48 protein-coding genes (1 of these 48 running past the window's edge) are annotated in these 57,671 nt (G+C 47.1%); 21 read left to right on the top strand and 27 right to left on the bottom strand.

Going from position 1 to position 57,671, the window contains the following annotated elements; all coding sequences use genetic code 11:
• The 5 genes from AC0J20_RS15735 to AC0J20_RS15715 form a co-directional block, all read left to right on the top strand.
• Positions 1 to 2,354: the 3' portion of a YHYH protein gene (locus AC0J20_RS15735; RefSeq protein ID WP_473022430.1), read on the top strand. Its footprint begins 244 nt before the window's first position; only the last 2,354 of its 2,598 coding nucleotides appear in the window; the start codon falls outside the window, past its left edge; it ends in the stop codon at positions 2,352 to 2,354.
• 54 nt (positions 2,355 to 2,408) lie between these two features.
• The gene (locus AC0J20_RS15730) at positions 2,409 to 6,494 is read left to right on the top strand and encodes a PKD domain-containing protein (protein ID WP_473022429.1); all 4,086 of its coding nucleotides are present in this window, start codon (positions 2,409 to 2,411) and stop codon (positions 6,492 to 6,494) included.
• 11 nt (positions 6,495 to 6,505) lie between these two features.
• Positions 6,506 to 7,492: a TolB-like translocation protein gene (locus AC0J20_RS15725; RefSeq protein ID WP_473022428.1), complete on the top strand. Its 987-nt coding sequence runs from the start codon at positions 6,506 to 6,508 to the stop codon at positions 7,490 to 7,492.
• 100 nt (positions 7,493 to 7,592) lie between these two features.
• Entirely contained in the window at positions 7,593 to 8,930 is a 1,338-nt protein-coding gene (locus AC0J20_RS15720; RefSeq protein WP_473022427.1) for a GH1 family beta-glucosidase, read from the top strand.
• An 84-nt stretch (positions 8,931 to 9,014) separates the two neighbouring features.
• Positions 9,015 to 10,217: a DUF418 domain-containing protein gene (locus AC0J20_RS15715; protein ID WP_473022426.1), complete on the top strand. Its 1,203-nt coding sequence runs from the start codon at positions 9,015 to 9,017 to the stop codon at positions 10,215 to 10,217.
• Between the two features lie 731 nt (positions 10,218 to 10,948).
• Here the strand turns inward: AC0J20_RS15715 and fabB are convergent.
• The gene (gene fabB, locus AC0J20_RS15710) at positions 10,949 to 12,163 is read right to left on the bottom strand and encodes a beta-ketoacyl-ACP synthase I (RefSeq protein WP_229529146.1); all 1,215 of its coding nucleotides are present in this window, start codon (positions 12,161 to 12,163) and stop codon (positions 10,949 to 10,951) included.
• 183 nt (positions 12,164 to 12,346) lie between these two features.
• Here fabB and mnmC point away from each other — a divergent pair, with 183 nt between their 5' ends.
• Entirely contained in the window at positions 12,347 to 14,389 is a 2,043-nt protein-coding gene (gene mnmC / locus AC0J20_RS15705) for a bifunctional tRNA (5-methylaminomethyl-2-thiouridine)(34)-methyltransferase MnmC2/FAD-dependent 5-carboxymethylaminomethyl-2-thiouridine(34) oxidoreductase MnmC1 (protein WP_473022425.1), read from the top strand.
• On the opposite strand, the gene AC0J20_RS15700 is transcribed toward mnmC, so the two are convergent.
• From AC0J20_RS15700 to AC0J20_RS15650, 11 genes are all read right to left on the bottom strand, one after another.
• Positions 14,386 to 15,138 carry a FlgO family outer membrane protein gene (locus AC0J20_RS15700; protein WP_473022424.1) on the bottom strand — a complete coding sequence of 251 codons (753 nt, stop codon included), beginning with the start codon at positions 15,136 to 15,138 and terminating at the stop codon, positions 14,386 to 14,388. The two genes, mnmC and AC0J20_RS15700, sit on opposite strands and share 4 nt — an antisense overlap.
• A gap of 14 nt (positions 15,139 to 15,152) precedes the next feature.
• Positions 15,153 to 15,830: a FlgO family outer membrane protein gene (locus AC0J20_RS15695; protein ID WP_229529149.1), complete on the bottom strand. Its 678-nt coding sequence runs from the start codon at positions 15,828 to 15,830 to the stop codon at positions 15,153 to 15,155.
• 10 nt (positions 15,831 to 15,840) lie between these two features.
• Entirely contained in the window at positions 15,841 to 16,500 is a 660-nt protein-coding gene (locus AC0J20_RS15690) for a FlgO family outer membrane protein (RefSeq protein WP_473022423.1), read from the bottom strand.
• 86 nt (positions 16,501 to 16,586) lie between these two features.
• Positions 16,587 to 17,819, bottom strand: coding sequence for a kynureninase (kynU, locus tag AC0J20_RS15685; RefSeq protein WP_473022422.1), 1,233 nt, complete (start codon positions 17,817 to 17,819; stop codon positions 16,587 to 16,589).
• Positions 17,816 to 18,649, bottom strand: a complete 834-nt coding sequence (locus tag AC0J20_RS15680; RefSeq protein WP_473022421.1) for an alpha/beta hydrolase family protein — start codon at positions 18,647 to 18,649, stop codon at positions 17,816 to 17,818. Before AC0J20_RS15680 ends, kynU begins: the two co-directional genes overlap by 4 nt.
• A 90-nt stretch (positions 18,650 to 18,739) precedes the next feature.
• A complete protein-coding gene (locus tag AC0J20_RS15675) occupies positions 18,740 to 18,901 on the bottom strand; it encodes a YrhK family protein (RefSeq protein WP_229529153.1) in 162 nt (53 codons plus the stop codon).
• A 10-nt stretch (positions 18,902 to 18,911) separates the two neighbouring features.
• A complete protein-coding gene (locus AC0J20_RS15670; RefSeq protein ID WP_229529154.1) occupies positions 18,912 to 19,361 on the bottom strand; it encodes a carboxymuconolactone decarboxylase family protein in 450 nt (149 codons plus the stop codon).
• Between the two features lie 60 nt (positions 19,362 to 19,421).
• Positions 19,422 to 20,237: a helix-turn-helix domain-containing protein gene (locus tag AC0J20_RS15665; protein WP_473022420.1), complete on the bottom strand. Its 816-nt coding sequence runs from the start codon at positions 20,235 to 20,237 to the stop codon at positions 19,422 to 19,424.
• A gap of 106 nt (positions 20,238 to 20,343) precedes the next feature.
• Positions 20,344 to 20,619: a YfcL family protein gene (locus AC0J20_RS15660; protein WP_229529156.1), complete on the bottom strand. Its 276-nt coding sequence runs from the start codon at positions 20,617 to 20,619 to the stop codon at positions 20,344 to 20,346.
• Between the two features lie 15 nt (positions 20,620 to 20,634).
• Positions 20,635 to 21,795 (bottom strand): ATP-NAD kinase family protein, encoded by a 1,161-nt coding sequence (locus AC0J20_RS15655; protein WP_473022419.1) that lies wholly within the window; start codon positions 21,793 to 21,795, stop codon positions 20,635 to 20,637.
• Positions 21,782 to 22,333, bottom strand: a complete 552-nt coding sequence (locus AC0J20_RS15650) for an elongation factor P hydroxylase (RefSeq protein WP_473022418.1) — start codon at positions 22,331 to 22,333, stop codon at positions 21,782 to 21,784. Before AC0J20_RS15650 ends, AC0J20_RS15655 begins: the two co-directional genes overlap by 14 nt.
• 163 nt (positions 22,334 to 22,496) lie before the next feature.
• Here AC0J20_RS15650 and AC0J20_RS15645 point away from each other — a divergent pair, with 163 nt between their 5' ends.
• From AC0J20_RS15645 to AC0J20_RS15625, 5 genes are all read left to right on the top strand, one after another.
• Positions 22,497 to 23,216, top strand: a complete 720-nt coding sequence (locus AC0J20_RS15645) for a nitroreductase (RefSeq protein WP_229529159.1) — start codon at positions 22,497 to 22,499, stop codon at positions 23,214 to 23,216.
• A gap of 45 nt (positions 23,217 to 23,261) precedes the next feature.
• A complete protein-coding gene (locus tag AC0J20_RS15640) occupies positions 23,262 to 23,951 on the top strand; it encodes a DUF8198 family protein (protein ID WP_229529160.1) in 690 nt (229 codons plus the stop codon).
• A gap of 223 nt (positions 23,952 to 24,174) precedes the next feature.
• A complete protein-coding gene (locus AC0J20_RS15635; protein ID WP_229529161.1) occupies positions 24,175 to 24,687 on the top strand; it encodes a DUF2760 domain-containing protein in 513 nt (170 codons plus the stop codon).
• Positions 24,684 to 26,498: an Hsp70 family protein gene (locus tag AC0J20_RS15630; RefSeq protein ID WP_473022417.1), complete on the top strand. Its 1,815-nt coding sequence runs from the start codon at positions 24,684 to 24,686 to the stop codon at positions 26,496 to 26,498. The genes AC0J20_RS15635 and AC0J20_RS15630 overlap by 4 nt, the downstream gene beginning before the upstream one ends.
• Before the next feature lie 86 nt (positions 26,499 to 26,584).
• The gene (locus AC0J20_RS15625; protein WP_473022416.1) at positions 26,585 to 29,269 is read left to right on the top strand and encodes an Hsp70 family protein; all 2,685 of its coding nucleotides are present in this window, start codon (positions 26,585 to 26,587) and stop codon (positions 29,267 to 29,269) included.
• A gap of 455 nt (positions 29,270 to 29,724) precedes the next feature.
• Here AC0J20_RS15625 and AC0J20_RS15620 read toward each other — a convergent pair whose 3' ends face one another.
• A complete protein-coding gene (locus AC0J20_RS15620) occupies positions 29,725 to 30,918 on the bottom strand; it encodes an ABC transporter permease (RefSeq protein ID WP_473022415.1) in 1,194 nt (397 codons plus the stop codon).
• Complete coding sequence (locus tag AC0J20_RS15615; RefSeq protein WP_473022414.1) at positions 30,918 to 31,694, bottom strand: ABC transporter ATP-binding protein; 777 nt, start codon at positions 31,692 to 31,694, stop codon at positions 30,918 to 30,920. The genes AC0J20_RS15620 and AC0J20_RS15615 overlap by 1 nt, the downstream gene beginning before the upstream one ends.
• A 177-nt stretch (positions 31,695 to 31,871) precedes the next feature.
• On the opposite strand from AC0J20_RS15615, the gene AC0J20_RS15610 reads away from it, so the two are divergent.
• Positions 31,872 to 32,708, top strand: a complete 837-nt coding sequence (locus AC0J20_RS15610) for a Yip1 family protein (RefSeq protein WP_473022413.1) — start codon at positions 31,872 to 31,874, stop codon at positions 32,706 to 32,708.
• A gap of 23 nt (positions 32,709 to 32,731) precedes the next feature.
• Here AC0J20_RS15610 and AC0J20_RS15605 read toward each other — a convergent pair whose 3' ends face one another.
• Positions 32,732 to 33,568, bottom strand: a complete 837-nt coding sequence (locus AC0J20_RS15605) for a DUF3025 domain-containing protein (protein WP_473022412.1) — start codon at positions 33,566 to 33,568, stop codon at positions 32,732 to 32,734.
• 105 nt (positions 33,569 to 33,673) lie between these two features.
• Between AC0J20_RS15605 and AC0J20_RS15600 the strand changes: the two genes are divergently transcribed.
• Entirely contained in the window at positions 33,674 to 35,281 is a 1,608-nt protein-coding gene (locus AC0J20_RS15600) for a M28 family metallopeptidase (protein ID WP_473022411.1), read from the top strand.
• Positions 35,282 to 35,603: 322 nt separating this feature from the next.
• On the top strand, positions 35,604 to 37,271 hold the full coding sequence (asnB, locus tag AC0J20_RS15595; protein ID WP_229529169.1) for an asparagine synthase B: 1,668 nt from the start codon (positions 35,604 to 35,606) through the stop codon (positions 37,269 to 37,271).
• 73 nt (positions 37,272 to 37,344) lie between these two features.
• Here the strand turns inward: asnB and AC0J20_RS15590 are convergent, their stop codons facing one another.
• From AC0J20_RS15590 to AC0J20_RS15565, 6 genes are all read right to left on the bottom strand, one after another.
• On the bottom strand, positions 37,345 to 38,193 hold the full coding sequence (locus tag AC0J20_RS15590) for a hypothetical protein (RefSeq protein WP_229529170.1): 849 nt from the start codon (positions 38,191 to 38,193) through the stop codon (positions 37,345 to 37,347).
• Positions 38,194 to 38,251: 58 nt separating this feature from the next.
• Positions 38,252 to 39,082: a hypothetical protein gene (locus AC0J20_RS15585; protein ID WP_229529171.1), complete on the bottom strand. Its 831-nt coding sequence runs from the start codon at positions 39,080 to 39,082 to the stop codon at positions 38,252 to 38,254.
• Positions 39,083 to 39,331: 249 nt separating this feature from the next.
• Entirely contained in the window at positions 39,332 to 39,862 is a 531-nt protein-coding gene (locus tag AC0J20_RS15580; protein WP_473022410.1) for a hypothetical protein, read from the bottom strand.
• A gap of 12 nt (positions 39,863 to 39,874) precedes the next feature.
• Complete coding sequence (locus AC0J20_RS15575) at positions 39,875 to 40,285, bottom strand: hypothetical protein (RefSeq protein ID WP_229529173.1); 411 nt, start codon at positions 40,283 to 40,285, stop codon at positions 39,875 to 39,877.
• A gap of 307 nt (positions 40,286 to 40,592) precedes the next feature.
• Positions 40,593 to 40,757 carry a hypothetical protein gene (locus tag AC0J20_RS15570; protein ID WP_229529174.1) on the bottom strand — a complete coding sequence of 55 codons (165 nt, stop codon included), beginning with the start codon at positions 40,755 to 40,757 and terminating at the stop codon, positions 40,593 to 40,595.
• Positions 40,758 to 40,914: 157 nt separating this feature from the next.
• Positions 40,915 to 41,631: a hypothetical protein gene (locus tag AC0J20_RS15565; RefSeq protein WP_473022409.1), complete on the bottom strand. Its 717-nt coding sequence runs from the start codon at positions 41,629 to 41,631 to the stop codon at positions 40,915 to 40,917.
• Positions 41,632 to 42,020: 389 nt separating this feature from the next.
• Between AC0J20_RS15565 and AC0J20_RS15560 the strand changes: the two genes are divergently transcribed.
• Positions 42,021 to 44,549 (top strand): choice-of-anchor D domain-containing protein, encoded by a 2,529-nt coding sequence (locus AC0J20_RS15560; protein WP_473022408.1) that lies wholly within the window; start codon positions 42,021 to 42,023, stop codon positions 44,547 to 44,549.
• Positions 44,550 to 44,604: 55 nt separating this feature from the next.
• Here the strand turns inward: AC0J20_RS15560 and AC0J20_RS15555 are convergent, their stop codons facing one another.
• The 3 genes from AC0J20_RS15555 to AC0J20_RS15545 form a co-directional block, all read right to left on the bottom strand.
• Entirely contained in the window at positions 44,605 to 45,840 is a 1,236-nt protein-coding gene (locus AC0J20_RS15555) for an FG-GAP repeat protein (RefSeq protein WP_473022407.1), read from the bottom strand.
• Positions 45,841 to 46,066: 226 nt separating this feature from the next.
• On the bottom strand, positions 46,067 to 46,684 hold the full coding sequence (locus AC0J20_RS15550) for a hypothetical protein (protein ID WP_473022406.1): 618 nt from the start codon (positions 46,682 to 46,684) through the stop codon (positions 46,067 to 46,069).
• Positions 46,685 to 46,954: 270 nt separating this feature from the next.
• Entirely contained in the window at positions 46,955 to 48,097 is a 1,143-nt protein-coding gene (locus AC0J20_RS15545) for a serine hydrolase domain-containing protein (RefSeq protein ID WP_473022404.1), read from the bottom strand.
• A 146-nt stretch (positions 48,098 to 48,243) separates the two neighbouring features.
• On the opposite strand from AC0J20_RS15545, the gene AC0J20_RS15540 reads away from it, so the two are divergent.
• The 4 genes from AC0J20_RS15540 to AC0J20_RS15525 all read left to right on the top strand — a co-directional run bounded on the left by AC0J20_RS15540 (position 48,244) and on the right by AC0J20_RS15525 (position 51,732).
• Positions 48,244 to 49,758, top strand: a complete 1,515-nt coding sequence (locus AC0J20_RS15540) for a S41 family peptidase (protein WP_473022403.1) — start codon at positions 48,244 to 48,246, stop codon at positions 49,756 to 49,758.
• Between the two features lie 62 nt (positions 49,759 to 49,820).
• Positions 49,821 to 50,213 (top strand): hypothetical protein, encoded by a 393-nt coding sequence (locus AC0J20_RS15535; RefSeq protein ID WP_473022401.1) that lies wholly within the window; start codon positions 49,821 to 49,823, stop codon positions 50,211 to 50,213.
• 109 nt (positions 50,214 to 50,322) lie between these two features.
• Positions 50,323 to 50,928, top strand: coding sequence for a hypothetical protein (locus AC0J20_RS15530; protein WP_473022400.1), 606 nt, complete (start codon positions 50,323 to 50,325; stop codon positions 50,926 to 50,928).
• A 129-nt stretch (positions 50,929 to 51,057) separates the two neighbouring features.
• Positions 51,058 to 51,732: a hypothetical protein gene (locus tag AC0J20_RS15525; protein WP_473022398.1), complete on the top strand. Its 675-nt coding sequence runs from the start codon at positions 51,058 to 51,060 to the stop codon at positions 51,730 to 51,732.
• Here the strand turns inward: AC0J20_RS15525 and AC0J20_RS15520 are convergent.
• From AC0J20_RS15520 to AC0J20_RS15510, 3 genes are all read right to left on the bottom strand, one after another.
• The gene (locus tag AC0J20_RS15520; RefSeq protein ID WP_473022396.1) at positions 51,725 to 52,924 is read right to left on the bottom strand and encodes a sensor histidine kinase; all 1,200 of its coding nucleotides are present in this window, start codon (positions 52,922 to 52,924) and stop codon (positions 51,725 to 51,727) included. The two genes, AC0J20_RS15525 and AC0J20_RS15520, sit on opposite strands and share 8 nt — an antisense overlap.
• A complete protein-coding gene (locus AC0J20_RS15515; protein WP_229529184.1) occupies positions 52,917 to 53,630 on the bottom strand; it encodes a response regulator transcription factor in 714 nt (237 codons plus the stop codon). The genes AC0J20_RS15520 and AC0J20_RS15515 overlap by 8 nt, the downstream gene beginning before the upstream one ends.
• 83 nt (positions 53,631 to 53,713) lie before the next feature.
• Entirely contained in the window at positions 53,714 to 54,892 is a 1,179-nt protein-coding gene (locus tag AC0J20_RS15510) for a serine hydrolase domain-containing protein (RefSeq protein WP_473022394.1), read from the bottom strand.
• 1,474 nt (positions 54,893 to 56,366) lie between these two features.
• Here AC0J20_RS15510 and AC0J20_RS15505 point away from each other — a divergent pair.
• Both AC0J20_RS15505 and AC0J20_RS15500 read left to right on the top strand, forming a co-directional pair.
• Positions 56,367 to 56,954 carry a hypothetical protein gene (locus AC0J20_RS15505; protein WP_473022393.1) on the top strand — a complete coding sequence of 196 codons (588 nt, stop codon included), beginning with the start codon at positions 56,367 to 56,369 and terminating at the stop codon, positions 56,952 to 56,954.
• A gap of 3 nt (positions 56,955 to 56,957) precedes the next feature.
• Entirely contained in the window at positions 56,958 to 57,542 is a 585-nt protein-coding gene (locus tag AC0J20_RS15500) for a hypothetical protein (protein ID WP_473022392.1), read from the top strand.
• Positions 57,543 to 57,671: the final 129 nt, after the last annotated feature.

Here is a 57,671-nt window from a genome sequence, read left to right as displayed (position 1 = left end):
CCGACTTCGATGGTGATGGTATTACCGACTTCGCAGTACGTCGGCCCTCAACATTTACCTGGTATGTCAAAAATTCTTCAGGTGACAACACTAATTCGGCGCAACAAGACGGTATTCAGCGGGTGGTGTTTGGTAAAAACGCGGAAGATATTCCGGTTCCCGCAGACTATGACGGTGATGGTATCGCCGACTTTGCAGTGCGCAGAGCATCCACCTATACCTGGTATATTCAAAACTCCGGCGGCAGTAACTACAACTCCGAGGTGGGTGATGGTATCCAACGGGTAGTATTTGGTAAAAACAGCGAAGACGTTCCTGTTCCGGGATTTTACGATCAGGATAATGTCGCCGATATTGCTGTATGGCGTGCTTCCAACAGCACCTGGTATATCAAAAACTCCGGTGGTACGGATTATAACTCAACCCAACAGGATGGCATTCAACGTCTTATACTGGGTGAAGAAGGCGATATTCCGGTTCCGGCTGATTACGACAATGATGGCATTACCGACATAGCAGTGCGTCGTCCTTCTAATTTTACCTGGTATATTCGCTATTCCAGCGACGGTGAAGTCAGGGAAGTGACCTTTGGCAAAGACGAAGCAGACATTCCCGTTCCCGCCGATTACGACGGTGATGGTGCTGCCGATGTGGCAGTTAGACGCAGCAGTAATCAGTACTTCTATATTCTCAACTCATCAGACGGTGAGATACAACGCATTAACTTTGGCAAACAAGAGAACGACATTCCGGCCAATGCACCAATCACTGAAATTATCGCCAAATTAAATGCTATCAATGCAGAACAGGAAGCCAACACGGCTCCGGTAGCGGATGCGGGCAGTGACCAAACGGTTGACGTGGGCAGCCTGGTGCAGCTCAACGGCAGCAACAGCAGTGATGCCGATGGTGATAGCCTGTCTTACAGCTGGTCTTTCAGTGCATTGCCAGCAGACAGCAGTGCGATACTCAGCAGCACAACAGTAGCCTCGCCAACCTTTACCGCCGATATCAGCGGCAGCTATGAATTATCCCTGGTGGTCAGTGATGGTACAGATAGCAGTGCGGCGGACAGTGTCACCATTACCGTTGCAGAAATAGTCATGGAAAATACTCCGCCGGTTGCCAATGCCGGGGCGGATCAACAGGTATCTGTCAATGAAGTTGTAACGCTTTCAGGCAGTGGCAGCAGTGATGCTGATGGCGACTCCCTGAGCTATAGTTGGAGCATCTCCAGCCAACCCGCAAGCAGCACAGCCTCATTAAGACGAAGAGCGTCCGATAGCCCTACCCTAACGCCCGATGTCGCGGGAAGTTATGAAATACAGCTTACCGTCAGTGATGGCACCGACAGCGCCACTGACAATGTCACTATCACCGCCATTAACAGCAATACTGATATTAAGGATATTGAATTTGTGAATCGCAGTGGTGACTGTGCAGACTATGCCGGTACTTACTACGCCGAAGTCACCGATGTGCAGGAATCCAGCAACTTTACCAACAGCGTGGAAATTACCGCAGGGTCAAATTCCTGTGATTTCATTGTCAATGAGATTCCGAATCACGACTTCAACGAACAGGGACATTTTGCCACCAAGGTTTCTGAACAAAACGGTGACTACACCATTAGCCGGGCACCTCAATTTGCCAATAGCGTAACTGAGCTGTCACTGCTCACCAGCAATGCGGTAACACTTAATGGGGTATTAATCGATCTGCTGGCGGCGGCCTGTTATGGCGTTGGCAATGAACCTCTGGGCGAAGAAAAGATAGGTTGTAGTGACAATCAAATCGATAACCCCTGGCGTTATGACCCTATGTCGCCGTTAAACAACTTTGGTACTGATGAGCACAATGCCCATTCTCAACCAGATGGCACCTATCACTACCATGGCGATCCACTGGCTATGTATGACCAGGACTGCGAAGCCTCCGGGGTTGCGTCGCCAGTTATTGGCTTCGCGGCAGACGGTTTTCCGATTTACGGCCCCTGCTTTGACGATAACGGAACCGTTAGGAAAGCTGAACCCAGTTACGTCTTAAAGTCTGGCTCCCGGCAGTCTGTCAGTGGCTACACAACCCCGGTCGCAGGACAAGGTGTTGTGGCCAGCGCCAATTATGATGGCCAGTTTACCGGCGACTGGGAATTCTCCCAGGGCAGCGGTGATCTGGACGAGTGTAATGGTATGGAAGTAGATGGTCAGTACGGCTACTACCTGACGGACAGCTACCCCTGGGTTTTAAGGTGTTATAAAAGCACTCCCAACTCCTCGTTTAGTAAAACAGGAGGCCGGGCGCTGAAAAACCTGTTACATCGCCACGAGCCAGGCGGCAAGGCTCATCGACACTAATATAGGGGGAACTTCGGTTCCCCTACTGCTTTGATACAATGCGAAGGTAATGCTATGAACCCTGCACAAGTGTTCCTGTCCGGTCTTCTCGGACTATTAATCACCGGCCCCATTGCCGCTACCGAATTTGATTACGACGGTGACGGCAAAGCAGATGTCGCTGTGCGGCGTCCGGATACTCAATATTGGTATGTAAAGAATTCAGGATCAGCGGATTTTAATTCAGAACGCGGTGATGGTATCCAGCGCTCCCGATTCGGCTTATCCGAAACCGATATCCCGGTACCCGCAGATTACGATGGAGACGGCATTACCGATTTTGCTGTGCGTCGTCAGAGCAACTACACCTGGTATGTACTCAACTCTTCGGGCGATAACACCAACTCTGAACGCGAAGATGGCATTCAGCGGGAAACCTTCGGCAAAAACGCCAACGATATTCCGGTACCAGCGGATTATGATGGTGATGGCATCGCTGATTTTGCAGTACGCCGCCCTTCCACCTTTATCTGGTACATCAAAAACAGTAGCGGCAGCAATTTCAACTCAACACGCGGCGATGGCATTCAGCGTATTGAGTTTGGCAAACAGGTGAACGATACCCCGGTAAAAGGGGATTTTGACGGCGATGGCAAAGCAGACATCGCGGTGAAGCGCGCAGCTAACGGCTATTGGTATATCCTCAATAGCAGCGGTGATAACACTAACTCAGACCGTGAAGATGGTATTCAACGCATTCAGTTTTTCACCGATGAAACCGATATTCCGGTGCCGGCAGATTATGACGGAGACGGTATCACCGACATCGCTTATCGCAATCCGGGTAACTTTACCTGGTATATTCGCAGCAGTGTTGATGGCGTTACCAGCGAGATTGAATTTGGACTGCATCCTGAAGATATTCCGGTACCGGCGGATTATGATGGCGATGGCAAAGCGGATCTGGCTATTCGTCGTGCAGGCGATCAAACCTTTATTATTTACAATCCGGATGTCATTGCCGACAGGGAACACCGTGCAACAGCACTACTCGAAAGTGAAGATGACAGCGAAACCGTCAGTTTTGGCAGTAAATCCGGTGATATCCCAATCAATGCCAGTACCGATCAGGTCATGGAAAAACTTGACGATACCAACAGTAACGGCAACAACAGTAATACTATCCCAAATGCAAATGCAGGAGAAAACCAGACCGTCACTGCCGGTTCGCAAGTTATCTTAGATGGCAGCGCCAGCAGCGACGAAGAGGGTGATGCCCTCACCTACGCCTGGACCATTCGCTCAGCCCCCGATGGCAGCAATGCGACACTAAACAATAGCGATAGCGTCAGCCCTACCTTTACCGCAGATCTTGAAGGTAACTATATTGTATCCCTGATAGTAAACGACGGCACGGATGACAGCGCCGCTGACCGGGTCAGAATAAGTGCAGAGTCTGGCGCTGTTAACGCTGCCCCGGTTGCAAATGCTGGTGCAGATCAAACGGTGGATGTGGGAACACGGGTTGAACTGGACGGCTCCGGCAGTTTCGACACTGATGGCGATAGCCTGACCTATACCTGGTCATTTGTGGCCCTGCCGGAAGGTAGTGCTGCAACTCTGGGCAGAACTAACATTCAGGCTCCCAAATTTACCGCTGATGTGGCCGGAAGTTATAGCCTGCAACTCATCGTCAATGACGGGACAGAAGACAGCGCAGCAGACACTGTAACGATCACTGCCGAAGCAGTGATAACCAACACCACTCCCGTCGCTGAAGCCGGCTCAGATCAAACCGTTAATGTCGGCGATCTGGTATCCCTGGATGGTTCAGCAAGTTCCGATTCAGATGGCGATAACCTCACTTATTCCTGGCAACTGGTCAGTATCCCGGGGGACACTGATGTCGCTTTGACAAACGCCAACACGGTAAACCCCACTTTTACACCGCAGATAGCGGGCGCTTACGTGATATCTCTCACGGTGAATGACGGTACTGAAGACAGCACCGCTGATACGTTAACGGTTACAGCGATTGCAGTTAATACACCGCCCGTTGCCAACGCCGGCGGCGATCAGGCTGTCACTGTCAATGATAGCGTGTCGCTGAGCGCCAGCGGTAGTTCAGACAATGATGATGATACCCTGACTTATAGCTGGAGTTTTAGCAGCAAGCCCGATAACAGTGCAGCTTCAATCTCCAATAGTACGGGTGTAAACGCCAGCTTTACTGCCGATGCTGCGGGCAGCTATGTGGTATTGCTGACGGTTTCCGACGGTGAAGACAGTGACTCAGATAGTGTGACCATTACGGCAAGCCAGGAGACAGTGGCAGAAACCGATAATGAAGCCTTACTGACAAGCAGTTTTGATGCTGAGCGCTTTGCCGCCTCAGCCGATGAGACCGTCGCCGCCCGACCCTATGTGATGGTGGACTTCATCGATCATGACAGGGACGGCGCCAATGACGCTGCGCTATTACAATCCAATGGCGTTCCGTTTACCTATGATTATGACTACAGCACCTCTGATGCCGACAACATCAGCAATACCTGTTTCGATGATCCCAATAATGGCCCGGACGAAGCCGACAACGGTGGTTGTTATGCGATTGAAGCCAGCGTTCGCGCTTTTGTGATCCCTGTGGCGCCGGAACTGGCAACTGCCAGTACCAGCATCAGTTCAGATCAGCATTCCGGAATGGCGATTTCTGGGGCGACTTTCGAACTGCCGACAGCACCTTCTCCCGAGGGGGCTGGCTATGCTATCACCAATGTTTATGACGAGGGCTGGGAAGTACTGGATGATTGCAATGGTCATTCGGGTTATCTGGGAGCCCCCTACCATTATCACGGCGATCCTACCTACCCCATCAACGATGGTACCAATGAACACACGGTCAGTGCTACTGAGGCATCCCAATGTCTGCCAGACTATGAATTGATTGTGGATACAGACACAGGTCATGCGCCCCTGATAGGTTATATGGCAGATGGTTTCCCCATTTACGGCAGCGACGGATATGATTTTGACAGTGCAAATCCAATTGATGATTGTAATGGTCATAGTGTGGCTACCGCTGAGTACCCCGATGGCGTTTATCATTATCACGCACTGAATTACGATGCTGTAACGGAAAATGGTACTGGCAGCCGAAGAGAGGCACCGCCACTGCCGGAGTGCCTGAGTGGCAAGGTCTGGTTCGTGCCGGAATACCATTCACCGGAGCTTTCGGAACCCCTAATCGGCAAAGATGTTGACTCAGAAATCACAGTGGAGAGTACCGAAACCACAGTGGATGCACTGACATTGGCCACCGCATTTGCGGCAAACCGTTTTTCAGCCACATCCAATGCCGAGGCCAGACCCTATGTGTATGTGGGCCTGATTGACTGGGATTTTGATGGCAGTAACGATACCGCACTGCTGCAGAGCAATGGTATTCCCAGCCAGTATGATTATGACGATTCCACTTCTGACAGCAACGACATTCAGGATGTTTGTTTTGACGACCCCCAAGGTGGCCCGGATACTGGTTGCTACGCGCTGAATGCCAACAGCAGAGTATTTTTATTTTCACTCAACCCGATACTGGCGTCTTCGTCCACCGCCATCTCTGACAACGATCACACTGGTATGGCAATTTCAGGCGCCACTTTTGTTCATCCAAACGAAGATTCACCCAGTGGCGAAGGTTATGCCGTGTTAAATACCTATGATTCAGATTGGGAAGTACTGGATGATTGCAACGGCAATGCCAGTTATCAGGGTGGGCCTTACCACTACCACGGCGATCCCAGCAATGTAAATCGGGATCAGGTAGACGAACACACCGCCACAGCAGTCCGTGCAGCAGGCTGTCTGCCCGATTTTGATAGCGAAGCAGACGACAGTCATGGACACGCACAGGCTATTGGTTTTATGGCCGATGGCTTCCTCATTTATGGTGAATCTGGTTACGATGCCGGTAACTCCCTGGATGAATGCAACGGCCATACTGGGGTCACTCAGGAATTCCCGGATGGTATTTACCACTATCACGCCATTTCGGCAGATACTGCAAATTCAGAGGGATTAGCCCCATTGCCAACCTGTTTAAATGGTATGCTATGGTACTTACCAAATTATCCGGCTCCGGAACTGTCCGAAGCCAATCCTTAAGGGCAATCAATATGTTAAAAACAGGGAAGTTATTGCGCATCAACCTCGGGTTACTGACACTGATGCTATTCACCGCATCGGCCCTTGCAACGACGCAACGCCCCTTTATTGTGCTGGAAGCCAGTCCGGATGGTCCCCGCATAAAACACAGCGACGCGCAAGGTTCACTGCAAACCCTGTATCGGCTAAAAAGAGGCAGTCAACTGTTTCAATTTAGCCATGCCCAAAATCGCAATGAAATGTTGCTCGCCTATGCCCCCGCACGTTCCGGACAACAAGGCATATGGCGACTGGAATACCAGCTCAAAGCAGGCGAAAATGCCGCTGTCAGGCTCACCCCGATGTTAACTGACAAAGATCCTGACAGCTGGTTTTTCGATCCGCTGTATCAGCCAAAATCGAATCAGTTTTATTATATCTCAGCCCAAATGGATAGTGCCGGTCAGCGGGCCTCCAAAGCGCTGGCATTGCGCCGGTATGATATGGTCAGTGGGGAATCCACTCTGGTATCGGAACAGGCATCTCATCCGGCGGTATCTGAATCAGGACAGTACCTGATATGGCAACAACAAACCGGGAAAGAAACTCAATTGGCGATACTGACTCAAGGTCACACTTCGCCTTCCCTGGTGCCCCTGCAAAAGCAGTCATTAAAACTGCACTTTCCGATTGTCAGCGAAATTCAGCAAGCACTGTATTTTTTATCTACAGAAGCCCCCTTGTTTACCGCCCTGCCGGGGATTAATCACGCCTGGGCTCACCCCGGGAGTCAACACAGGGATTATTACCTGTGGCAACTACCGGTTAACGCCACAGCATTTAAAAAGGCCACTCTGCTATGGCAAACTCAGGAGGTGCGGGCCATGGCGATGTCCCCGGATGGCAACGCCATCGGGATCGTAAACGATCAAGGTGTGCATATTGTTGATCCCAAAACCGAAAAGGTCAGCACAGTACTTTCAGGGCGACACTACTGGAAATTTAGCTGGGCACAATAGTTGATTTAATTTCGCAATCGAAAACGCGGATTTCATTAACCAATTTGCCATATTATTGGACTACACTGACAACAAAATTGACTTTTATCGCTCAAACAATATGGCTAAATCATTCACCTGGGGGGCGGCGGCGGCCAGCTTTCAAATCGAAGGCTCTTTAAATGGTCGCGGACGAGGCCCTTGTGTCTGGGACATGTTTTGTCAACAACCCGGCAAGGTGCGTTTTCAACACCATGGCAACAACGCCTGCAATCACATCGACTACATGGAGCAGGATGTCGCCACTATGGCGGCTATCGGCCTGCAGGCCTACCGGTTTTCCGTCAGCTGGCCCCGGGTAATACCCAATGGCACCGGTGAGATAAACCCTGACGGATTGGCGTTCTACGACCGTCTGGTGGATACCCTGCTGGCCAACAACATTACTCCCTGGATCACCCTGTTTCACTGGGATTATCCCTATCAGTTGTTTTTACAGGGGGGTTGGTTAAATCCCGACAGTGCTGACTGGTTTGCCGACTATACCCGTATTATTGTGGATAAACTTTCCGACCGGGTCAGCCACTGGATGACCCTCAATGAACCGCAGTGCTTTATTCATTTTGGGCATCACACCGGCTATCACGCACCCGGGCTAAAACTGGGTTTTAAAGAAGTGCTGACTGCTGCCCACAATGCGCTTTTGGCCCATGGCAAGGCAGTGCAAACTATTCGCAGCTATAGCAAAACCGATGCAATCGTTGGCGCTGCGCCTGTGGGGTATGTCTATGTGCCAGAGCAAGACTCCGACCAATGTGTCAACGCAGCAAAACAGGCGACCTTTGCCATAACTCAACAGGATTGCTGGAACAATAGCTGGTTTGCTGACCCGATGTTCCTGGGCCATTACCCGCAAGATGGTCTGGCATTACATCAGCCCTACCTGCCTGCTTTTGGTCAACATGACATGAAAACCATCTGCCAGCCTCTGGATTTTTATGGCGCCAATATTTATACCGCTGAAACTATCACCACTAACGATGCTGGCCAGGTTAACCCGGTGCCGCCGCTGGAAGGCGATCGCTTCACCAGCATGGACTGGCATGTGGTACCGGAGAGCCTGTATTGGGCCAGCAAATTCTTTTACGAACGCTACAACGTTCCCGTCATCATCACTGAAAATGGCATGGCCAATCACGACTGGGTGGACGACGCCGGACGGGTCCAGGACCCACAGCGTATTATCCTGTTAAAGCAATATACCGATGCCCTGTTAAGGGCCAGAGCGGAAGGGGTGCCAATAGATGGTTACTTTGCCTGGTCCATCATGGACAATTTTGAATGGGCGCTGGGCTACGATCGCCGTTTTGGCCTGGTGCACGTGGATTATCAAACCATGAAGCGCACCATTAAAGAATCAGGCTATTGGTATAAAGCCCGTATCAACAAGCCACTTTAAATCGTCTCTTTGTGACTTTTGGCACATGTTTTAGTCGCCCTTGTCTGCCACGATAAGGCGACTAAACAACAGAAGCCTTTTGTCATGAACACAACTCAACAACGCATCGTTGCCATGGATGTCCTGCGGGGTTTTGCCTTGCTGGGTATCTTGCTGGTGAACATTCAATCTTTCGCAATGCCCGGAGCCGCCTACCTCAATCCCACGGCCTGGGGAGATTTTACCGGAATAAACTTCGCGGTCTGGTCGGTAACCCATATCCTGGCTGATCAGAAGTTTATGTCCTTGTTCTCCATGTTGTTTGGCGCGGGAATTTTGCTGTTTTGTGAAAAGTCTGAAGCGAAAAACCAGTCGCCCGCCAAACTGCACTATCAACGTACCTTTTGGTTACTGTTGTTTGGGCTGTTGCATGCCTACTTGTTTTGGTACGGCGATATCCTGGTAAGTTATGCCTTATGTGGTTTCCTGGTTTATTTGTTGCGCAACAAGTCAATTACCACCTTACTGGTGGTGGCATCGCTGTTTATGGTGATATCGGGTGGTTATTCTCTGCTGATAGGCATGAGCCTGAGCCAGTTTCCCGCCGAGGCTAAAAGCGGCATGATGGCGGCCTGGAACCCGGATCAACAGGAACTGAACAAAGAAATAGCCGCGTATCTGGGGAGTTATAGTACTGCCCTGACGTTTCGTGCAGAAGAAACGCTGTTTATGCAAACCTACGTGTTTTTTACCTATTTCCTGTGGCGGGCGTCAGCCATGATGTTGTTCGGCATGGCACTCTATAAATCCGGTTTTTTTCACCTTAAATGGCAAACTACTCGCTATGTGAAACTGTTGGTTACCGGCCTGATCTTTGGCCTGGGGCTAATTATATACGGGGTAAAAAGCAACCTGGCGCAGGCATTCTCATTAGAATACAGCATGTTTTTAGGTAGTCAGTTTAATTTCTGGGGCAGTGTGTTCGTGGCCCTGGGATACGCGAGTGCGGTAATGATAGCAGTTAAATTTCAATGGTTTAGCGCATTACAAACCCGTTTGGCCGCTATCGGTAAAACGGCTTTCAGCAACTACATATTGCACACTCTGGTGTTTACCACACTGTTTTATGGTTATGGCGCGGGTTTGTTTGCTGGCACTGAACGCTGGCAACAATTGTTGCTGGTTATCGCCATGTGGGGCGTGCAACTTTGGTTATCCACTCTGTGGTTGCAGTATTACCGGTTTGGCCCTCTGGAATGGGCGTGGCGCAGCCTGACCTATAGGAAAGTGCAGCCCTTCAGAAATTGACTGTCATTAAGAAACTAATAATCCACACTTTAAACAAGATGACGTTCTATTGACTCCCTTTAAATGAGCTTCAGAAAGTCAGCAATATGTTCAGTTCGAAGTCCTATTTGTGGCTCCCTTTACACGCAGTAAGCGAAGTATTCAGATGACACAACAATGAGAAGTATCAGGGAAGATACCAAATACCAATAAGTAACGTTAAGCATGCTACTCAGTGGAAATTGAAACGGTTTTAGACAAGGCAGATGTTTGCCGGTTTAATGGGTTAAATCAAAAACATCTAACGACGTATTAAACCGTTTCAAATCCATCGAAGACGCCATCTCAGCGGCTTACTTCTTTGTTGCGTGAAATTCGAAAGACCACCAGTATTACTTCATTCACGCGCCTCGAATTAAGCTCGCTGATATGGCGCTGAGCGAATGCTTAACGTTACTTATTGGTATGCTCAATGCCAGTATAGGGACATACTGTCATTGATGGTCATTGTTGTGCTGAATACGAAGGTTACGCTTTGCGTGTCAAGGGCTGCGGAGGATTCTTAAGGAGTGCCGCAGGCAGCATTCCTTAAGGCGTCGCCGGCGCCCCGGCAAATCAACATCAAGCGTTGAAATTTTGGTACTTTACGGACAGAGCCCTTTATTAATGATAACCACCTACTGAAGTAGGAAGTTTAGGGCTGAAAACAAAATGCAGGGCCAATGCCCTGCATTCAATAATATTAGATCAGATTACCCCTGATACTTTTCAAATACCAAAGTGCTATTGGTACCGCCGAAACCAAAGCTGTTACTCATCACCCGGGTTAAGTCAGCCTGACGCGTTTCAGTGACAATATCCAGCCCTTGCGCTTTTTCGTCCAGCTCTTCAATGTTAATAGACGGCGCAATAAAGCCGTGTTCCATCATCAGCAACGAATAAATCGCTTCGTTAGAGCCTGCGGCCCCTAAAGCGTGTCCGGTCATGGCTTTGGTTGCACTGATTGCCGGTGATTTACCAGCAAATACCGCCTGAATGGCTTCCAGTTCTTTAACATCGCCAACCGGTGTTGAGGTGCCGTGAGTGTTCAGATAATCGATATCACCATTTACCGTCGACAAAGCCTGTTGCATACAGCGCAACGCACCTTCACCGGACGGTGCTACCATATCGTAACCGTCTGAAGTGGCGCCATAGCCTGTTATTTCGGCGTAGATTTTGGCACCGCGCGCTAAAGCGTGCTCCAGCTCTTCCACTACAACCATGCTGCCACCACCGGAAATAACAAAACCATCGCGGTTAGCGTCATAGGTACGGGAGGCTTTTTCAGGGGTGTCATTGTATTTAGTAGACAATGCGCCCATGGCGTCAAATTCCATGGCCAGGGTCCAGTGCACCTCTTCACCACCACCGGCAAACACAATATCCTGCTTGCCTAACTGAATTTGCTCCAATGCTGCACCGATACAGTGGGCACTGGTGGCACACGCGGAGCTTAATGAATAGTTCACCCCTTTGATTTTAAAGGGTGTCGCCAGGCAGGCTGAAACGGTGCTGCTCATGGTTTTGGTCACCATGTAAGGCCCTACCCGTTTTACTCCCTTTTCACGCAGAATATCAGCAGCCAATACCTGATTGGCAGACGATGCACCACCGGAACCGGCAATAAGACCAGTGCGAACATTAGACACCATGTCTTCTGTAAGCTTCGAATCTTCAATGGCTTCCTGCATCGCGATATAAGCATACGCGGCGGCGTCACCCATAAAACGCAGTGTCTTACGATCGATGTGCTCTTTCACATCAATATCAATACCACCCCAGACGTGACTACGCAGGTTGAGATCTTTGAATTCCTGAGCCGTCGAAATACCAGACCGGCCCTCTTTTAATGAATTTAAAACTTCCTGCTTATTGTTACCAATGCTGGATACGATACCAAAACCGGTGATTACCGCTCTTTTCATATTTTTACCTGTTAATTCGAAAGTTGCGCTATTGTAATGCGGATAGCAAGTGTAACTGGTCTGCTCTTTAGTGTACAAGTGTACGCTTAAATTTTTTTGAGAAATTTAATTTAACGACAAACATACTTGATGTTTGCGCCAGGGAGATTACACTTTCGTGAAAATTCACTAAGCAATACCGTTTTGAAACTCACAACCGCCTCCCTAACCTTCAATAGCAGTGGTACTCCAACATCCCAGCAGTTTGACGATGTTTATTTTTCGAACGACAATGGATTAGCCGAGTCAAAATACGTTTTTTTTGACCATAACCTACTGAATGATAGATGGTTTTCTCATAAAGAAAGTAGCTTTGTAATTGCGGAAACCGGGTTTGGTACGGGACTTAATTTTCTTTTGACCTGGCAGCTATTCAGAGAGCTTAAGCAAAACTGGGCAGCTGAGACACCGTTGCAGCGACTTTATTTTATCAGTACTGAGAAGTTTCCGATCAGCCTGCCACAACTGCAATTGGCATTACAACAATGGCCTGAACTATCGGATTTAAGCGAACAGTTGTTAGTTCAATACCCCATAGCGACACCGGGGTGTCATCGTCTGGTGTTTGACCAGGGCAAGGTTGTTTTAGATCTGTGGCTTGGCGATATTATTCACACCTTACCTGAGCTGCAAACCTATCAGGAAGGGCTGGTCGATGCCTGGTATCTGGATGGCTTTGCCCCCAGTAAAAATCCCGATATGTGGCAGGACAGTCTGTTTCAGAATATGGCCCGTCTGAGCAAGCCTGGCTGTACCTTTGCCACCTTTACCGCGGCCGGCATTGTAAAACGAGGGCTCAGAGAAAACGGCTTTATTGTCAAAAAAACCAGGGGATTTGGCCGTAAGCGGGACATGCTGATGGGCCATTTTGCGCCTGAGGAAACACGCAACGCAGCAGAAGAACCCGCAGCGCAACTCCCATGGCAACGCCCGCTACCTGGGCCATGGCAACGGCTGAAAGGCCATCATGCTATCCAATCTGTGGCTGTTATTGGTGGCGGTATAGCCGGTGCGAATCTGGCGGTAGCGCTACAATCCCGCGGATTTGATACCACGATTTATTGCAAAGATACGGAACTCGCTATGGGTGCATCCGGTAATCATCAGGGCGGCTTTTATCCCTCTCTGAATGCCGACTATTCACTGCAAAGTCAGTTTTATTGCCACGCCTTTGATTTTGCGCATCGCTATTACACTGAATTGGCCGCGCAAGGATTTGAGTTTGGTCATGACTGGTGCGGGGTGTTTTTTCCGGCATTCAGCGAGGAAGTGGCAAAACGCCAGGCAAAACTCATCAACAACGGCATCTGGCCGGAATCGCTGATACACAGCGTAACCCAGGAACAGGCGCAATCAATCACCGGTTTACACATGCCATACAATGGATTGTACGTACCTCAGGGGGGCTGGATACACCCCAAAGAACTGGTTCAGGCACTGTGGCAAAACGCGGCATCAATGGGTGCCCGGTTACAAGTTAACCATCAACTGAAGCAGGCGGAATTGTCAGCAGATGGCTGGCGACTACACTGGCACAACGACGCACATAGCCATGCTGATTGCGTCATTTATGCAGCAGGTTTTGAAAGCAAAAACATGCCCGAACTGGCCGGTATCCCGTTTACAACAACACGGGGACAGGTAGAACACCTTGCGCAGAGCGAACGTGCCCCTTCTCCCAAAGCGGTGATTTGTCACAAGGGGTACTACACCCCCTTCTATCAGAATTTGCAGGCTATGGGGGCTACTTTCGACAAAACCTCCTGTGCCCCACTCACTTCAGATGAAGATACCAGACAGAATTATCAGATGATTCAGTCAGCGTTATCCAGGTGTGACTGGATTGACAGATTACCGGAATCCGTACAGCAGCGCGCCGCAATTCGACTAAGCCTGCCCGACCACAAACCGATAATGGGTGCTGTACCCGATTTATTCAGCCAAAAGCAGCAATATCAGGCGCTGTATAAGGCCCTGCCATTGGCGCAGTATCCGACGCCAAAAGATTGGCAAAATCTGTATGTTTTGACTGGTCTGGGTTCACATGGATTAGGTACCAGTCCGCTGCTGGCTGAGGCATTAGCTTGCCAGATCAGCGGCGAACCTTTGCCGATGAACCAGGAGTTACTGGCAAGTGTAAGCCCAAACCGGTTTCTGATAAGAGATTTGATTCGTCGCAGAAATTAATCTGCGTCCACCAAAACATAGTCAGGCGTCAAAGAAGCCACAATAAAATGTGGTATGAAACCTTTGGTGGTGGCAACCGTAACCTTGTCGTAAATATTAACTATGCGCACATTCACTTCTACGCCCCGACCACTGCGATGCATAGTGCCGGTAAGTACGAACTGCATGTCACCGCGAGGACCGCTGCGTTCAAAAAACAGGTCCCCCTGAGGTGTCACCTGTATTTGATCCATGGCTTTGAAGTCCACAACGGCCAGGCCATACCCCTGCAACTCAGCGATAAAACTTTCAGCCAGACGGTTGCCCAAAATTGAAGGCGACTGCAATGCCTGGTTAAATTCCACAAACGAAGCGATCGCAATACGGGAGTTGGGAGTAATGTGTTTGGTTTTTTGCAGCAGGCTCATGGTCATTTGCTCAGCATAGTCACTCAGTGCTTTGTGAGTGTATGCAGGCTGGAAGCTGCTACGTGGCACAGGTATGACGGCAGTAAGCTGCTGCGTTTTTTGCTGCCCGGGCGACATGTAATGTGGCTGTTCTTCGGCAGATTCGGCATACGCCGTATCACTCATCGCCACTTCCAACTCGGACTTGTTCATTTTCGTGGCGGGGGCATCATCCTGATAAGGGTTTTCTATCACTTCGCCATCATCACTGTTAGAAAACACTGACTGAAAACTCGCCATTGTGGATTCGCACCCGGCTGTAAGAGTTGTCATCGCGATTAGTACATAGCCATGCAATTTCATTCTGAGATTCCTTATTACCGGCCCTGAATCAGCCCAATGCCATCAGTGCGTTGCTCATCAGAGGGTATCAGAGCTTCAACCACATAAAAGGGCACCAACATTTGCGACGTGGCCACAACGGCTTTGCTTTCCAGCCCCAGGATACGGGCGTTCACCAGAAAGCCTCCCTGATGTTTAGTCATGGTACCGGTCAGAATATATTGCATTGGCACCTTGTGTTTTAATTCCAGAAAATCCCGGCTCAGTAAAAAATCACCTGTTTCGGTGACCCGAATATAGTCTGTGGCTTTAAAATCCAGCACCGGAATACGAAACTTGTGCAGCTCATGGATAAAGGATTCTGCTATCTGATAACCCAACAAGTTGGTTTGATTTAAATCACTATCCGTTAAGGCAAAATGGGTGACACCTACCGGCGTCTGATCAGTCACGTACTCCATGTTTGCAATTAAATCCTGCGCCATATTTTGTACATAGTCACCGATGTGCTTGTGCAGTGCTTTGCCCTGATAAATGGCATTATCGTTCTGGTACATGGGCTCCTGGGTAATAGCCCCAAAACGATCAATTACTGGCTTGTCAGCGCCATATAAGTTCGGCTGCTCAGGGGCACCCTGTTGGGTTAACTGATTCCATTGCGCACAGCCGGTGATGCTGGTCAGTAGCGCTGAAACTAAAAAAATCTTTTTCATTTTGAGATCCTCACTCACCTTCTGAGCGGTATATTCTGCCACCGCGCGTTGTTATTTTTTCTGCCTGCCAAAATACATCATCGGGAATAAAGCGGGAGGCAGCTGCCACAACATCTTTGCTGTCCACATGTATAATTCTGGCATTGGCAATCACACCTTGTTCGGCTTCGGTTAGCGTGCCTGACAAATAAAAATCCACGTCGCGATGATTCTTGTATAGGTCATCGACATTTCGGCTAAAAACTCGATCACTTTTTTCTTCAATAATCAGATTATTAGTGGCCTTGTAATCCTGGGCGATGTATCCACGACGCGCCAACTCGGTCATCATGCCCTGTTCCAACTGGTGTCCCAGCAGTCGCAAAGGCCCCTGATGCTCACTATCAGTTTGCATCATTTCCACCGGAACAAAGGTAGCAACGGCAAAACGATATTGTTCTTTAGGCAGGTTAGCATAACGAAAAGTGTGAAATAGCTGTGCCGCCAACAACGAGGTATGCATATCGATTTTATTGTGTGGCTGCACCGCAATGACGGGTTGCGATTCGTCCGTCGCCCCGGCATTTGTTGTTTCACAGGCCGTTAATGTCACCAGCACAAAGGCCAGCCCCAGCAGGCGTAAGATTACCCTGTTTGAATTGTTCAGTAAGTTGAATTGTTTGTAGTTCATAGTGGTTATTCTCAGTTAACCGATTAACAGCGACGCATCTCTGCATCGGCTAAAGCAAGAATAAGGCCAACAAAATTTTGACAGGTTCAGGTAACTTTGTTTTTTACCTGAAATTCGGGATTGAGATAGCGTTTTTCCGCCATAATTTGTGCCATTTCGGCCACTGCCGTGCCGATTTGGCGATAGCTGTTGTACAGCGGGGCAAAACCAAACCGAATATAATTGGGTGCTCTGAAATCAGCAATTATGTTGGATTTTATCAGTGCCTGACACAACCCCCAGGCATGTTCAAACTCAAAACTAAGCTGACTGCCACGCTGTTCCGGCGATTCAGGTGAGATACAACGCAATTGGGTGCAATCTGGAGACGCTGATAAAAGCGCCAGAAATACTTCAGTCAGCTGCATGGACTTTTGTCTGATTTGAGTCATTGTCACCTGATCATACACATCCAGTGCGGCATCAACGGCACTCATCGCAATAACGGAGGGCGTACCAACCAACAACTGCCGGGCATCTGCGGCAGCCTGATAGTTAACGTCGAACTGAAACCCGTTGGCGTGGCCCATCCAGCCGTAGAGTGGTTGTTGCATTGCCTCCTGATGGCGCGTTGCCACATACGCGAACGCCGGTGCGCCAGGTCCACCATTGAGGTATTTATAGGTACAGCCCACAGCAAAATCCACCTGCCAGTCATCCAGCGCCACTGGCAATACCCCTGCCGAATGGGCCAGATCCACAATCACCAGTGCGCCATGCTTATGCGCTTTTGCGGTCAGTGCGGCAATATCCAGTTTCTGACCGGTTCGAAAATTAACTTCCGTTACCAGTAAAATCGCCGTGTCATCATCGATAGCTGACGCCAGTTGTGACTCTTCGACTAATTGTAACTGACACCGCGTTTGGCCAAGTAGATCTTCCAGCCCCTGCACCATGTATAAATCCGTTGGGAAGTTATCCGTCGTAGAAACAACCTTGTTCCGGCCCTGTTGCATAACCAATGCAGCGGCCAGCAATTTAAACAGATTGACTGAAATCGTATCACAACACAGGGTTTGCCCCGGTGCCGCACCAATGAGTTTAGCAATTCGTTCTCCGACATTAACCGGAAGATCTATCCATTGATGTTTGTTCCAACTGGTTATCAGGTCCACAGCCCATTGCTGTTCCGTCACGTCTTTAATCCGTGACTTTACACTAAGCGGCATCATTCCCAGTGAATTGCCATCCAGGTAAATAGTGCCCTGCGGGAGCAGAAATTGAGATTGAATAGCGGCTAACGGATCTTCGGCGTCCAAGTTATTAAGGTTAAATTTCATTGATGCTCTTTTTGTAATGCCTGTTTGAGGGTGTCAATTATCACCGGCCAAACTGTCGTACCTGGGTGTATAAAATCAAAATGCCCGACATCGGTTACTTTTACACGCTGAATATCCTTGAGATCATTCACCTGATCCACCGGCACAATCGTGTCATCGGTACTGTAAATGAGATGAGTATTGCTATGCATGGGATGAGATTTTGGATTAGCGTTTTGATAGGCATCAGGATTCTCGTCTGGCATCCCCTGCATAAACTGTTCAGTGACCTGCTGACAACCATTTTCTCCTCTGGCGTACGTATCAAGGTCAGCAATTGCCGCCAGACCAATAATACCTTTTAAGTTGGCGTTTTTCTGGGCGGCCAACAACCCCAGATGTCCCCCTGCCGAATGCCCGACGAGTAGCGTGTTTTCCGGCTCGATCTGTTTGCCCTTGATCAGGTACTCGATAGCATCGTGAATGTCGTAGAAGCTCTCAGGCCAACCACCCTCGTCATCACCTGTGCGGCGATATTCAACCGACCAGACCCGAAAACCAGCATCTCTTAGTGCCGCAGTAAAAGGACGACTGTGGGCAATATCGTAATGACTTAGCCAACACCCACCGTGTATAAATACAATGTCACCATAATATTGTTGAGCGTCTGGTAACCAACCTTCGATAAATTGCGACGCTGATGGGCCATAATTCAACACCTGCTCTGCAGACGGGTAATCCAGGTCCAGTACAGCCTGATAGGACACCTTGTTAAGTGAATTGGTCTCCCGGGCATGAGATTGCCAGCCAAGGCAAAATAAACAGAGACCGAAAAGGAATGTTTTGTGCAATCGAATCAAGGGGCCAGAGTTCTTAAAAAGACATTTTGCCCATTATTGCCCGGCAAAATGGTGGTTTCAAGCGCTCTGACCCAAGGAGTATTATTTTACGCTGTCCCAGAACATCAATGCTGAGCCTGTCATAAATAACCAGATGCCGATAATCGCCAGATCACCGAAAAACGGTAAGAACAACGTACTGCCAATAAAAAACGAGATACTGGCAATCGCTGACACCTTGTTTCTTTTCAGATTCTCGAGCATCACATCCTCCTTAGACTTCTGGCTGAAAACCAAAACTGACAGCGATGCGATTCCAGCTGTTAATCTCGATAATCAGGGCGGTCAATTCCACGACACCTTGCTCACCGAAGACCGCAAGCGTTTCCTTGTATAGCTGGTCATCTGGCTGCTGCACGCTGATACAAGTCACGGCCTCGGTCCATGCCAGTGCCGCTCGCTCTTCGGCACTAAAGCAATTTAATTCTCGCCAGGCGGGCAATACATCCAGTCGAGCCTGTTGCTCACCATCATTGCGGGCTTCATCTGAGTGCATTTTCTGACAATAGCCACAATGATTGAGTTGTGAGGCACGCAGTTTCACTAAATGCCGCAATTGCGCAGTAATGGCGACACCTTTTGGGGTCTCACCCAGCGCGGGAATATGGGTTAAAAACCGTGGACAAAGTTCAAAAACCTGTTTCGGTGAAAGTCGGGTTTGCATATTGCACTCCAATCTAAAGTTGTTGATAAAAACTGACTTTATTGTGGCTGCAGTGCAGCACTAATGATTGGAAATATGCGACAATTTTCGCTGCCGATATTGCTGTGGAGTTTCTCCGGTTTGTTTGCGAAAAACATTACTGAAATGGGCCTGATCATAATAGCCGCAATCCAGGGCAATATCTGCCAGTGAGAACTCACCGGACATAAGGTGTTGTCTGGCTCGCCGGATTTGTCCATAGCTATGGACTTGCAGCGGGGTAAACCCCAGAAGATTTTTAAAGCGTCGTTCCAGTGTCCGACGGCTCAGCCCCACAGCATCGGCAAGGTGGTTGGGTAACAGCAACTTCTGTGCTGCCAGGGTGACAATACCCAAGATTTGATTCTGGTCATTTTGCCTGCGCTCAACCAATCCCTCTAACCAGGCGAAAATGGCTCTCACCCGCCGGACCTGATCCAATTCAGGCAAGACATCACACAAGGGGTGTAAATCACACGCAGGCAATGCCGGTTCGTTTAACAGCGGCAATTGCAGATTTTTGCCGCTTTCCACGGCCACCCCCAGCAAGGCTTTTACGGCACCGGGCCGAAACCGAACGCTGACAAAATCGCGGTTTAAATCCCAGCACTGCCGGATAACCTGAGTCTGATGCAAAAGCAGTACATCAACATTGCCGTTACTGATATCAAAAGTGAGACTGGCACCGGCATCCGGATAAAACTTATCTTCCTGAATACGCGGAGTTTCCTGACCACCCACAGTGGCCCATACACATTGCACCCAGGCACTGAGCTTCAGAGAAGGCGCATAAATCTGCAAACCGGTTGAGGAAAAGCTGGCCGCAGGAATAATGTCGAAACCACCGTATTCTTTCAAAGGGTCAGAGTTGTTGAAAATGACTTGCTGCCATTATGAACCGGCAACAGGGCTGTTTCAAGAACCCTGCCCCTTGAAAATAACGTAGAAAATTGCTTAGAAAATTTTACAGGCAGTTGGCCCAGAACGCTTTGACATCGCTCTGGTCGGTTTCTTCCAGCTCGCCGTCAGCAAAGGCCTTATCCAGACTGGCTAACATGCCCTGGTTTAACGCTTCGATGGATTCCTGTCCCTGCAGCTGGCACTGGCTGACCACTAATGAAAAGTGACCGCTCAGATAGCCAGCAACAAATAAATCCTGGTCACTGCCCTGTTCTACCACCTGATCAAATTTAAGCTGGATATTATCCACCAATGCTTCAAAGTTGTTTGTATTTTGCAAAGTCTTTCCTGTTAGTTAAACCGGTTCTGCCACCGGATAGAGTACCTGATCGCGATACCCGGTAATCACCGGAATGAGTCCCGCCAATTCAGCATTGAGTGCATCATCGCCAGTGTCAGCTATCAAAGGTCTGCCATTTAAGGCCTGGAGTTTGGTTTTGGTGGCCACCACGAGAATATTTTCGCGCCCGACGGCACGAATCACCTCCGGGCTTAATTGCTGATTGCCACGGCCAAAGATATGTCCCTGACCGCCAATTAAAGTGATCACCAATTTGCAATTTTGTCCCTGAACCTGTTGGAACAGGCTGTTGGCATTCAAATCACTGGCCAGCAGTTCCTGATGTTGCACCAGATCGACGCCCAGTAAGGTATTCGGCAAGCCCATCTCGTCCATGACCGCCGCAACTGTAGTGCCGGACCCCATAATAAAAAGCTCGTCTTCCATCAGCTCAATCACGTGCGCCGCGATATCGGCCAACACCAGCTCTTCTGATTCTTTACCGCCATTCTTAACTGCCTGAACATAATGTAATTCAGCAGGTATGCGCATGGCGCCGTATTGGCGGGCGCGCACTTTCCCTTCACGAAAGGCGAATTCGTCAATATCCATCACCTGGGCATCATCAAGGCTAACCAGTTCCCCCTGAATCAACTTCTCCACCACCCGGCCTGCGGCTTTGGGGGTAATGGCGTACACACCAGAGTGAATTTTAACGCCCGCAGGAATGCCTAACGCAGGCAGCGATTCGGGAATTACACTGCAGACGTTACGGGCGGTGCCGTCCCCTCCTGCAAACAATAAAATATCCACACCGTATTCTGCGAGGCATTTAACGGCATTTTCAGTATCCGCCGCTTCTGTTTGGGTGTGCTGAGGGGTATAAATCACCTCTGAGGAAAATCCAGTTTTCTCGGCCACATACTGCCCCATTTCACCGGCAGCCGTGATCACCTGTACGATATCTTTGTATGGAGCAAACACCTGCAGCGCCGTTTCAGTGCGTTGGTTGGCCTTTTTCTCTGCTCCGGCGGCCAATGCCATTTGCCGGATATCAGCACCGTCGCTGCCTTTGAGCGCCATAGCACCACCAATGCCGGCATAAGGGTTTATTACCAACCCTAAGCGAAACTTTCTGGCAGTGTTAAACCTGGGTAAAACATCAGACTGCGACATCTAAGCGAAGCTCCGGGTGAAATAAGGATAAATGTAGCGACGGCGTTTGGTAAAACTCCTGCATGGCCTGCACCAGCATTTGCGCGCGCGCGGGTAAGCCCTGCTGCAGATAGAATTCTACCTGATGTAAAACTTTATCCTGAAAGGCAAAGCGATCCACTGGAGCTCCGTTAAGATTGTCGGTACTCACCCGGAATTTCAGGCCACAGGCAACCGAAAAACACCACTCAAGGGCCTGCGGTTTTACTTCCACCTTTTCAAAAGCAGCTTGTTGTTCCTGATTGCGCCCATCCGGGCAATACCAGTAGCCGTAATCCACCAGTTGACGTCGCTGTTCACCGGCAATGCACCAATGCGCAATCTCGTGCAGGCCACTGCTAAAATAACCATGAGCAAATTCTATCCGGTGCCAGGCACATGCATCATCTGCGGGAAGATACACGGGTTCTCCGTCACCTTTGACAAGTCGGGTGTTATAGGATGCAAAGCACTGATTAAAAATGCCAATAAGATCCTGGTAGCAGTGTTCTTGCACCATAGTGCTTTTGGGCCTTCCAGTTAGATGATGAAAATTCGTGGGCGCGCATTTTAACGTTTCAGGCTGTTATCTGTCCAATCGCATGAATTTCGCTCCGGGTTGACACACTGGTACTACCAGTATCACAATCAGGGTAATCAACAGAGTCAGTATCAGGTCCCGTATGCAACTTTCCGATATCATTCATTCTCGTCGCAGTATCCGCTCGTTTAGCGACAAGCCCGTTAGTGACGAGGTACTAGAAACCTTGCTAAACACGGCGCTGGAATCCCCCAGCAGCTCAAACGCACAACCATACAAAATCGCTGTAGCCAAAGGAGATATAGCCCAGGCCATAGCTAAAGATCTGGAAGACAAATTTTGGCGCAGCAATGCCATTAACCGTCAGCCCCTGCCCAAAAAGCTCATCTCAGCACTCACCAGTGACGCGATGCCAGACAGCGATTTTAAGCCGATTTTAGGTAAATACCCCGGCATATTTCAGAAACGTCGGGTAGAAACCGGCATGGGTTTGTATAAAGTACTTGGCATCAAACGCGAAGATAAAAAAGCCAGGGATGAGCACATGGCGAAAAACTTTTCGTTTTTCAATGCGCCTGTGGCGGTGTTCTTTTTTGTGGACCCCCGTATGAAACACATGGCATTAGTGGATGCCGGTATATTTATGCAAACCCTGATGTTGGCGGCGACTGACATGGGCCTGGGCACCTGTGCTCAGGGAGCACTGGGTATCTGGCGCTCGCCTCTGGACAAACATTTCGACATTCCCAAAGAATACAAACTGGTTTGCGGTATGGCACTGGGTTATCCCGATGACAATGTCGTTAATCAATACCGACCAGAAAAGCTATCGCTGGACGACCTTGTAATTAGTAGCAAATGACACTATTTAGCCAATATTGAAAGATTAATCAGAGTTTGTTCCGGCATGAGTGAGCACATAGACAACATTGTTACCTACCTTCGCAGTTCGGCGGAGCTGTACGAGCGGGTGCAGGAAGATGGCCTGAACGAGCAACTCATCGCCCTGCGCCAGTGGCAATGTGAACGTCTGCTAAACAGTCATGCTGAAATGTGCAAGGTGCCCAAGTTTCAGGTGGCTATTCAGTTTTTTGTGGATGAACTGTACGGCCCTAAGGACTTTAGTCAACGGGACAAAGACATTGAGCGCGTGGTGCCTAAAATGAAAAAGTGGCTGCCTGATGAAGCCCTTGAATCACTGGCGGTAGCCATTCACCTCAATGCCCTGTCGCAAGAATTGGACGTGGCAATGTTACGTCAGTTGAACGGCAGCGAAATCAACCGGGACAGCTACGCTCAGGCCTATGTCGCCTGTAACAACCCAACCGAACGGACGCTGCAAATTGATTATATCGAACAACTGGGGCTGGATTTAGCCCAGGTAGTGAGGTTACCCGGCATTGGTCTGATTCTGAAAATGGCCCGTACTCCCGCCAAAATGGCAGGACTGGCAACCTTACAGGAATTTTTGGAAAATGGCTTTACAGCCTTTAAACGACTCGGTGACGTACAGGAATTTATTGTGCCTGTTGTCAATAAAGAGCGTGACATCATGCAACAGCTGTTTGCCGGAGAAAATCCACTGCCAGCGATTTAGCCAACAAGGTGGAATGTTAACACCCCATTAAATCACTGTAAAAATGAGGAAAATAAAGGCCTTTATCGGCTTTTTATGAGCAAAAGAGGTGAGGCTGGCTAAATTTTCTGCTACATTCCGCGCCTTCAAACATTAACTTTTTAGTTCCCTAATACCCCACCAGATATCGCAACACACAGGTTGCACTGCGGGCATTGCTATTTCGGGAACATCGGAGACAAACATGGAACAGAATTACGGTTTTTTTACGCGCCTGTCGATGGCATTTAAAATGATTTTTAGTGGTGCTTATACCCGCACCTTATTACAACCCGTTGCAGCTGAACCTGAAGTTCCTCAGGTTGAAATCAAAGAACACAATCAGGACAGCGCCTTGCAATTAATCTCACTGTTGCAAAAAGAAGGGCGACTGGTGGATTTTATCAATGAAGACATTAACAGCTTTGCCGATGAGCAAGTGGCCGCCGCTGCACGCGTAGTGCATCAGGGTGTTAAAAAAGCGCTGGCGGAGCATGTCAGCTTTACGCCGGTGAGCGAAACACCGGAAGGCGAAAGCATTACTTTGGCAGCGGATTACAATCGCAGCCAATGGCAATTAACTGGTAACGTTGCCGGTCAGCCTCCCTTTACCGGAACAGTCATTCACAAAGGCTGGCAGGTCACCGAGATGAAACTACCCGCGGTGGTGGAAGGTACTAACCTGAATGTGGTTGCCGCTGCCGAGGTGGAGCTATGAGTGAGGCCCGATTTAGTGTCGGTATCGACTTAGGTACCACTCACTGTGTGTTGTCTTACACTGAGTTAGCGCACAACAAGCAACAACAGGTATTGGCTATTCCACAGTTAGTGGCGCCGGGTCAGGTGGAACAACGAGAGGCCTTGCCCTCATTTTTGTTTTTACCCAACGCTGCGCAATTTGACAGTCAACAACTGGCTTTACCCTGGTCTCAGGAATATCCGGTTACCGGCCAATTCGCCAGAGATTTGGGTCAAAAAACCCCGGACAGATTGATCAGCAGCGCCAAAAGTTGGCTGTGCCACAATCAGATAGACCGCCGCAGCGGTATTCTGCCCATTGACGCGCCAGAAGACGTCACCAGGCTGTCACCCTTTGACGCTTCCAAAGTCTATTTACAACATTTACACAGTGCCTGGCAGCAACAGTTTCCTGATGCCCCGCTGAACGAACAACAAGTGGTGATCACGGTGCCTGCATCCTTTGATCCCGCCGCCAGAGAACTGACGATGGCCGCTGCCGCAGAGGCAGGATTAGACCACGCCGTACTGCTGGAAGAACCCCAGGCAGCCTTATACAGTTGGATAGCTAAAGCCGGTGACAACTGGCGTGAACAGGTGTCTGTTGGCGATATTATTTTAGTGGTAGATATCGGTGGTGGTACCACGGATTTATCCCTGATGGCCGTCAGTGAAGAACAAGGGGCACTGCAACTGACCCGAATCGCAGTCGGTGATCATATCCTGCTGGGCGGTGACAACATGGATCTCACCCTGGCTCATGTGGTGGCACAAAAACTGGCGCAACAGGGCAATCGTCTGCAACCCTGGCAGATAAATGGTCTGGCGCATGCCTGTCGCTCAGCCAAAGAAACACTACTGAGTGACAATGACACTCAACAGGTGCCTCTGGTTGTACCCAGCAGAGGTTCCAGTTTAATGGGCGGCAGCATGCGCGCTGAATTAACCCGCGATGAAGTACAACAAGTACTGATTGAAGGCTTCTTCCCGGTTGTTCCCGCTGATGCCGCGCCTCAAAAACGCGGACGAGCAGCACTCTCTACAGTCAGCCTGCCCTTTGAACAGGACGCCGCCATTACCCGTCACCTGGCCGCTTTTTTGCAGAAACAAAAACAGGCCAGCGAACATTTGCATGGCTTCAACGGTGACAATGCCAATAGTTTTATGCACCCCACCGCGATTTTATTTAATGGCGGTGTTGCCAAAGCTGACAATATCGTGACCCGCATCACAGAAGTGGTAAACAGTTGGCTGAGCAGCGAACAGGACAATGGCCTGAAAGTATTAACCGGCATAGATGTAGATCAGGCGGTAGCCAAAGGGGCCAGTTATTATGGTCAGGTCAGACTCGGAGACGGCATCAGAATTCGCGGGGGCACCGCAGCGGCGTATTACGTGGGTATTGAGTCTGCTATGCCCGCCATTCCGGGCATGCCGCCCCCCATGGAAGCTTACTGTTTGGCGCCATTTGGTATGGAAGAAGGCACCGAGGCGGATTTGCCATCACAGGTATTTTCTCTGGTGGTGGGTGAGCCGGTCCGGTTCAGCTTTTACGAATCAAAAACCCGCCGGGAAGATCAACCTGGCACCCGTTTAGATTTCTGGACCGAAGAAGAGCTAACCGAATTACCGGAAATCGAGGTAACGCTGCACTCTGACAGATACAAAGCCGGAGACACCGCTTCCGTGCAATTACTGGCGTCCATCAATGAATTAGGCACACTGCAATTGAGCGCCATGGATGTCAATAGTGACGATCATTGGCAGGTTAGTTTCGATACCCGAAATTAAACCAGATCGGTGTAGCCAGATCTCATCTGGCTACCTGTCTTTCAGATACATCACAATTCTTACAGCGCTGAAAAAGTCACTCAATTATGCAAAAGAAATATGTTTTAGGCATTGACCTTGGCACCACCAACATAGTAGTTAGTTATTGCTCACTGACTGATAAAAACAGTGATATCAAGATATTTCCAATTCCACAGGTGGTGGCACCGGGTCAGATAGAAGCCCTGCCTTTGCTGCCTGCCCTGCGCTATCACTACGCTGAGGAGTTTGACCAATCAGCCACACAGTTGCCCTGGAAAACCGATACAATCAACAGTGAACTCACCAATGCTGTCATCGGTAAATATGCTCAGGAGTTGGGCAATAAAACCCCGTCGCGCCTGGTGAGTAGTGCCAAAAGTTGGCTGGGTTACCGCGGCGAATCCAACGCCGAAATTCACCTGCCTGAACAAGCACCGGAAGGTGTGCAAACCTGCACGCCACTGGAAGCCACAGCCAGTTATCTGGCCTACATTGCCGCCGCCTGGGATCATCAGTTTCCCGATGCCCCGATAGCACAACAGTCAGTAGTCATCACCGTACCGGCTTCATTTGATGATATCGCCAGAGCGTTAACTATTGAGGCCATTAAGCGCGCCGGATTTAAAGATTTTAGTTTACTGGAAGAACCGCAGGCCGCCTGTTATTACTGGGTCGCTGAGCACAACACAGAGACGCTAAAAGGCCATAAACACCTGATGGTGTGTGACGTGGGTGGCGGAACCACCGATTTTACCCTGATTAAAATTGGTAAGTTTTCCGAAAACAGCCCGGTGCCGGAGCTGGAACGCATCGCCGTCGGTGATCACCTGATGCTGGGCGGCGATAATATGGATCTCACTCTGGCAGTTCGGGTGCTGCAGAAGATGGAATTGGAGCCCACGCAGCGCAACATGAGCCAGGTACTGGTGCAATGTCAGCGGGCCAAAGAAATCTTGTTGTCAGACGAGGCACCTGATGAAATTCGCATTCAGTTGCAAACCGGTGGCAGCAGTTTATTTGGCAGCGTGAAGGAAACCCGCTTAACCCACAAAGAAGTGCAACAAGCATTGCTGGACGGCTTTTTCCCTCTGGTGACCAGTGGCAGTCATCCCAAGTCCCGCAAACGCTCACTATCAGATTTATCCCTGCCCTATCCCGCAGATGCGGCTATCTCCAGGCATATTTCCAGCTTCCTGAGCAATGAACAGCAAGCCTTGTTGGAAGATGAAAGCGACGCACAGGACATGGTGATCCCCGATGTCTGGCTGTTAAACGGTGGCCCTTTCCTGAGTGCACAAATCCAGACCCGGTTAAAAGCCCTGGTGGATGGCTGGAGCAGCGACAACGATATCACCTGGCTGACTAATCCCGAACCACAAACCGCTGTCGCTAAAGGCGCAACCTTATATGGTCGTGCCAAAGAGCAAAACCAAAAACTCATTAAAAGCGCGGTGGTACGTCACTACTTTCTGAAAGCTGCCAGTGCCGAAGGCGACAAAGCCATCTGCCTGTTGCCCAAGCACACTGAACTCAATACAGCGCAGCAGTTAGCTCAGCAGTTCACTTTACGCAAAGGGCAAAAAGTACAGTTTGATATTGGCTACAGCCTGGAAGAAAAGTCCTTCAGTGTAGGTGAAACCCTGCCCTGGCATGAAAGCCTGCACCAATTACCGGGCCTGAAAACCACACTGGAAGGTGATTCAGAGGTAGAGGTAAATATTGTTGCGCAACTGGATGAGCTGGGCGTACTCAATGTGGTGCTACATGAAGTGGGTGCTGCAAATCAACATGAATTAGCCTTTAATTTGCGCAACGAAGAAGACACCAGTCAGGCAGAGTTACACCCTAATATTTACAAAGTCATTGCCGCTATTGATAGCTGGTTTGGTCCGGCCGGTAAAAAACCGGCTAAAGAGCCTCTGCGTAAAACCCTGGAAAAACTGTTAGGCAAACGGGACAGCTGGAACAGCGCCGATGCCCGGTATTTGTTTGACCACCTGTTGGCACAGGTGAGTCGTCGTCGACGCAGTGAAATCCATGAGCGCACCTGGTTTAACATGGCAGGCTTCTGTTTGCGTCCAGGTATTGGCTATCCTGGTGATAAACAGCGCATCGAGGCCATCTGGTCGTTATACAGTCAGGGCATTCAATTTGTGCAATCCGCTGAAATCTGGGCTCAATGGTGGGCTTTCTGGCGTCGCGCCGCAGCAGGTCTGACTCAGGAGCAACAGCTGATCTTGTATACCGATACTAATCATGTGTTACCCGCCAACAAACGCAAGCAAGGTGGTAAAGTAAAAGTTACCGCCGCGGTTGAAGAGAAAATCCGCTTAATTGGTAGCCTGGAACGCCTGCCCACGGATATCAAACTCAACATTTTAAACAGCATCGGCAATCAACTGGGTGACAAAAAAGTCAATAAAGATATGGCCTGGAGCGCAGCGCGCCTGATAAATCGCAAAATGATTTATGCTGACAGCCGCTATGTGGTACCGGTAGAAGTGGCGCAAAAGCTGATCGAAAAAGCATTACAGCAGGACTGGAAAAATAACCCCAATCTGGCGTTACTGGCGGTATCCGGCGCTAAACCAGTGGCGGATGTCGATCCCATAGATGAAAAACTGAAGCAACAAATTGCCGAACGACTCAGTTCGCAAGACAGCTATCTGGCCATTCTGAAGGGAGACGAAAGCGCCAACCAGAACAACCAGTTATGGGGCGACGAGTTACCTTCCGGGCTGATACTTTGAAAAAGTAAATAACCCATCATCTAAAGAAGATGGCTTTGTATTGACTCCGTATAAGGGAGTTCAGAAAGTCAGCAATTTGTTCAGTTCGAAGTGCTATTCATGGTCCCTTTAAACGCAGTAAGCTAAGTATTCAGATCACACAACAATGAGAAGTATCAGGGAAGATACTTCAATCAATGCCAGTATAGGGACATACTGTCATTGATGGTCATTGTTGTGCTGAATACGAAGGTTACGCTTTGCGTGTCAAGGGCTGCGGAGGATTCTTAAGGAGTGCCGCAGGCAGCATTCCTTAAGGCGTCGCCGGCGCCCCGGCAAAACAACATCAAGCGTTGAAATTTTGGTACTTTGCGGGCAAAGCCCTTTTGAAAGATAAGCACCTACTGAAATAGGTGGTTTTGGGCTGAAAACCAAAACAGCGGGCCAACGCCCGCTGTACTATTTCATCCTAAGCGCTACCTGAACAGTACCTTTTCCTGTTTAAACCAGTACACACAGAAGGCCAGCAGGCCACCAGCAATCACCAAAGTGGAAGTCAGGATGCCCATTAAGGCGAAATAATCCATGGTGCCTTTGATCAGTTCTTTGATGGCCAAAGCCACGTTAGTCAGCGGCACCCAGGCCCAGATCCCTTCCAATGTAATGCCAGGCGCCATCGCCACAACGATGGGCAAGATCACCATGAGAATCAGACTGCTCATATAGCTTTGCGCTTCTTTATAACTGCGGGCATAAATTGACAGGCTCAACAAGATAGCGGCAAAAATAGACGCCACCGGCACCAGCATCACAAACATCAGAATGTAATCGATAACGGCAATCTGGGTCATCATGTCCTGAATAAAAGTGATGGCCATGCCCTGACCTATCATTATGCCCCAAAAGCCCATACTGAATATGGTTACCAGCGCTGCCACTATGGCCGCAATCAGCACTACCACAAACTTGCCCAGCACCAGTTGAGTTCTGTCCAGTGGCACCAGCAATAAAGTTTCCAGTGTGCCTCGTTCTTTTTCACCCGCGGCCAAATCACTGGCCGGTACCATGGCACCTTGCAGACACAATATGAACAACATATAAGGGATCAATCCGCCGATTTTTTCACCCCAGTTTTCACGGGCTTCTGCGATATTGTCTTTTTCCAGTACCACGGGTTTTAACAACGCCAACTGCTTAGACTCTGGCACCGACAATGTTTCAAAAGCCTGCTGCCGCTTATTTTCGTTCAGCGTAGCCACATACTCTTTGATGCGGGTTTCCACCATATTCAGGCCAGCATCATTTAAATACAGGGTCACGGTACTTTGCCCCACGTCCAGTACTGCGCCGGCGGCATTAGCGTCCAGTTCAATAACAAAATCTAACTGCTTGTCGCGGATTTGTTGTTTAAAATCAGTTGGTTCCGCTAAAGAAACCAATTCAAAACTGGCATCATCGCTAATTTGCTGCACCAGTTCAGGATGATGTTGACCGCCAAGCACAGCAAATTTGAGTACTTTGTTTTGTGCGTCATCTAATGCTTTGGAGGTGAAATAGCCAATGGCACCAAACATAGCAGGGAACACCAGCATCGGTAAGGCAATCATAAAAAACAGGGTTTTGCGGTCCCGCAATAACTCTTTAAGCTCTTTTTGTACCACTAACCACATTAGCCTTCTCCTCGCAGAATATTCATAAACGCGCTGTTCATTGACTGACCCGCCCCTCTAAATTGCGCAATATCATTCATATACTGAGTGCGCCCCAAATTAATAACGGTGACCTGATCACACAATTCCGCCACTTCATCCAGATGATGAGTAGAAAAAATCACCGGGGTATTTTGTGTTTTAAGGTGTCGGATAAAATCCATAACGGTTTGTGTCGCCATAATATCCAGACCGGTTGTAGGCTCATCCAGCACCACCACTGACGGTGAATGCACAACCGCTCTGGCAATGGCGGTTTTTTGTTTCATGCCGCTGGAATAGTGCTCTGAACGGCGGTCCAGCCAGGCATCCATATCCAGCATGTCAGACAGTTCCTGAACCCTGTGCTCAGTTTCTTTGGCAGACATACCGTGCAGGCGAGCAAAATAACTGATGTTTTCGCGTCCGGTTAAACGGCCATACAGCCCGGTATTACCGGACAAAAAGCCGATGGATTTGCGGGCAATAGCGGGAGAATCTGCGACATTGTGACCGTTAATGGCTATTTCACCTTTATCGGCCTTTAAGGCCGATGACAACACTCTGAGGGTGGTGGTTTTGCCGGCGCCATTTGGCCCCAATAATCCCAAAACTTGTCCTTTTTCACAGTGAAAAGACACGTCTTCCACCGAATAAAAGAAAGGCCCTTTCAATCGCGGATCGGCTTTTTCCTGTGCCGTCAGCTTTTTGGGATTTTCAACGCGAAATCGTTTTGCCAGTTGCTTAACTGTAATCATCCGTTTATACCTGTTATTTTGTTTTTGGAACTATCATAGTGTGACTATGCTGATTTTTATTACAAAGAAAATTTTTTATCTGTTTTTTTGGGGACAGCTTGTGTAAAAATTAGGACGAAGACAGGCGCATTGGCGCAGAATTACCAAAGACATGAGAAAACAACAGGTCAGGATATAATGGACGACAATAAACAGGCTCCCGAAAAGCCAGAAGAACCACAGTCAGGCAATACCGAATCACCAGAAGAAGCGCAACCGACAGCAGAGAACCCTTATGCCAGCCCGACAGAGAGCCAGCCTGACGAATCTCCGGCAAATGCGATGGGCCCCATCGCGGCATTACAGGCCATTATTCTCAAACCTAATTCAGTGTTTGCCCGTATCAAAGATGCGCACAACTGGTCGTGGGTGGCCTTTATATTTGTGGCCTTCTTCTCTGTACTGCCGACCTGGTTGTATTTCAATCAGATTGACATGAACTGGTACAGCGATATGGCAATTGAAATGCAGATGCCTGATGTCAGCCCGGCAGAGAAAGAACAGGCAAAACAACTGATGTTACAACAAAGCATCGGTAGTTTTACCGCCTTCTTTTTGGTCATCGGTATAGTTATCATCAACGCGGTATTTGCCTTTTATCTGACAAAAATTACCCAAATTGATGAAGACAATGTATTGGGATTCAGCGACTGGTACGGCTTTACCTGGTGGGTGTCATTGCCATTTGCCTTTTTTAGCATATTAACGACAATCATACTTCTGCTCTTTGGCGGCCCACAAACACCACCTGAATATCTGAGCGTATTTTCCCTGGCGTTTGTATTAGGTCTGACCATGGATTCAGCCTGGCATGGCTGGGCACAAGGGATCAGTGTGGATGCATTATGGGTGATTTATCTGACAGCGGTGGGGGTCAGCCAATGGACCCGGTTAAGCACCCGGCAATGCACCATTATCGCTACTGCACCCTTTGCCATAATCTGGGGTGTGTGGGCACTATTTCTTATTTTTTAAGACCAGGGCCCCACTTTTTGAGATCAGGCTCTTGTCCGCAGCGGCCTGAAATAGTCCTGATTGTCATAGTATTCAGGGCTGTCATTATTGGGGTCCCAACCTGGGATCCCCAAAAGTGGTAAAGGCTTCATCATTTTCTTTTCCCTGAACAACGCACCTTTGTGGATAAGCTTGCACAATTCTTTGTCCAGATATTGATACTGTTCTTCAAGCGGCATTGCATAAAAGTCATCGGTGACAGCGATAGCGATGTATTTACCGGTCAAACCAATGTATGGCGCTAACAACATTTCGTAATTGGCGTGTCCAAACATAAAAAGCTGCGTTGAAGCCTGCCATTTTTGCCGCTGTTCAACAAAGGCCTCATGCCATTGGTGATTTTGCAAGGCTTGCAGATGTGTTTTATCGCAATAAGTCAACACCGCGCCACACTCATCAAAATGAGTAACGCGATTTCTGACCGCAGTGCGGGGATGCAAGCCGTGTTGTTGAATTTCAGAGATATGCAGTTGATTTAAGGCTTTTTTACTGGCCGGAAACAGACACCAGATAAGCGCATTAAACAGGTCATGCCAGCTGTCAGGCCTGGTGGGTACGCAACCGGTCTGATGAATGATTTCTTCGTAATACAGGCCGTCGGTTTGCAGCGCGGTTTCTTTTTTCTGCAATGCAGCATCACAAACGAAGCGCATACCCGACAACCCACTTGCCGCTGCCCACGCATTGAGTGTAGCGACATCCACAAAACCTGATTGCTGTTGCATTCTGAAAAGCTGTGCCAGATGCTTAAAATAAGGCTTTTCCAGCCAGGAGGTAAACCAATTTTCAGGGGTGACAAATCGTTTTGGGGAATACTGCAAACCACGTTCCGGTTGATAAAGATGAGAATTTGAATAAGCTTAAGCACGGAATCCTGTCCCAAGGGACAAATCTCCCGACAGAAAACATTATACAAGAGAATAAAAATGCGAAAATCTTTTTATGGTATCGCGCTGGCAGGTTTGCTGTCAGGCAGTGTTGCGGCAGATACGTTTGAACAAGCGTTGCAACAAGTTAAAGAACAAGATCTCAGAGAGCATGTAAAAACCCTGGCTTCAGACAAATTCGAAGGTCGTCAGCCTACCACGATTGGCGAAGCTTACACTCTGGAATACTTTACCCGTCAGTTTGACAAGCTGGGTTACACGCCCGGTGTCGATGGCAGTTATTTACAACCGGTAGAATTGGTTAAAATCGAAGCCGATCCAGACATGACACTGGATATCGCCGGTGACAAATTTGAGTACAAAGTAGGTATGGTGGCCGGCACCAGCCGTGAATCCGAACTGGTAGAACTGAAAGACTCAGAACTGGTGTTTGTGGGTTACGGTGTCAACGCACCGGAATACGACTGGAATGATTACGAAGGCCTGGATGTCAAAGGCAAAACGGTAGTTATCCTGGTGAACGATCCCGGATTTGAAAACCCGGATAGCGGTAAGTTCCAGGGTAAAACCATGACCTACTATGGCCGCTGGACCTACAAATACGAAGAAGCCAGCCGCCAGGGCGCAGCCGGCGCATTGATTGTGCATGAAACCGCCCCCGCCTCTTATGGCTGGTCTGTGGTGGCCAACAGCTGGAGTGGTCCGCAATACGGTTTGGTTACCGCCGATGGCAACCAAAGCCGGGTAAAAGTGGAAGGCTGGTTATCAGTAGAAGCGGCGCAACAGGTGTTCGCTAAGGCCGGACTGGACTATGCGGAAGAAAAACGCAATGCTCAACAAGGTCCATACTCAAAAGCGATGGGCAGCAAAGCTTCAGTCACAGTGAAAAGCACACTGAATAAATCCACCAGCTATAACTTTTTAGCGACACTTCCCGGCAGCAAGCGCCCCGATGAGCACATCATTTATACCGCTCACTGGGATCATCTGGGTAAAGACCCCGCTAAAGAAGGCGACAATATATACAATGGTGCCCATGACAATGCCACCGGTAGTGCCGCATTGATTTCAATTGCGAAGGCATTTGCCAGTTTAGAGCAGCGTCCCGAGCGCTCAGTGAGTTTTTTGCTGGTAACCGCTGAAGAACAGGGATTGTTAGGCTCCAAATATTATGCTGAGCACCCGGTTTACCCACTGGCTAAAACCGTTGCTAACCTGAACATTGACGCCATGAATATCATGGGTCCCACTAAAGATGTTGAAGTAGTGGGCATGGGTAAATCTGAGCTGGAAAAATACCTGAAAAAAGCAGCGCAGCGCACAGACCGTGTGTTGGTGCAGGAAAGCCGTCCGGCAGCGGGCATTTACTACCGCTCCGATCACTTCAGCCTGGCGAAAAAAGGCGTTCCGGCCCTGTATGCCAAAGGCGGTCCAACCCCACTGAACGAAGAGATTGCCGATTACCGTAAGAAAATGTCCGTCATCCAGACGGGTTGTTACCACCAGGTTTGTGACCAATATCGCGAATCATGGAACTTTGAAGGTATGGTGGAAGACGCACAAATGTACTTTGAAATAGGCTTTGATATCGCCTCTGGTGACGACTGGCCACAATGGAGTGAAACCAGCGAATTTCAAAGACCTTAAGGATAATTATCCTAAAAGACGAAAAATGGGCGGTGTTATCCGCCCTTTTTATTGCGTTTTTGGTTTAAGTCACAAAGCGTGGCGAACCTGATTGTGTGAATTTTGCACAGCAAATATCAACACGCTCTAAGCTATTGTAAAAAAATTACAGTTTTAACTTGCATTTTCCGGCCATACTGGCACATTCAGGGGCGTAGGACGTTGTTAGGAATGAGGCCAAAGACGCTAAAATATCGTTATCTTTCCCTTCGTAATTTTATCCCGGTTACCGTTCCCGGCAACGCCATTTTTTAGATTCACCAAAACAGAGAGAAACCTAAGTATGTGCGGTATATTCGGTATTTTGGACATTAAAACCGATGTGTCAGAACTCAGGACGCAAGCCCTGGATTTGTCAAAATTGTTGCGCCATCGCGGCCCGGACTGGTCAGGTATCTGGAATAATAATAATGCCATTTTGTGTCACGAACGCCTGGCCATTGTTGATGTAGATACCGGTGCCCAACCTCTTGTCAGTCGCGACGAAAATAAGGTGCTGGCAGTTAATGGTGAAATCTATAATCACAAAGAATTAGCAAAAAATTTAAACACGCCTTATCACTTCCGTACCAAGTCGGACTGTGAAGTCATACTGCCGTTGTACGAACAAAAAGGCGTGGAGTTTATTGATGACTTAAAAGGCATGTTTGCCTTTGTTTTATACGATGAGACTCAGGATGCCTATTTAATCGCCCGTGACCACATGGGGATTATTCCGCTGTATACCGGCCATGACGAACACGGCAATTTTTACGTAGCGTCTGAAATGAAAGCGCTGGTACCTGTATGTAAAACGGTAAACGAATTCCCTCCGGGTCACTATTTCTGGAGCAAAACCGGTGAAATGGTGGAATATTACCAAAGAGACTGGATGGAATACGACGCCGTTAAAAATAATGAGTCTGACCTTGATGAATTAAAAGGCGCTTTTGAGAAAGCAGTTAAAAGCCACATGATGTCAGACGTGCCATACGCCGTACTGCTATCCGGTGGTCTGGACTCTTCTTTGGTGTCTGCGGTAGCAGCCAAATATGTTGCCAAGCGCGTTGAAGACGAAGACAAGACACAGGCCTGGTGGCCGCGCCTGCACTCATTTGCCGTAGGTCTTGAAGGTGCTCCTGATTTACAGGCTGCGCAAAAGGTGGCGGACATGATTGGTACCGTTCACCACGAAATACATTTCACCATTCAGGAAGGCCTGGACGCCATTCGCGACGTCATTTACTTCCTGGAAACCTACGACACTACCACCATTCGTGCCTCTACGCCTATGTACCTGATGAGCCGGAAAATTAAGGCCATGGGCATAAAAATGGTGTTATCCGGCGAAGGTTCTGATGAAATATTTGGCGGCTACCTGTATTTCCACAAAGCGCCAAATGCCAAAGAATTGCACGAAGAAACCGTGCGTAAATTGCAACGCCTGCACATGTTTGATTGTGCCAGAGCCAACAAGGCCACCTCCTCCTGGGGTGTGGAAGCGCGTGTTCCCTTCCTGGACAAAGAGTTTATGGATGTGGCCATGCGCCTGAATCCTCAGGATAAAATGTGCTCTAAAGAGCGCATGGAGAAGTGGATCCTGCGTAAGGCCTTTGATAATGGCGAGTATTTGCCTTCTGAAATCTTATGGCGTCAGAAAGAGCAGTTTGGCGATGGCGTAGGCTACAGCTGGATTGATTCTATCAAAGATTATGTTGATCAAGCGGTCACGGACCAACAGATGAGCACAGCGGCGTTCCGCTTCCCTCATAATACGCCGGATACCAAAGAAGGCTACTTCTATCGCACCATTTTCGAAGAGTACTTCCCACAAGAAAGTGCCGCAAAGTGTGTACCGGGTGGCAAATCTATCGCCTGTAGTACTGTTGAGGCCCTGGCCTGGGATGCAAGCTTCCAGAGCATGGCAGATCCGTCAGGTCGTTCTATGAAAGACGTGCACGGCAAGCAGTAAGTTTTACTTTGCTAACAATGAAAAAAGCCCGTCAGTGATGCTGCCGGGCTTTTTGCTTTTTAACTGCGCTGAACTAGTGTGGCAAGCTTTGCTGAAACTTCTCCACCAGGCCATCCCACTCTGCAGAGTCACCCCGTACCAGATGGGCTGAGTTCTTAAATAAAAACTTCGGTGGCGTGAACAGGTAAGAGCGCTTTTTAAATATCCAACTTCGGGTTATACCATGCCCGTCATCACCGCACTCCTGTTTGGCTCCCAGATCGAACATACTTTCCACCTCATTTAATCCCTTTTTAATGGCCTCCTGATTTTTAGCGCTGTCAGGTTCAATACTGATCAAAACGGCGGTGGTTTGCGGTATCCCCATCAGAATTTCACAGATAAAAAAGATACTGCCACCGCGAAAATACATGGCTTCATTGCTGCCCAGTGCTACATTGGCATGCCTGGCCAGTTGCTGTTGATAACGCATACCGTTAAACATGGCCCGGGAAAATGGCAGATGCACATCACCAAAGTTGCGATTTAAGACATGCTGCAAAAACTCCTTGCCCATAGACTCCCCCACCTTTTCACTGCGAAAAACCCCTTCTTCCACATTAACCTCAACAAACATCCCCGACGACAATAAAATGCTTTTTACCGCCTGATAATTGTAGATGGAGTATGGCTTGTTGGTTTTCGGGTTTTGGGTGGTATGGATAGCCTTTGACATCGCAGAAAAAAACACCGTGACATCGATGAAGCTATTTTTAATGTCTTCATCAAAGCCACTGATATTTTTTTCCGAGGTGCAGAGCATAATATTACCGGTTTCGTTGAACATGTAATATTTTGGCAGGGGCTGATACACCGAGGCTTGTTGAACTTTGCTGGCCGACGGTTCCGGCCCGCCAAACCAACGCTTTAACCAGCTAAACATGTATCACCCTCAACCAGACAGCATTAACCTGTCGCCTGATGATTACGCCTGTCAATGATTAGGACTCAGTTAAACTTTGTTTTAAGGTATTCACCAGTTCGTTAAAGTCCGGGTTGTCCATGGCTTCGTTTAAATTCTTCGCTTCCGGAATAAAGGCCGGCGGTACAAACAGGTACGTGGTTTTATCAATATTCAGTGAATACGTTTTATTCTGTGCTTTAAAGCAAGGCCCGGCCTGAAACACCTTTGACGCCTGTTGCGAGTCAACACTAAGCACAATTGGCGTAATGGAAACAGCGCCTAACAAATATTCACAGACAAAAATTATGGTGCCCACTTTGGTATCTGTGCTGGTGCTGGAACCCGCGACGGTGATGTCCTGACCTTTTTTTCCGATATCCCCCAGCATTTGCATTAATGAATTGCCTACAGCCGCCAGACCGCCACTGAAGCCCAACAATGCGGTAATTAATTCACTGCCAAAGGTAACACCCCAGGACTTACTGCTAAACTGCACATTACTCTCGGTGACCTTAACAAACAGACCCGAGCGGGATACCACTTTATCAATCGCTTCGATATCGTACAGCGTGTCATTGTTTTCACTCATGGCCTTGGTCATCGCGGCAAAAAACACACTGACCTGGCCAAAGGCCTCTGACGCTTCCTGCGAAATGGCAGCGCCTTCAGAACTACCGCCATTAAGCGTTGTAGCCACAAACAGATTGCCGGTGGCATTGATAGCAAATTCCTTCGTAGCAGGGATTTCCTTAGCCTGTGACAGGGTGATCGATTTTGCCCGACTCTCGGCATTACTCACTATCGACCAGTTCGCCGGGTTTGAGCCACTTCCTGATCCAGTGCTCGTGCTTTCAGTATCTTCCGCCATTGTGATTCTCCTTGTTCAGATTGATTAATCCATAGATACATTCAGATGTGAAACAACGCATTTATGGTAAGAAATAATATTACCAAAAAACCATAGCATATATTTTCTGTTTCACACTTCAAAAATGAAATTTTTTCTTATCAAGGCTGAAACTCACTCGGTTCGAGTCACAAGAGGAAGATAAAAAGCCAACATAGCCCGGAGAAAAAGAACTAAGCGACAGAACCGTCGCTTAGTGTACTAGATTTATCAGGCTGCTGGCTGCAAAGCCTCATCATAGAAAATGGACTTTTCAATAGTACTATAAAACTTTTGATAGACATCCTGCTCAGTGATCTGTTTGTGCTCGACAGTTTCACCATCTGGATTATCCCGACGATAAACAAAACTGGTTCGCACCTTCATACTCTCTCCATAAGGTGAGATAGTAATGGTGGCGCTGACTGTTTCCACATCGTCCATATTGCCATCGGTAAACAGTAAAAATACCCCATAGGTCAATACGGTAAAGGCGGTTTTTTGCAGCGTTTCCCGCGCATTGAGCTTGGTGCTGCTGACTTTCCCCTTCACCAGACCTGACTGGATATCCGCGACATCAATCACAAAACCATCATCCTGCAATGCATTGAGTACTGCATGGAAGATCTCCTGATTGGTTTTTTGCTGATAGGTGCGGGTTTGATATTCTCTCAAAGCGAGGGATGGCGGCTTAACTGAGCTGGCGCATCCGGCTAAGAGAATGAATAATACACCGCCCCATAATAACCTGGCTGATCTCATTCCTGTCTCCAATTAATATGCGCTACGGAAATATGAGACGTCCGACACATTGTCTTGCTCATCCAGCTTGATGATCACTGTTAAACTGCGACTGCTGGATTCGCTTTGGCTGCTGCTGCCACCCAACAATGCTGCCACGTCAGAACCGGCCCCCAGGACATTAATCCCTAAACGACTATCACTCTTTGTCTGTGAGATTTTGTCGTAAATCCAGACTTCGCCATTGGTATCCGGTGATTTCTTTACAATATTTGGACTACCGAGAGTTTGGGCCACTTTAAGTGCAGAAACCCCTTTAGTGATTTCTTTTTGTACCAGCCCCACAGTCAACTGTTTTTCGTCGTTGTCTGCGGTATTGGCACAGGCCATCAAAGTTAACGATAAAGCACCGGCTACAAATAGATTTCGAATTTGATTAGACATACAAGCTATTCCTTTAGGAAAAATGATAGGGTTGAATAGAAAATGGCGTACAAACGCCAATCGCTCTTCCTGACAAAAGTAACAAACGTTTTGGGGAATAAATTTATTCCTCAGCGTCGACAATATACGTTTAATCAGGGCAGCGATATGTACCAATTTGTAAGCAACATTGTCTGCCTGCGACTGACAATCAGGATGAACTTATTGGAAGTGAAAAATTGTGGGAAGAGATTGAGAAAAGTAACACCTGCCAGATACTGCTATCCACAGTAAACAGCCGCTCCGATAGAGCGGCCTGGCATTGCACTTATAAAGTACCTTCTTGCTGCTCTGCCTGAGTGCGCAGGTAATACTCCAGCAGAGTTTCACCCGGACGAGGGCCAGAAGACGTGCCTTTTTGCGTTGAGCCAGTGCAGTCACCTGTTACACCACCAGTGACCATAGAAGTTTCGATTTGATTTAACATACGCATAATGATTTCCTTTTCTTAAATGTGATTTGCAAAGGTACCATTCCTTTGCACCTTGCTTTCTGTAGCAACGAAGTTTGTTGCAGAAAGTGAAGTAATCATAGGCGCTAAAAAATCGTTTGTAACCTGTACTAAAGTACAGTTTTTGCTTCAGGACAACTTATTCACGTATATCAAGATACAGTTCGCTGGAATACTTCATGGCTTGAGCCAGCTTTGTGCCGTTATTTTTATAGTATTGGTCAAAGTCCTGCTGACTTTGCCACTCAGTGATCATGGTGAGATCTGGTGCAGCTATGTAACCAAACAAACTTTGGGCATCAGCATAATTAAATATCACCTTTCCGCCTGCCTGCTCAATACCTGTCAGCATGTCTTCGCTCAGCTCAGAAAAATCACTGGCATCAGTTTGCCAGTAAGCGCCAAATACATAGACTTTATCGGCATCAAATGCCACATTCATATCCTCGGTAATCTCATAATTACTCATATTGAAGGTACTCCAGATAGCAAAACGACGCTCGGCAATATCCGGCTTTTCTTCAACCAGTTGAGAGAAAAACGCCTTCCGCTGTTGCCAGTCACCAGGCCAGCTGGCTATAGCAAGAACTCTGGGGAAATACTGACCACTCACAGGATTTCGGGTGATGCGAAATGCCGTGGTATTTTGATAACCCATGGCAACAGCGGCCGGGCCAATATCGGCGAAATATTGTTTTTTAAGGGGTTTGCCATCCTCGCGGTCTGTTAAAAACAAAAAGTCAGCCACCTGATCTTTCTTAAAAGTCAGATTTGAGGTTTTAGCCTGTACAGAGCTATTAAAGGCCAAAAGGCCAATTGTCAGCGTTAGAAACAATTGTTGAATGAGTTTTGCCATTGATTTGCTACCAAATTCGCACTGGCCAGACTGCCACCAGCGACATTGTTAAATTCAGGGTTTTCAAAAACTTGCGACGTCAATCATTGCATCATTGCTGAAAAATTCTGCTGATTTGAGGTTAAGTTGCCAAACTTTGGGGTCAACTACATTTTGAAGACTATTCAAGCGAAAATTGACTGCATATCACTTCCCTGCCCCTAAAACTGCAAGCAGACTGCCGACACGGACAAGTGTTTTTCAGGGATAAAAGTCAACTGGCCCTATCGGCAGGTCTTTTTTGGACCTATTGGATTGAACAAATAATCACCTACAGTAATACCCAGGATTGGGCCTATGGGCAAAACATTTTCCGCAAAGGAATCTGCGCACAGCAAAAGGTAATAATAATGAATACAAAACAACTGATTGGCGCACTACTGGTAACATCCTGCGCATCAATCGCACAGGCCGACACCATCTTTTACGATGGTTTTGAAGATAACAATGCGACTGGCTGGTCGTTAACCGGCAACGTGCAAACATCTGGTACCCAATCTATCGGCAATTATGCGTTGCGCATGAAAAAAACCGCGACAGCCACATATCAGCTCAGCACGGTGGGATATTCAGCGGTTAATGTGCAAATGCAAATGGCAGCAACCGCGCTGGAAGCAAACGATAATGACAGTTGCAATATTGATATCTCCACTAATGGCGGCAGTAGCTGGACAACAATCTTAACCCTGGTGGATGGTCAGGACGATGCGACATTTTACAGCGCCAACTATGCCGATGCCTCCCTGGAAGACAACCCCGCAGTGCAACTGAGATATCGCTCTGTGGCAGATGATTTAGGTGATTATTGCTGGGGAGACGAAATCCTGGTTACCGGAACACCGGGAGGACTAACGCCGGCTCCGGAACTTGAAATATCGGGCAATTTTAATTTTGGTAGCGAGCAAATCAATAGCACCAGTAGCCAAAGTTTAACGCTGCAAAATACCGGGACTGCAGATTTAATTATCGGAGCAATTACCTCCCCTTCAGCGCCATTTAGTATTAGTCAGGATACTTGCAGTAATAGTATTCTTACAGAAGGTACAAGCTGCCAGATTAGTGCAGATTTCAGTCCCGTTAGTACCGGATACTTTACCGATAGCATCAGTATTAGTTCTAATGATAGTGACGAAAACCCTGCCATTGTGAGCTTATCGGGCACTGGCAGTGACCAACCGGGCGGTGGTGTTGATGATTTTGACCCGCTAACCGGAAATGGCAATGTCAGTCGTAGTGAGTTGACATTCTCTACGCTCAATACAGGTTCAGACCCCGGAACATTAGTGGACATGTCCGCCTATGGATTACCTGCCAATGCGGCACCACCTGTCAATACGTTTGAAGGGCGACTGGTATTGAATAGCGAAGCCAGCAGCGGTGGATTTACAGAAATTAAGGATACTTTTCGATACACAGGAAGCCAGGATGCCACGCGCAAACACCTACCCGAATTTGATTATGAATTTGTGCAAACCGGCAGCCACATTGTCCCCGTGCAACGCGGAATGTTAGCCAACAGTCATCCTGAATGGGAGTATATTCTCGAACCTGGTCGGGTTTGGAATGAAAACACCGACAGTGGTTATACCAGAGTGGCATTACCCTTTTCGTTACAACAAAAAAATGCCAACTGTGTGCATAACGGCGTAATGACTTTCGGTTTCAAAGATGACGGCAGTATTACTCAGGTGTCCTACCAAATAGCTTCTGAAACCTGCCTCTATTATAAAGTGGATATGTGGGGATTGTTAGGAGCAACCTACACTCCGTCAGCCATTGCAAATGCCGAGAGTATAAAAACGGCGCATCAGGCTGAAGTGGCCGCGCGTATTCCCACCAAGTCCATTGCTGAACTGGCCAACGATTATCCGGGCACCCAAACCGCTAATTTCAGCAACAGTATCAGTACCGACCATATGACGCTTTTTGGCTTGTATATTGATGGTACCAATTATGTAGGTGGCTGTAATACACGCCATGGTACCTACCCCTATTGTGATGTGTTACGTGTGCCGTCGTATTCAACGGCAAAAAGTAACTTCGCTGGTGTTGCGATGATGCGTCTGGAACAAAAGTACGGCAATGTCATGAATCAAACCATTGATGGTTTTGTCGCAGATTGCAATGCCAATGGCAATTGGGATGATGTGAGCATCGAAAATGCCGTCGATATGGCAACCGGCAATTACAAACTCGCGGGCTATATGAGCGATGAGGGTGCCAGTCACACTAATGATCTGTTCTTGCCGGAAGACCACGCCAGTAAAATCAGTTATTCCTGCACTGAGTACCCGCGTAAAGCTTCACCGGGCACAACGTGGGTTTATCACACATCTGACACCTACATTGCTGGCACGGCCATGGATGCGCTGGTTAAACAACAAGAAGGCGCCAGCAAAGACATATTTGACCATATCGTGCTCGATGAAATCTGGAAGCCACTTACCATCGGCCAGTCGACACTTTCAACCCGTCGCACTTACGACAGTGTTGCCCAACCATTTGCAGGCTGGGGGTTAACTTACAATGCAGATGATACGGTAAAACTGGCACGCTTTTTAGCTATTGATGATGGCATCATCAACGGTCAACAGATCCTCGACAGTGACGAGCTGGACGCCGCACTGCAGCGCATTAGCAGTGACCGTGGCCTTGTACCCACATCGGGCTTTTATTATAAAAATGGATTTTGGGCAAAAGACATGTCGTCAGATACCGGGTGTACTGATATGTATGTCCCCTTTATGTCAGGGTACGGTGGTATTACTGTGGTCCTGTTACCAAATGACACCGTTTATTATTATTTTAGTGATAATGATGAATTTGGGTGGGCTGATGCCGCAGTAGAATCCCATAATATGCGCAGTTTCTGCCCATAGACACATAAGCATACAGGTCGCTGAATTAATCTATTGAGTTTTCAGCGACCCATTTTTATTTATTGCTTTGTTCTTCTAAATCCAGAATGTACGCCGCACCTGATTCATTGCCTTGATCATCGCGAAAAGGCGCAGCAACTATCGCGGCTTGTTCAGAAAAAGCGAGATTCCAGCCAAATTTATCCTCAGGCTTGCCCTGCCCTGCGACAAATTTCGATGCAAAAACCCATTCTTCAGACTGTTTTTTATACAGGTACACCGCACCCGAGTTGCTGCCCCCGGCATCATGATGCATCGCGCTGATCAGCGCTGTATCTTTATGTAATGCCACACCTCGAGCAAATCGATCATCGGCTTTACCATCCGGGGCCACTAACTTTTGGGTTTGAACCCACTGGTGTTCTGTGCGTTCAAAAATATAAGCAGAACCGGCATCCTCACCAACACCATCAATATCATCTCTGCGGGCTGAAATTAATGCTGTATCACCAGACAAGGCCACTCGCACTCCAAAGATATCGGTGTCGGCACCATCGTCCGCAGTAAGTTTGGCTTGTTGACGCCACTTTTCTCCTTCGTAGACATAAACATAAACAGCCCCTGCATTGTCAGCCTTTTCGTCATTTAAATCTGCGCCCACCAGGATCGTATCACCGTCAATCGCGACGCTGATACCAAATAAATCACCGGCAGCTCCATCGTTTGCCGTTAGCCGGGTCTGAAACTGCCACACATTGTTTTCTCTGGTGTAAACATAAGCGGAACCTGTGTCTTTATCAGGCGCATCACTGCGAGGCGCACCGATAACCAGAAACGTCTCAGTCAGAGCAATACTTTGCCCGAAAGCATCCCCGGCTTTGCCATCTGCAGCCATTAACCACTGCGTTTGTGACCAGGAACCGGCTATGCGTTCAAATGCCAACACGGCACCCGCATTTTCTGCCTTTTTATCGTGTCCAATTACGCCTAATAAGGCAAAGTTGTTTTTTAACGCCACATTGCCGCCAAGCGTATCTTCAGCAAATGCCGGCTCAGCTATTAATTTTGCCTGTTGTTGCCAGCCCTCAACTCCCAATATATAAACGTAAGCGGCTCCTGCATCCTGATTAGAGTTAACATCCGCTTTAAAGGCGCCCACTAATGCCGTGGAACCGTCTATCGCGACACTGTAGCCAAAATGGTCTTGTGTTTCGCCATCCTCGGCTAACAATTGATGCTGCTGAGCCATGATTTGACTGCCAATAAATAAGGAAAAAAAAGCTAAACGCGTGACGACAGAAGCAGACTTCATCGAACCTTCCCGGAGAGTGAAAAAATAGTACATCTCTCACAGCAGCGAGTGCATAGCAAGATACAATAGATAAAGCGCTGATATCGCAGGATAAAAGGTCAGATTTGCTGGAAAAGTAGCAGTTTGCTTTTCAACGACTCTGACCCCTTGAAATTTTCAGTTTTCCTCATTACCCGGGATGTTTACTGAGGCTATTTCACCGCAACCTGGCCATTTGGTTCTTCGCTTAAAACCCAAATTGCTTAAATCCATCTTTAATGGTTTGTCCTCTGGGTGTTAAAGGACCATCTTCAGTGCCATCTGTGGTATTACCGTGAAACTTTTGTCCGTACGAGCGATTTTCAGATGCATCCCGGTGTCTAAGATTAGCATTGCTACCATTAATAACACTATGAAAGCCCATTATGACACTGGCTCGTTGTTGATCGTTCATCGTACTGTTCAGCCCTTTAATAGCCAGATCCATGCGCTTCTGGTGAGTCCTGGATAAGGGTTCTTTGCGACCAACATTTAACATTGATCGCAAACCCTGCTGTTCGCTGGAAGTCAGGCTCGTTGCCGTAGCAATGCGCTGCATAATTACTTGTGAATCCGCGAGCGACGCCTTGTGAGACAAGTCCTTACTTCCGGTTTTTCCGCTCTTAACGATCTTTTTCAGCTCAGCGCGATGCCGGATATTGTCTGCCTGCGTTTCTGAAAATTTTGACTGTGTACTTTGCCGCCCGAACTCCCTTAATTGAAACTTCGCGGCTTGTCTGTGAATATTTTTGGTAAAATGCCGTTTCCCGGCGTAATGCAGCGCTCTTTTAGTCTGGTTGGCGCCACCAGTTGTACTTTTTGTCATTGCCTTTACCCACCACGCAAAAATCCATTGATATTGAATTAAACTCACCACAAGGTAAAAAATAGATGCTTACCGATAACAGGTAAAGAAATTTACACATTAATCATCAAAATAATGAACACAGGGTATTGCCCTGCCTGCTGTTGGAAACCAACATTTGCCAACCGGATACTCATTAACTGGCAATGAAAAAGGTAAAACAAGCTAAACGCGTGACAACAGCACTGACTCCGTGAGTTTTTTCCTACTTCAATCTCAACCAGGTACTCGCTAGTTTCCGCTTACATTAATGATGCCATCAATCAATATACTGAGCATTGCACTCTGTTGTTCGCCAGCCTGATCGGCGTCTACTGACCAGTCACTGTTGGTGATCAATACCATATCTGAAGCCGGATGCGTCAGGATAAACTGCCCACCCCATCCCCATGCAAGCTCATAATCAGCATCGGATTCAGCCAGTACAGAACTGGTTCCCAGCCAATTCAGATAGCCATAACCTCGATACTCAAGCGCGCTGTAAGTTCCGGAAAGCGCCACATGTTCCTGTTTCATCTCTGTCACCCAGAGTTCCGGCACAACTTGTGTTACAGAGCCATCAGTACCGGTGTAGCTGCCGTTGTTTTGTATTAACAACCCCAGCTTTGCCTGATCAATGGGCCGCAATTCCAACCCTGCTCCACCGTTATAACGACTGTCTGCCAAAATTTCCCAACGAATGGAATTGATCCCCATGGGCGCAAACAAACGCTCTATGGCAAAGTCACGTAAAGTGCTTTCAGTGACCTTACTCACTATCGCTCCCAATAGATGGACGGCAGCCGAGTTATAGGTAAAGGTTTCGCCAGGCGTAATGGTTAACTGTCGTGACAACAAAAACTCTACAGGTTCCTCAGATTGCGCCCATTCGATATACAATGTCGCGCCCGACTCATCCCATTCAAAACCGCTGGTCATGGTCAGTAGTTGCGCCACGGTCACTGATTCCACGTCGACATCACCAAAACGGTATTCATCCAGGAAAAACTCACCAAGGGTGGAATCCAGACTTAACAGCCCATCGTCAATGGCAATACCGGTTAACAATGCAACCACAGTTTTAGTTACGGAGCGAACATGTTGTAATTGCTGCGCGGTGTAGCCATTAAAATACTGTTCAGCGAGCAACCTGCCCTGTTTTAACACCAATAAACTGCGAGCACCTGATTGCGACTCAGCCTGAGTGTACGCAGCGGCAATCACATTTTCATCCACGCCGGCATCAGCCAGACTCGCAACTTCAATTTCCGAAGATTGCGGCAAGTAAGCAGGGCTTGTGTCAATCGGGACATTGGGCGTTGCATTGGGTGAAGAACTGCCACCACCGCAGGCAACCAAAGTCAAACACAATAAAGAGCTAAGTAATAAACGCATAGTCTGAATCCAGGTAATTTTATTCATCTTAAACTGAAAAGTAGCCAAATTGCCAATCCACTATTGATACACAAATCTTTACCTTGAATTTACCCGGTGAGGAATAGGCTGTTTACATAATTTCAATAGCAAACCAAGGTAAAATTATGCGTTTAGGAATCGCCGCGCTCGCCATCACCGCTACAACATTTATTAGCGGTTGTGATAATTCAGGATCCAAAACCAGGGTCATCCCTACTCCACCAGTTTCCGTTGATTCTATCAACGCCAAATATCAGGGCGTTTGGACTGCACCCGGCTATGCACATACAATGGTTGTCGGAAAACATCGCGTCGACTTTTACCAACACACCAGTAGTTATTGCCTGCATACTGATGAATTAAATGACATTACTACAGAAGATATAGAGAATGTTGTAAGGGAAACCGAAAGTAACAACCAGTTAGAATGGTATTTATCTTATGGAACAGCGTCCTTTTCTGCGCTGGGGATACAGTATGAGCGTCGTGCGGCGCTACCACAGACCTGTGAAGACAATCCCATTTCGCTGATTGAGGATAGTGAAAGTCCACTTGATACACTCGAACTGTGGGATTTCTATGGCCAAATATTTGCAGAGTATTATGTTGACTTCGGACTAAAAAATATCGACTGGCAACAACTGTATTATGATGCCAGCATTAAACTAAATACAGGCTCAACAGCCGACGATCTGTTTCTCGCCATGGCCCAGACCCTTGTACCTCTGGCTGACACTCACAACTATATTCAGACTCCACAGGGTTGGTTCGCAAAAACCCTCACCAAGCCAACTCTCTCTCAACGATTAGTTGAAGAGTTTGCTTTTAAGAATGACCTTCCATTCCCAATCCCACTAGAAATCGTCACTGAAACTATAGCCAGTGATCTTCACAATTATGTGACAGCCAATCTGCAATACCAATGGAGGTTAGTGGCTGATTACGCCCAGCAATCAACAGACATTAAAACAGCGGCAAATGACTTGATCCGCTGGTTTGAACGAGAAGATATTGGATACTTGTATCTGGGTGGTATGCTTGGCTATGCGGATGCTGAACAATTAGAAGGAATAGCATACGCAGAAAAAACACTTGACGTTTTAAATGCAGCTCTTGATGCAGCTTTAAATGATCTTCGCAATGTTAATGGGCTAATTATTGACGTGCGGACCAATGACGGTGGTCATGACTATGTTAGTCTTGCCATAGCCAGCCGATTCACAGAGTATGAGACCCATGTATATAGTAAGCAGGCCAGAAACGGCAACAGCCGAACACCATTGCAAGAGGTTTTTTTAGCGCCGTATAACGGCCTTAGATATTCGGGTCCCATAACTCTGCTTACCAGTACCAGTACCATATCTGCGGCAGAAACCTTTGCACTGATAATGTCTCAGTTTAGCAATGTAACGCTTATAGGCGAACCCAGTCAGGGAGTGTTTTCAGATGTAATGGAATGGACACTTCCAAACGGCTTCAACATTGGCCTCTCCAATGAATTCTATCTCACTCCAAACGGTGAATGGTATGAGGGCCAGGGCGTGCCTGTAGACGTTGCAGTCCCATTTTACACGCTTCAGCAACGCGAAGCAGAGATTGATTTAGGCATAGAAACCGCATTTACACTACTCACTGAGTAGTTCTCGAAGGCTGACAAAGCCACTCAACAAGGGTCAAAAATTGGTTTATTACAGGTGAATATATGATGCGAATAGTATTAACGGGGTTATATTTGATTCTTTTGACGATGATCGCGACAATTCACCTGTTACATAAACTCGAAACCGACACAGGCGGTATTATCAGTCGCTATGCACCGCTCTTGTTGGTAACCGTGATTACTTTTGGGATATGCGGCTATATATTTCACAAAGCCATTTTTAAACCACCGTTCTGGGAGGCCCTTTTAGGGCTTCTTTCAATGCTGAGTATGACCTGTATTGGAACATTAGTTTATTTTACATGGGCAAACATTTCCCTGCTATCAGCTACAGGAGTTTGGGCATCCGTAATATTGTTTTTGTTGTTTCCGGCAAAAATAATTTTGTACTTATATTTGTATCGCAGTCCGGCAATTTGGCGTGTCCACTCTTAAATCCGTGGTCTAAAATTCCAATAAAAACCTTTTTGCTCATGCCCCTTTACCTTAAATTTACCTTACTTCGATTATCGTAGTTTACGAATTTTATTTACGGAAAACTATGATGAATATTATCAAAACGAACTTTAAAACTAAATTTAGCCCGCTCGCTTTCGTTATTTTCGGGAGTGTTTTTAATCCCCAGGCACAGGCCTCCGAATTCAATTTTATACAGCTACACGGAATGCAAGCCACTTATGGTGATATACCGGGCTTTGACCTGCGTGGAGCTGAAATAAGGGGAGGCTTTGGATGGAACCAATTCTTCACCGAGTTTCGTTATCGCAGTCTGGATGATCGCTCAGGCGACAGAAAACTCGAAGACGAACGCTGGAACATTAGTGTGGGCTATGCCTGGCCACTCAGTGCAAACTTAAGTGTGGATTTACGAGCAAACTATGGTTCAATTAAATTAGAGGGACATGGTCCTGATGAATATTTCATATCCAAACCTAAATACGAAGGCTTGAGTTCCTATCTACACTATTCCTACTCTGACAACATTAGTTTATACGGCGGTCTTGAATGGCAAAACTTACCTGAAAATGCCGATCAAAAGGCATATCACCTCGGCGCAATGTATCAGTTCGAAGTAATTACATTGGGTGCTGAGTACACTAAATATTCAGACACTGATGCAATTAGTCTTTTCGCCCGCTATCAATTTTAAGCGGAATTTGGTCTGCTTTTTAAGCCTGGAAAAGCAGACCTGCTCTCATTAACGACAGTAAAGCTTCGAAAAACAACAGGTGAGTGTTAGGCTTAGGGCCTGGTAGCCCAATAAAGTGTAATACATTACTTGTCTTCTCCAAAATTATCTAATGTCTTACCCGCACAGACCTTTAAAATAGCCGGTTTTTCCGCGCTTGGTTGTGCGGCCTGTTTTATTGTCGGGTTCGTAATGATCTTTTGGATCGAACCTGGAATACACCTCAACCCAACCCAAAGGTTTAACTTTATTCTGAGTAATGGGGTATTTTTCCAATTCTGGTATTTAATTATTTTTGTGCTGTTTAGCGTCTGTCTTTTAATGCTGGTTCGAGGCCTCAGAGCCTGGATGGAATCCCATCAAAGTTTGAGCTACCAACTCTCAATGGTGTTTGGTTTTATCTGGGTGTCATATACCTTTTGCTGTGGATTAATCGCCGTGTTTACGATTGAATATTTGCTTTCTCTTCCTACAGAACAACAATCCCCCGTCTGGTATGTTATTTATGCTATTCAAATAGGCATGGGCGATGGTGTGGAATGGGTTGGTGGCGTTTGGCTTGCGACTTCCAGTTGGCACTTGCTAAAAAGCCAGAAAAGTCCCGTCACTTTGCATAAGTTCGGGCTTTTGGTGGGTGTTATTGGCTGTTTGACATTGTTCCCGCCACTTGCTGAAGCTGGTGCTATATTCGGACTATCTCAAATCATCTGGTTTTGCTGGATCGCGAGCGTGATGTTTAAAATGTCAAAACAAAAAATTAGTTGAATGATGACACCAACACGCGATAAAAGGTCTCGTCATGTTCCACCAATATTCGCCACTCCATGACATGGGCCATTCGGGTCACCAGATACTGCCCATGGCCAAGACCTTGATATGTTCCTGACTTTTCAGTTCCAAAAGGGTTCTCAAAAACTACCTTGCCATCCAAATGATAGACTCTCATTTTTCTGCCATTACCGTGATAAAAACCGTTGTTAATGAGATTTTGGCAAAGCAGGCTAATTAAATTGTGATTGCCATAAACCATAGTTTCGCTTTCAATATCAAGTTCTATATCAAACGGTTGCTCGGGATGAGCAAGGTGAACCGAAAGTGCAACACGCTCTAATATAGGTAACAAACGGATACTATCGAACACAAGGTTCTCTTTTCGCGCCAATGCTAACAGTACTTCGATAGTTGCCTGCAAAGTAGTTGTCGCTTGTTCGAGCAATTGTCGGTCTTCTGTTTTCAGTTTGTCAGACGAGTTCAAATCCAGAGTGTTTCGAATCAGCGCCACAGGTGTGCGCAATTCATGGCTCACATCGCTTGCAAAATCATGCTCTCGCCGCCATGCCTGTTGTAGTTCGCCATAGGTATCTTCAAATGCTTTCGCCAGCTGACCAATCTCATCGTTACGGGATGCTTCCTTCATATCACAAGCCCGATCGCGGCGTTGCTGAACCACGTCCTGAGTCAAATTACGAATAGGAAGTGACAATTTTGATGCGATAAACCAGGTGCTTAAAACTGATAAAATAATAACACCCGTTGAGATACTCCCAAGGAAAACCCCGAAAACAGATGAAAACGCGAATAAAGGAATCCTCTTTTCAATATTAACCAATAACCAAAAATCTCCACTTTGAGTGGGTATTTTTGTTGCGTATCCTTTGTGATTCCCAATGTTAACTCTGTACAAGGTTTCGTTGTGTACTGATGGCTCAAATTGCTCGAGTAAAGACAAGGACGTGTCATCTATGACTAGCACATCTTGAGAAGTCAAGACCGATAAACTTTGTGCAACAAGTTGTTTTGGAGCATAATTTTCAAGTTCTTTTGCGATTACAATATCGCCAATAATATCCTGTGTCACCTCTACAAATAGAAACGTTAAACGAAAATAGAACAAACTGATCACCAACACCAACCCGCCGAAACCAAAAAACAGCTGAGCGCGAATGCCTTTAATCATTTTCACCGAGACCAACCAGTCGATACCCAATATTACTGATGGTCTGTAATTCCGGAGGCTGCTCCCCCTGCTTCTGACGGCCCTGTTCCAAGGCCTTTCGAACATTATATATATGTGCTTTTAGAGAATTACTTTCAGGGGGAGCATTACCCCAAACTTCGTCGATAAGATCGCTCCTGGTCACAGGATAAGGATGTGCTTGTACCAGTTGTTTCAGGATTTTGAACCCCGTTTTCGTAACGTTCAACGGAATACTATCCCAGCTAACCGTTACTGCCCGTGTGTCCAGCGTGAGCTTACCCCTCATGATGTGGGTATTGGTATGCAGTTGATGTCGTCGTCCCAAGGCTTCACAACGCATTGCCAACTCCCGTAAATCACAGGGTTTGGTTAAATAATCATCTGTACCTTTTAAAAAACCTTTAGCTTTGTCACTAAAAGCGTCTCTGGCTGTCAGCATCAGGACAGGAGTGATCCGCGTCTGCTGGCTCTTAATGTGTTCACAAACTTGTAAGCCGTCAAGGTCAGGTAAATTGAGGTCAAGCACAATAACATCAAAACGATGAGCAAGCGCAAGAGCTATTCCTTGCTCTCCTGTTTCAGCATAATCCACTTGCCATCCTTTGCTTTCTATTAGTTGGCAAATTTGTTTAGCTAAAGCCAAATTATCCTCAATCAATAATATGGAAAGTGCTTGCCCTGTCATATTTTACCTTTCTTGTTTAAATCCATTTTGCCATCATTCTTTTTACTACAAACAAAAGTCTGAAAAGATGAAGCAGGCAAAAACTAAAGCTTTGCCAAAACTTGTTGAATGAGTATTTCTGTTTTTTCGTCACAAGCAGTGTATCCATGACAGTTTGAAAACAAGGTAACTGTAATATCATCGTCTACGAAATAAAGATTTCTTGTTTCATAACCGACTTCGGCACCGCCATGATGGTAAACCTGCTGTCCCAGAATGTTATCTTCAAACAACCCCAATCCAAAATCAAATCCGTAATTAGTCTCTACCATACTGGCTTCGCCAATTAGTAACTCACGTATTTCCTCGGTTATGACAGTATCATCCGTCATGATTTCACGTAGTAGTTTACTTAAGTCGCTTGCAGTAGTGACAAGTGGTGCGTCTGCAACACCAACACTTTCAAAGAACGGCTTAGTGTTTTCCATTTGGCCATCTTCCAGAATATAGCCCGAAATGGATGTACCCAACTCATTTTCAATGCCACCATAATAGGTATCATTCAGGCCGAGAGGAATAAGTACTCGATTGCGAAGTTCTACAGAGTGATGTTCGCCGAGTATTTCATCTAATATTAACCCTGCCAATAAATAACCGGAATTGGAGTACTGCACCCCTGTGCCAGGCTCAAAATACGCAGGCTTATTGTAAATAAACTCCAGCGCATTGATATCAGTTTTCAACTGCCCTACTGTTTCAATGCCGTAAGCGAACCACTCTCCGGCAGTATCAGAATCAAGGTAATCATGCACGCCCGCAGTGTGGTTGAGCAATTGACGAATGGTCATCTGGTCACTGTATTGAATATTACTTAAAATACTGGCTGGCAGGTACTCTGATATCAGGTCATCAATATTGAGTAACCCCTCTTCGTGTAACATAGCGACTAGTAACGCTGTGGCTTTTTTGCCCGCGCTACCTACCGGCATTTGATGGTATATCTGCATGGGTGACTGAGTCTCGATATCAGAAAGCCCTGCAGCTCCGGTAAAATCAATTTCCGGGCCTTCGACATGCAATAGAACACCGGGAACGTCTTCACCCACCGTATTATCCAGTAACACCTGCAGGCTTTCAGCCAACGTCGGTGGATCTGGTTGAGGTTGAGGTTGAGGTTGAGGTTGAGGTTCAGTTTGAGTGGAATTACTACTGGAGCCACACCCCCCCAGAATACAAAAACTCATAGCCAATAGCCCTGTTAATGCGATATTCCTTAATTTCATAATGATTTTCTCTTTTCAGATTAATGTCTTCTGGGCATTACAGTTGGACACTGAATGACCAATTCAAGACATCAATGTAATAAATGGAAGGTAAAAAAAGGGTAAAGATATAAGGTTTATTAAAGAGTCAATAACGGGTCCTACAGATTTATCAAATGTAGGCTCTGTGGAGCTTGAGAATAGCCGATAACATCTGGAAGATAAGTTCTGTCACCATTACCGATACAGAATATGCAGTTGCGTAATAACCCCGGATCAGCAAGTTTATTTTACCATTAAAAATGAGTCTGATTTGCGCGGTTCGCAAACTCAGACACGGCGGACTTAAATAACATTAAAATGGGCGTCATCTTTAGATTTCCTTGTCTTATCTCGCGAATGGGTCAGATTTATTCGTACTTCGAACACAACAGCGGTGGGATCTTTCACTAGATAAAAATGGGTGTCATCTTTAGATTCTTTAGGTTTCGTCAACGCGACAACATAACCCGCTATTCCAGCCCCGACTTTTTGACCATTCAACAAATGAAGTTCAAAAACCTTATATAACTTTTTCAATTTACGAAATCGCTTACAGACTTTAAATTTTATATCTATTATCTTCTTGACCTTTATACAAAAGGATTTTTTGAATGATGCAACATAGTCCCATAATTGTTTATCTGGCAATTTCATTATTTACGGCAGTTTTAGCAAAATATTGGGGTAAGAATCCATACATTTGGTTCCTTTTGAGTACAATGTTTACTCCGGTTCTTTCGTTTTTCTCGCTGCTCATTCTGCACAGAAATAGATATATGTGTAATCACTGCCTTGGAGTTGTCGATGCAAATGTTACGAGATGCAGGCATTGTGGGGGCGAGATAAGCAATGATTCACTGGTAGAAAAAAGCTGGAGTAACTCCAAATTTTCTTACATTACCGCTTTTTTAATCATGATTTCGATTTTCCCACTGACTCATTTGTATACTCAAATAAAGTACGAAGACCGCATATCAGAAAGTACTATCAGATATAACCCCAATAACTATGATAAAAGCTATAATATAGACACATCAAATCATAAATGCAGTATCTTAAGTTACGACTTTAAAAAGAACTGGGAGTCGGTTTACGATAAATATGACAATCCCGGTCCCATATATAGGTCAAATTGTAAAAGAGTTGGTGATTTTTATTATGGATATATTTATCCAAGGAACTCGCCTAGTGTAAGAACATACTGGATTGAGTTAAAAGAAGAAGATGTGTTGGGTAGAAAAACCGATATTTATAGACCTTAGCATATCGGAATCGTGCGAGCGCAGGGACGTTTGTTCAGACTGGATAGGTTACTGCTAATAATACTGTCATTTTGTGCGGTAAAACACTCGTACAAAATTAAAGCGACGATATTTGGCAAGTGCTATAGGGGTTTTGCGCCAATATCAATGCAGTAAAATTAATTTTCGGCATAATGAATGAAGGAATACTTATGAAAGATATAAACCCTCCACCAAAATCATCAACAACTGCTGGAAAAGGAAAACTTATCCAAGATGTGAAAGCTGGAAAATCGCTCAACTTTAATAAAACAGGTATGATGGGTTTTTTAAAAAGTTTAAACCCGTTACAGTTTGCATCTGAAACAATAGCTCAAATAACACATTTTAAAATACAAATTAAGAATCTTGAAACAGAGCAGGTTCGAATTCAAGAAGAGGCCAAAATTCGCCACAAACAGATTGATTCAGCTCTTAAAGCTGGACTGCAACTACTTGAAGAAAGAAGAAGAGCCTTAGAAATGGCTCTCGAAGTTGTAGCTAAAGACCTAGAAAATACCCATCTGGAAAAGCAAGATATTTTGGAATGTATAAGTAACCTTGTGAAAAACATTTCTGACACTAATTTATCAGTAGAAGAAAAGCAAATGTCAAATGCTCTTCTTCCTGATCTTACTGGGCTTTTAAAAACACTTGGTGAGCAAAGTACTGTAAAATTAGATTTGATAGCCCAGAATACTCAAAAAGCATTAGAAGCAATGCCAAATAGTGATCGTATACTGACATTTAGTGAGGATTAATAAATGCTTCCAGTATTAGCAGGTGTTGCACTGTTAGGTGCAGGTATTTGGATTTACAATGAGCTTCAAGAACACTCTGCTGCTGAAAGGGAAAGGTGGAGGTCAAAACGAGAAGAAGTTGAAAGGAGTATAGAATGGCACGAGGAACAGATCGAAAATCACCTTAATGAAGCTCGTCTATCATATGATTTTAAAGTCCTTATAGATATGCACTATTCCTGTGTAAAAGTAGCAGACCAAGCTTACTCATTACTAAAAGATGCTAGAATATCTTTAGATAAAATTGGTGAAGCTATTCTAAAAACAAAAGAGCAAAGAGAAATTCTTTTTAAAAGAAAAAAAGAAGCTACCAACCCATCAGAAAAAAATGAAATTCAAGAGGAAATAACCAGCATCCAGAATCTTCGAGCTTCACTTTTCGATGACAAAGACGAGATAAAAAAGCAAAGGGACACATTTCAAGCTAGGGTCAAAGATCTCAATAGCAAAACTCACACGTTAAAAATTAGTATCAAAGAGAGAACCGGCACTAGAGGGATTGAGTGGTATGAAAGGCTTGAAGCAAGAAAGTCTGGTCGGCGCGCATAACCGCAACTGCACTCAGAAATTTTACTCGTTCCGCTCGCAATATTCGTTAAACATAATTTGTAGAAGTCGGCATCTGATCTGACGAATACCAGTTTTTGGTTAGGTGTCTCGTCAGATTAGTTTGCGCTC

This window comes from Planctobacterium sp. R6, assembly GCF_055755215.1.
The sequence above is the reverse complement of the archived record's forward strand: the minus strand, read 5'-3'. Positions and strand labels throughout refer to the sequence as shown.

Bases quoted from the DNA above. Each gene is read 5' to 3' on its own strand.
- AC0J20_RS15730 (WP_473022429.1), top strand. From the start codon at position 2,409: ATGAACCCTGCACAAGTGTTCCTGTCCGGTCTTCTCGGACTATTAATC.
- AC0J20_RS15725 (WP_473022428.1), top strand. From the start codon at position 6,506: ATGTTAAAAACAGGGAAGTTATTGCGCATCAACCTCGGGTTACTGACA.
- AC0J20_RS15720 (WP_473022427.1), top strand. From the start codon at position 7,593: ATGGCTAAATCATTCACCTGGGGGGCGGCGGCGGCCAGCTTTCAAATC.
- AC0J20_RS15715 (WP_473022426.1), top strand. From the start codon at position 9,015: ATGAACACAACTCAACAACGCATCGTTGCCATGGATGTCCTGCGGGGT.
- fabB (WP_229529146.1), bottom strand. From the start codon at position 12,163: ATGAAAAGAGCGGTAATCACCGGTTTTGGTATCGTATCCAGCATTGGT.
- AC0J20_RS15700 (WP_473022424.1), bottom strand. From the start codon at position 15,138: ATGAAATTGCATGGCTATGTACTAATCGCGATGACAACTCTTACAGCC.
- AC0J20_RS15695 (WP_229529149.1), bottom strand. From the start codon at position 15,830: ATGAAAAAGATTTTTTTAGTTTCAGCGCTACTGACCAGCATCACCGGC.
- AC0J20_RS15690 (WP_473022423.1), bottom strand. From the start codon at position 16,500: ATGAACTACAAACAATTCAACTTACTGAACAATTCAAACAGGGTAATC.
- kynU (WP_473022422.1), bottom strand. From the start codon at position 17,819: ATGAAATTTAACCTTAATAACTTGGACGCCGAAGATCCGTTAGCCGCT.
- AC0J20_RS15675 (WP_229529153.1), bottom strand. From the start codon at position 18,901: ATGCTCGAGAATCTGAAAAGAAACAAGGTGTCAGCGATTGCCAGTATC.
- AC0J20_RS15670 (WP_229529154.1), bottom strand. From the start codon at position 19,361: ATGCAAACCCGACTTTCACCGAAACAGGTTTTTGAACTTTGTCCACGG.
- AC0J20_RS15655 (WP_473022419.1), bottom strand. From the start codon at position 21,795: ATGTCGCAGTCTGATGTTTTACCCAGGTTTAACACTGCCAGAAAGTTT.
- AC0J20_RS15650 (WP_473022418.1), bottom strand. From the start codon at position 22,333: ATGGTGCAAGAACACTGCTACCAGGATCTTATTGGCATTTTTAATCAG.
- AC0J20_RS15645 (WP_229529159.1), top strand. From the start codon at position 22,497: ATGCAACTTTCCGATATCATTCATTCTCGTCGCAGTATCCGCTCGTTT.
- AC0J20_RS15640 (WP_229529160.1), top strand. From the start codon at position 23,262: ATGAGTGAGCACATAGACAACATTGTTACCTACCTTCGCAGTTCGGCG.
- AC0J20_RS15635 (WP_229529161.1), top strand. From the start codon at position 24,175: ATGGAACAGAATTACGGTTTTTTTACGCGCCTGTCGATGGCATTTAAA.
- AC0J20_RS15630 (WP_473022417.1), top strand. From the start codon at position 24,684: ATGAGTGAGGCCCGATTTAGTGTCGGTATCGACTTAGGTACCACTCAC.
- AC0J20_RS15625 (WP_473022416.1), top strand. From the start codon at position 26,585: ATGCAAAAGAAATATGTTTTAGGCATTGACCTTGGCACCACCAACATA.
- AC0J20_RS15620 (WP_473022415.1), bottom strand. From the start codon at position 30,918: ATGTGGTTAGTGGTACAAAAAGAGCTTAAAGAGTTATTGCGGGACCGC.
- AC0J20_RS15615 (WP_473022414.1), bottom strand. From the start codon at position 31,694: ATGATTACAGTTAAGCAACTGGCAAAACGATTTCGCGTTGAAAATCCC.
- AC0J20_RS15610 (WP_473022413.1), top strand. From the start codon at position 31,872: ATGGACGACAATAAACAGGCTCCCGAAAAGCCAGAAGAACCACAGTCA.
- AC0J20_RS15600 (WP_473022411.1), top strand. From the start codon at position 33,674: ATGCGAAAATCTTTTTATGGTATCGCGCTGGCAGGTTTGCTGTCAGGC.
- asnB (WP_229529169.1), top strand. From the start codon at position 35,604: ATGTGCGGTATATTCGGTATTTTGGACATTAAAACCGATGTGTCAGAA.
- AC0J20_RS15590 (WP_229529170.1), bottom strand. From the start codon at position 38,193: ATGTTTAGCTGGTTAAAGCGTTGGTTTGGCGGGCCGGAACCGTCGGCC.
- AC0J20_RS15585 (WP_229529171.1), bottom strand. From the start codon at position 39,082: ATGGCGGAAGATACTGAAAGCACGAGCACTGGATCAGGAAGTGGCTCA.
- AC0J20_RS15580 (WP_473022410.1), bottom strand. From the start codon at position 39,862: ATGAGATCAGCCAGGTTATTATGGGGCGGTGTATTATTCATTCTCTTA.
- AC0J20_RS15575 (WP_229529173.1), bottom strand. From the start codon at position 40,285: ATGTCTAATCAAATTCGAAATCTATTTGTAGCCGGTGCTTTATCGTTA.
- AC0J20_RS15570 (WP_229529174.1), bottom strand. From the start codon at position 40,757: ATGCGTATGTTAAATCAAATCGAAACTTCTATGGTCACTGGTGGTGTA.
- AC0J20_RS15565 (WP_473022409.1), bottom strand. From the start codon at position 41,631: ATGGCAAAACTCATTCAACAATTGTTTCTAACGCTGACAATTGGCCTT.
- AC0J20_RS15560 (WP_473022408.1), top strand. From the start codon at position 42,021: ATGAATACAAAACAACTGATTGGCGCACTACTGGTAACATCCTGCGCA.
- AC0J20_RS15555 (WP_473022407.1), bottom strand. From the start codon at position 45,840: ATGAAGTCTGCTTCTGTCGTCACGCGTTTAGCTTTTTTTTCCTTATTT.
- AC0J20_RS15550 (WP_473022406.1), bottom strand. From the start codon at position 46,684: ATGACAAAAAGTACAACTGGTGGCGCCAACCAGACTAAAAGAGCGCTG.
- AC0J20_RS15545 (WP_473022404.1), bottom strand. From the start codon at position 48,097: ATGCGTTTATTACTTAGCTCTTTATTGTGTTTGACTTTGGTTGCCTGC.
- AC0J20_RS15540 (WP_473022403.1), top strand. From the start codon at position 48,244: ATGCGTTTAGGAATCGCCGCGCTCGCCATCACCGCTACAACATTTATT.
- AC0J20_RS15535 (WP_473022401.1), top strand. From the start codon at position 49,821: ATGATGCGAATAGTATTAACGGGGTTATATTTGATTCTTTTGACGATG.
- AC0J20_RS15530 (WP_473022400.1), top strand. From the start codon at position 50,323: ATGAATATTATCAAAACGAACTTTAAAACTAAATTTAGCCCGCTCGCT.
- AC0J20_RS15520 (WP_473022396.1), bottom strand. From the start codon at position 52,924: ATGATTAAAGGCATTCGCGCTCAGCTGTTTTTTGGTTTCGGCGGGTTG.
- AC0J20_RS15515 (WP_229529184.1), bottom strand. From the start codon at position 53,630: ATGACAGGGCAAGCACTTTCCATATTATTGATTGAGGATAATTTGGCT.
- AC0J20_RS15510 (WP_473022394.1), bottom strand. From the start codon at position 54,892: ATGAAATTAAGGAATATCGCATTAACAGGGCTATTGGCTATGAGTTTT.
- AC0J20_RS15505 (WP_473022393.1), top strand. From the start codon at position 56,367: ATGAAAGATATAAACCCTCCACCAAAATCATCAACAACTGCTGGAAAA.
- AC0J20_RS15500 (WP_473022392.1), top strand. From the start codon at position 56,958: ATGCTTCCAGTATTAGCAGGTGTTGCACTGTTAGGTGCAGGTATTTGG.